This window comes from Pedobacter sp. ok626 (assembly GCF_900100435.1).
Lineage (GTDB): Bacteria > Bacteroidota > Bacteroidia > Sphingobacteriales > Sphingobacteriaceae > Pedobacter.
Map to the genome: position 1 here is coordinate 115,343 of NZ_FNEX01000015.1, position 57,671 is coordinate 173,013.

The 57,671-nt window shown below is 39.3% G+C and carries 48 protein-coding genes and 2 pseudogenes (2 of these 50 running past the window's edge); 31 read left to right on the plus strand and 19 right to left on the minus strand.

The window, feature by feature from the left end; genetic code table 11:
* Positions 1-311, plus strand: partial view of a VOC family protein gene (locus BLS35_RS19820; RefSeq protein WP_090784586.1) — the 3' portion only. Its footprint begins 118 nt before the window's first position; 311 of the gene's 429 nt are visible here — the last part of the coding sequence; the start codon falls outside the window, past its left edge; its stop codon occupies positions 309-311.
* Between the two features lie 61 nt (positions 312-372).
* Here BLS35_RS19820 and BLS35_RS19825 read toward each other — a convergent pair whose 3' ends face one another.
* Positions 373-1,164, minus strand: coding sequence for a response regulator transcription factor (locus BLS35_RS19825; RefSeq protein ID WP_090784587.1), 792 nt, complete (start codon positions 1,162-1,164; stop codon positions 373-375).
* Between the two features lie 186 nt (positions 1,165-1,350).
* Between BLS35_RS19825 and BLS35_RS19830 the strand changes: the two genes are divergently transcribed.
* The gene (locus BLS35_RS19830) at positions 1,351-2,199 is read left to right on the plus strand and encodes a DUF3575 domain-containing protein (protein WP_254778984.1); all 849 of its coding nucleotides are present in this window, start codon (positions 1,351-1,353) and stop codon (positions 2,197-2,199) included.
* A 25-nt stretch (positions 2,200-2,224) separates the two neighbouring features.
* Here BLS35_RS19830 and BLS35_RS19835 read toward each other — a convergent pair whose 3' ends face one another.
* A complete protein-coding gene (locus tag BLS35_RS19835; RefSeq protein WP_254778986.1) occupies positions 2,225-3,220 on the minus strand; it encodes an RpnC/YadD family protein in 996 nt (331 codons plus the stop codon).
* 434 nt (positions 3,221-3,654) lie between these two features.
* Between BLS35_RS19835 and BLS35_RS19840 the strand changes: the two genes are divergently transcribed.
* Entirely contained in the window at positions 3,655-6,063 is a 2,409-nt protein-coding gene (locus BLS35_RS19840; RefSeq protein WP_254778988.1) for an alpha/beta hydrolase family protein, read from the plus strand.
* A 32-nt stretch (positions 6,064-6,095) separates the two neighbouring features.
* A complete protein-coding gene (locus tag BLS35_RS19845) occupies positions 6,096-10,073 on the plus strand; it encodes a Pls/PosA family non-ribosomal peptide synthetase (RefSeq protein ID WP_090784591.1) in 3,978 nt (1,325 codons plus the stop codon).
* A 5-nt stretch (positions 10,074-10,078) separates the two neighbouring features.
* Here BLS35_RS19845 and BLS35_RS19850 read toward each other — a convergent pair whose 3' ends face one another.
* Positions 10,079-11,299, minus strand: coding sequence for an ABC transporter permease (locus BLS35_RS19850; protein WP_090784593.1), 1,221 nt, complete (start codon positions 11,297-11,299; stop codon positions 10,079-10,081).
* A 339-nt stretch (positions 11,300-11,638) separates the two neighbouring features.
* On the opposite strand from BLS35_RS19850, the gene BLS35_RS19855 reads away from it, so the two are divergent.
* From BLS35_RS19855 to BLS35_RS19920, 14 genes are all read left to right on the plus strand, one after another.
* Positions 11,639-12,361 carry a DUF3800 domain-containing protein gene (locus tag BLS35_RS19855; RefSeq protein ID WP_090784595.1) on the plus strand — a complete coding sequence of 241 codons (723 nt, stop codon included), beginning with the start codon at positions 11,639-11,641 and terminating at the stop codon, positions 12,359-12,361.
* Positions 12,362-12,854: 493 nt separating this feature from the next.
* A complete protein-coding gene (gene arr / locus BLS35_RS28405) occupies positions 12,855-13,295 on the plus strand; it encodes an NAD(+)--rifampin ADP-ribosyltransferase (RefSeq protein ID WP_371328256.1) in 441 nt (146 codons plus the stop codon).
* Between the two features lie 67 nt (positions 13,296-13,362).
* Positions 13,363-13,554, plus strand: coding sequence for a prefoldin domain-containing protein (locus BLS35_RS19865; RefSeq protein ID WP_090784600.1), 192 nt, complete (start codon positions 13,363-13,365; stop codon positions 13,552-13,554).
* 122 nt (positions 13,555-13,676) lie between these two features.
* A complete protein-coding gene (locus BLS35_RS19870) occupies positions 13,677-14,903 on the plus strand; it encodes an exo-beta-N-acetylmuramidase NamZ family protein (protein ID WP_090784602.1) in 1,227 nt (408 codons plus the stop codon).
* A 78-nt stretch (positions 14,904-14,981) separates the two neighbouring features.
* A complete protein-coding gene (locus tag BLS35_RS19875; RefSeq protein WP_090784605.1) occupies positions 14,982-15,578 on the plus strand; it encodes an RNA polymerase sigma factor in 597 nt (198 codons plus the stop codon).
* Between the two features lie 91 nt (positions 15,579-15,669).
* Entirely contained in the window at positions 15,670-16,707 is a 1,038-nt protein-coding gene (locus tag BLS35_RS19880) for a FecR family protein (RefSeq protein WP_090784607.1), read from the plus strand.
* Between the two features lie 185 nt (positions 16,708-16,892).
* Positions 16,893-20,399, plus strand: a complete 3,507-nt coding sequence (locus BLS35_RS19885; protein WP_090784609.1) for a TonB-dependent receptor — start codon at positions 16,893-16,895, stop codon at positions 20,397-20,399.
* 10 nt (positions 20,400-20,409) lie between these two features.
* Positions 20,410-22,005 (plus strand): RagB/SusD family nutrient uptake outer membrane protein, encoded by a 1,596-nt coding sequence (locus BLS35_RS19890; protein ID WP_090784611.1) that lies wholly within the window; start codon positions 20,410-20,412, stop codon positions 22,003-22,005.
* Between the two features lie 83 nt (positions 22,006-22,088).
* Positions 22,089-23,222, plus strand: a complete 1,134-nt coding sequence (locus BLS35_RS19895; RefSeq protein WP_090784613.1) for a TlpA disulfide reductase family protein — start codon at positions 22,089-22,091, stop codon at positions 23,220-23,222.
* Positions 23,223-23,545: 323 nt separating this feature from the next.
* Positions 23,546-24,130 carry an RNA polymerase sigma-70 factor gene (locus BLS35_RS19900; RefSeq protein ID WP_090784614.1) on the plus strand — a complete coding sequence of 195 codons (585 nt, stop codon included), beginning with the start codon at positions 23,546-23,548 and terminating at the stop codon, positions 24,128-24,130.
* A gap of 69 nt (positions 24,131-24,199) precedes the next feature.
* Complete coding sequence (locus tag BLS35_RS19905) at positions 24,200-25,333, plus strand: FecR family protein (RefSeq protein WP_165973359.1); 1,134 nt, start codon at positions 24,200-24,202, stop codon at positions 25,331-25,333.
* A gap of 210 nt (positions 25,334-25,543) precedes the next feature.
* Positions 25,544-28,957: a SusC/RagA family TonB-linked outer membrane protein gene (locus BLS35_RS19910; protein ID WP_132226031.1), complete on the plus strand. Its 3,414-nt coding sequence runs from the start codon at positions 25,544-25,546 to the stop codon at positions 28,955-28,957.
* 11 nt (positions 28,958-28,968) lie between these two features.
* Entirely contained in the window at positions 28,969-30,375 is a 1,407-nt protein-coding gene (locus tag BLS35_RS19915) for a RagB/SusD family nutrient uptake outer membrane protein (RefSeq protein ID WP_090784619.1), read from the plus strand.
* 97 nt (positions 30,376-30,472) lie between these two features.
* Positions 30,473-31,609, plus strand: coding sequence for a TlpA disulfide reductase family protein (locus BLS35_RS19920; RefSeq protein WP_165973360.1), 1,137 nt, complete (start codon positions 30,473-30,475; stop codon positions 31,607-31,609).
* A 105-nt stretch (positions 31,610-31,714) separates the two neighbouring features.
* Here the strand turns inward: BLS35_RS19920 and BLS35_RS19925 are convergent, their stop codons facing one another.
* The 8 genes and pseudogenes from BLS35_RS19925 to BLS35_RS19965 all read right to left on the minus strand — a co-directional run bounded on the left by BLS35_RS19925 (position 31,715) and on the right by BLS35_RS19965 (position 37,556).
* Positions 31,715-31,990 carry a tetraspanin family protein gene (locus tag BLS35_RS19925; protein WP_090784623.1) on the minus strand — a complete coding sequence of 92 codons (276 nt, stop codon included), beginning with the start codon at positions 31,988-31,990 and terminating at the stop codon, positions 31,715-31,717.
* A 513-nt stretch (positions 31,991-32,503) separates the two neighbouring features.
* On the minus strand, positions 32,504-33,085 hold the full coding sequence (locus BLS35_RS19930) for a hypothetical protein (RefSeq protein WP_090784625.1): 582 nt from the start codon (positions 33,083-33,085) through the stop codon (positions 32,504-32,506).
* 47 nt (positions 33,086-33,132) lie between these two features.
* A complete protein-coding gene (locus BLS35_RS19935; protein ID WP_090784627.1) occupies positions 33,133-33,591 on the minus strand; it encodes a hypothetical protein in 459 nt (152 codons plus the stop codon).
* A gap of 229 nt (positions 33,592-33,820) precedes the next feature.
* Positions 33,821-33,967: pseudogene (locus BLS35_RS19940) on the minus strand (SDR family oxidoreductase); the annotation flags it as partial.
* A gap of 94 nt (positions 33,968-34,061) precedes the next feature.
* Positions 34,062-34,574, minus strand: a pseudogene (locus BLS35_RS19945) (alanine:cation symporter family protein); the annotation flags it as partial.
* Between the two features lie 115 nt (positions 34,575-34,689).
* On the minus strand, positions 34,690-36,099 hold the full coding sequence (locus BLS35_RS19950) for a glycoside hydrolase family 16 protein (protein ID WP_090784631.1): 1,410 nt from the start codon (positions 36,097-36,099) through the stop codon (positions 34,690-34,692).
* A gap of 206 nt (positions 36,100-36,305) precedes the next feature.
* Complete coding sequence (locus BLS35_RS27905; protein WP_165973361.1) at positions 36,306-36,458, minus strand: hypothetical protein; 153 nt, start codon at positions 36,456-36,458, stop codon at positions 36,306-36,308.
* Positions 36,459-36,797: 339 nt separating this feature from the next.
* Complete coding sequence (locus tag BLS35_RS19965; RefSeq protein WP_165973362.1) at positions 36,798-37,556, minus strand: energy transducer TonB; 759 nt, start codon at positions 37,554-37,556, stop codon at positions 36,798-36,800.
* A gap of 284 nt (positions 37,557-37,840) precedes the next feature.
* On the opposite strand from BLS35_RS19965, the gene BLS35_RS19970 reads away from it, so the two are divergent.
* The 10 genes from BLS35_RS19970 to BLS35_RS20010 all read left to right on the plus strand — a co-directional run bounded on the left by BLS35_RS19970 (position 37,841) and on the right by BLS35_RS20010 (position 46,809).
* Positions 37,841-38,182, plus strand: a complete 342-nt coding sequence (locus BLS35_RS19970) for a hypothetical protein (RefSeq protein WP_090784641.1) — start codon at positions 37,841-37,843, stop codon at positions 38,180-38,182.
* 860 nt (positions 38,183-39,042) lie between these two features.
* On the plus strand, positions 39,043-39,930 hold the full coding sequence (locus BLS35_RS19975; protein ID WP_165973363.1) for a helix-turn-helix domain-containing protein: 888 nt from the start codon (positions 39,043-39,045) through the stop codon (positions 39,928-39,930).
* Positions 39,931-40,060: 130 nt separating this feature from the next.
* On the plus strand, positions 40,061-40,267 hold the full coding sequence (locus BLS35_RS19980; RefSeq protein WP_090784647.1) for a hypothetical protein: 207 nt from the start codon (positions 40,061-40,063) through the stop codon (positions 40,265-40,267).
* Positions 40,268-40,285: 18 nt separating this feature from the next.
* Entirely contained in the window at positions 40,286-41,650 is a 1,365-nt protein-coding gene (locus BLS35_RS19985; protein WP_090784650.1) for a hypothetical protein, read from the plus strand.
* Between the two features lie 35 nt (positions 41,651-41,685).
* Complete coding sequence (locus BLS35_RS19990; protein WP_132226032.1) at positions 41,686-42,087, plus strand: hypothetical protein; 402 nt, start codon at positions 41,686-41,688, stop codon at positions 42,085-42,087.
* A 39-nt stretch (positions 42,088-42,126) separates the two neighbouring features.
* A complete protein-coding gene (locus tag BLS35_RS27910; RefSeq protein ID WP_165973364.1) occupies positions 42,127-42,603 on the plus strand; it encodes a hypothetical protein in 477 nt (158 codons plus the stop codon).
* A gap of 19 nt (positions 42,604-42,622) precedes the next feature.
* Positions 42,623-44,242 (plus strand): SEL1-like repeat protein, encoded by a 1,620-nt coding sequence (locus BLS35_RS19995; protein WP_165973365.1) that lies wholly within the window; start codon positions 42,623-42,625, stop codon positions 44,240-44,242.
* A gap of 11 nt (positions 44,243-44,253) precedes the next feature.
* Complete coding sequence (locus BLS35_RS20000; protein ID WP_090784657.1) at positions 44,254-44,796, plus strand: STM3941 family protein; 543 nt, start codon at positions 44,254-44,256, stop codon at positions 44,794-44,796.
* A gap of 11 nt (positions 44,797-44,807) precedes the next feature.
* A complete protein-coding gene (locus BLS35_RS20005; RefSeq protein ID WP_090784660.1) occupies positions 44,808-45,263 on the plus strand; it encodes a hypothetical protein in 456 nt (151 codons plus the stop codon).
* A 10-nt stretch (positions 45,264-45,273) separates the two neighbouring features.
* Positions 45,274-46,809: an MORN repeat-containing protein gene (locus BLS35_RS20010; RefSeq protein ID WP_132226033.1), complete on the plus strand. Its 1,536-nt coding sequence runs from the start codon at positions 45,274-45,276 to the stop codon at positions 46,807-46,809.
* On the opposite strand, the gene BLS35_RS28410 is transcribed toward BLS35_RS20010, so the two are convergent.
* Positions 46,742-46,966: a Fic/DOC family N-terminal domain-containing protein gene (locus tag BLS35_RS28410; protein WP_207909146.1), complete on the minus strand. Its 225-nt coding sequence runs from the start codon at positions 46,964-46,966 to the stop codon at positions 46,742-46,744. The two genes, BLS35_RS20010 and BLS35_RS28410, sit on opposite strands and share 68 nt — an antisense overlap.
* Before the next feature lie 818 nt (positions 46,967-47,784).
* Complete coding sequence (locus BLS35_RS20020; protein ID WP_090784667.1) at positions 47,785-49,044, minus strand: erythromycin esterase family protein; 1,260 nt, start codon at positions 49,042-49,044, stop codon at positions 47,785-47,787.
* A 969-nt stretch (positions 49,045-50,013) separates the two neighbouring features.
* Between BLS35_RS20020 and BLS35_RS20025 the strand changes: the two genes are divergently transcribed.
* Positions 50,014-52,476, plus strand: coding sequence for a hypothetical protein (locus BLS35_RS20025; RefSeq protein WP_090784671.1), 2,463 nt, complete (start codon positions 50,014-50,016; stop codon positions 52,474-52,476).
* Positions 52,477-52,634: 158 nt separating this feature from the next.
* On the opposite strand, the gene BLS35_RS20030 is transcribed toward BLS35_RS20025, so the two are convergent.
* From BLS35_RS20030 to BLS35_RS20055, 6 genes are all read right to left on the minus strand, one after another.
* On the minus strand, positions 52,635-53,024 hold the full coding sequence (locus BLS35_RS20030) for a hypothetical protein (RefSeq protein ID WP_090784675.1): 390 nt from the start codon (positions 53,022-53,024) through the stop codon (positions 52,635-52,637).
* Positions 53,021-53,551 (minus strand): CHAP domain-containing protein, encoded by a 531-nt coding sequence (locus BLS35_RS20035; RefSeq protein ID WP_132226034.1) that lies wholly within the window; start codon positions 53,549-53,551, stop codon positions 53,021-53,023. Before BLS35_RS20035 ends, BLS35_RS20030 begins: the two co-directional genes overlap by 4 nt.
* Entirely contained in the window at positions 53,470-53,838 is a 369-nt protein-coding gene (locus BLS35_RS20040; RefSeq protein ID WP_090784677.1) for a hypothetical protein, read from the minus strand. The genes BLS35_RS20035 and BLS35_RS20040 overlap by 82 nt, the downstream gene beginning before the upstream one ends.
* Before the next feature lie 60 nt (positions 53,839-53,898).
* Complete coding sequence (locus BLS35_RS20045; protein ID WP_090784679.1) at positions 53,899-54,555, minus strand: DUF6266 family protein; 657 nt, start codon at positions 54,553-54,555, stop codon at positions 53,899-53,901.
* 215 nt (positions 54,556-54,770) lie between these two features.
* Positions 54,771-55,427, minus strand: a complete 657-nt coding sequence (locus BLS35_RS20050) for a hypothetical protein (RefSeq protein ID WP_090784682.1) — start codon at positions 55,425-55,427, stop codon at positions 54,771-54,773.
* Positions 55,424-56,071, minus strand: coding sequence for a DUF6266 family protein (locus tag BLS35_RS20055; RefSeq protein WP_090784685.1), 648 nt, complete (start codon positions 56,069-56,071; stop codon positions 55,424-55,426). Before BLS35_RS20055 ends, BLS35_RS20050 begins: the two co-directional genes overlap by 4 nt.
* 522 nt (positions 56,072-56,593) lie before the next feature.
* On the opposite strand from BLS35_RS20055, the gene BLS35_RS20060 reads away from it, so the two are divergent.
* Both BLS35_RS20060 and BLS35_RS20065 read left to right on the plus strand, forming a co-directional pair.
* Positions 56,594-56,776 carry a hypothetical protein gene (locus tag BLS35_RS20060; protein WP_090784687.1) on the plus strand — a complete coding sequence of 61 codons (183 nt, stop codon included), beginning with the start codon at positions 56,594-56,596 and terminating at the stop codon, positions 56,774-56,776.
* A 75-nt stretch (positions 56,777-56,851) separates the two neighbouring features.
* Positions 56,852-57,671, plus strand: partial view of a helix-turn-helix transcriptional regulator gene (locus BLS35_RS20065; RefSeq protein ID WP_090784689.1) — the 5' portion only. The gene runs 173 nt beyond the window's last position; the window shows 820 of its 993 coding nt (coding positions 1-820); its start codon is at positions 56,852-56,854; its stop codon lies beyond the right edge, outside the window.

Here is a 57,671-nt window from a genome sequence, read left to right on the forward strand (position 1 = left end):
ATGACAAGACACCAGAAAATGAGAAAGACAAGATCTGCCATATTTCCTTAAAGTTTCCTAATGGCACCATCCTGATGGCTACAGATGCGCTAGAATCTAATGGCCATAAATTTACACCTGGAAACAATTTCTATTTATCACTTGGTGCGGAAAACAAAGCCGAAGCAGATCGCCTATTTAAGGAACTATCCGCAGGCGGAACTGTCCAAATGCCTATGGAGGACATGTTTTGGGGAGATTATTTCGGTATGGTTACCGATAAATTTGGCACCCAATGGATGATCAGCTTTAATGCCGGAACGGCACAATAAATCATATAAACAAACATAGTCTATGCTATTATGCAAAACAGCATAGACTATGTCTGCTCTATCAGATCAGCCCACTTTTAATCGCCAAACTTACCAATGCAATAGCGTTAGTCGTATTGGTTTTATCATGCATATGTCGCCGGTGGTTAATAATCGTATGTGCACTAACGCACAATTTATCGGCGATCATCTTACTACTTAAACCTTCCGCCATCCACAACAGCACTTCCTTCTCACGCTTAGAAAACAATTTGTCTTCCTCATTTAAGTAATAGATCTTTTTATAAATAGGCTCATGCTCTCCCACCCCAATACCGTCGATTTTATCAACCGTTTGTACAATTGAATTGTGGTTACCAAAATGATTAATGTTCATGATCATGCCCATACTAAAGAGCGGATTTCTATCATTATCTGACAAAAAACAGTTGCGTTGAAGAAAGTCTTCATAAACACCCTCCCGATTTCTGATCCTTTGCGTATAAGAAAAAACATAATCTACGTGCTCCTCAGGTCTGATTTTCTTTAAAACATCCAATCTATCTGGAAAAATCTCTTTATTAAAAAGATTCAAATGATCAGGATCATAGATCTGCAGCGTATGGTTGATCCCTTCTCTTAAAAAACATTCAGAACTATAGCCAGCAAAATTATCAGACATGTTAATATACGCGCCGGTTCGATAATCCAGTAAATAAATAAAGGGAACATTGTATCTAAAAAAAGTATAAGCAAAACCATTTGCTTTGATGAAATCATCAAATGCTGTAAGACTAAATTGGCTGGACTCATGAACACGCTGCCTTAAGTTCTCCAAATAGCCAAACCACGTTGGCCTACTTTTCGTTTTCATAGCACATTTATTTGAAATGAATGACTAAATCTTAGGGAGATGTATGCTACTATACACTCAGGAAGCAAAAAAGTTTTGTTATAGTAACAGTTCTATTTCGCAAGCCCTACTTCAACGAAAAATGACAACAAATTGCTATATACTAAAAGGTTAAGTAAGCTTAATTTTAGGTAAACATTTCACACCATGAAACTTTCCCTAAACATAAGAACTCCCTGGATTTCAATATCCTGGGGTACACTGCTCCTGATAGCATTATCCGTAACAGGAGCAAGTGCTCAGTCTGAAACAGACAGCACACGTACAGTTGCTGACACTCCTAGAGTAGAGAAAGATCCGAAACCTTACCGAAAAAATCTGTTAAAAATTAACCTCGCCGCATTAACCATGGTAAAAAGCTATAATTTTAGTTACGAGCATTTACTAGGTCGCAAAGTTAGTTTTGTAGCAGGGTACAACAAAATGTCAGAACAGACATTATCGGATCTCCAAATTACAAAAAGAGTATCCGACAAAATATTTGATGACGGTGACAGGATAAAAGAGGACCTGGACAGGATCCGGGTTTCAAATACAGCCTATACAGCTGAATTTCGTTTTTATGGTGGCCAATTCTCCGGAGCCAGAGGTTTTTATCTCGCCTTATATGGCAGGTACGTGAATACTAAGATTAATTACGACTATGAATATGCAACCAGTACCAGAACCTTTAACATTCCTTTAAAATCGAATTTAAAAGGATATGCGGGCGGTATCCTGCTGGGAACCCAGTTCATCATTTCCAGAACCATATCACTCGACATCTACGCTGGGGGCCATTATGGCACCATAAAAGGCGATGCTGATGGACCAATTGACTTAACAGCAATGTCTCAACAGGACAAAAAGAACCTAAAAGACGATCTGGAGAGCACCGCGACTATACGGGATAAAAAATACTTAACTGCAGAAGTCACCAATTCGGGGGTAACCGCAAAAGTAAAAGGTCCGCTAATTGGTATAAGAGGCGGCTTTAGTTTGGGAATTGCATTTTAAGTTATCTTCCAGTCCTAAAAATAGCCTATAGCACCTCAACTTCTTTAACAGAGAGCTTAGTCAGTTTTACAATTTTATCAATAGGAAACCCATCTTTTTTCATTTCAAGAGCGATTTTTAAAGTTGCTCTATGGCTTCCTAATAGTAATCCCTCACTCCGCCCCTCGTTCAAACCTTCGTTTCGTCCCTCTACCCTACCTTTATCCGTTGCTCTATCTAACAATATCTCTCTAACCCCCATAGCTGTTGTTCTTCCGGTTAATTGTTCAACCTCTTTTTCAAATTTAAGCATCATTTCTGGTTTATTAAAATTCACATAATAGGCAAGAAAATCCATAATCTTTATATGCTTTTCTTTACTCACATTTCTTTTAATCAATTCTTTAGTAAGATCAATCTTAATCCGTTTTAAATGATCATCGTCGGCATTTTTATTTTTCAAAGCAAGAAGGGCAACAAGTGCCACTATAGCAAATGGATTGGGATCTGCCCTTAGTTTCTGCTCATTCTGATCCAATAGCTTATAAGTATTAAATTCATAGCTCAGCTTGGTCCCCAAATAATCCTCCTTATAAATCTTAGGATGGTATTTTTTATCACTATCTATTAAAATAGCGAATGCTGTAATAGAGACATTATGTTTGTCCTTTGCCCGATAAAAATATCGAAACATTCTGGTTCTTAAATCTTCGTGACCTCCTTGTCCCTGAATCTCAACATGAACTAAAATAAATTTAGACCCGCCTTCTTTTAAATGAACCTTTACCAGTTTATCTACAAAACGAACTCCTGCAGTATTCCTTTCTGGCGGAAACAGTCTGTTAAATTCTTTATCCAGAAAAACAAACTTTTTGCTCATATCAAACAGCTTATCAGCATCGGGGAAAAAGAATCTTAGGAAATCCCCGAAAACATCCTCCAAAATCCCCTTCCATAATTCATCATCGCGTTTGGCCACCTTTTTTTTACTATACTTCTTTCGTTCAGGTATTACTGCATCATCACTTTCTTTGTCCCCCATATACATCTGATTTAGGCAAACTTCTCTATAACATTTGCTAAAAACAAAATACTTTACAACAAAATATAAACAATAACTAAAATAAAATGCATTTAAAATACAAATAATAAACAATAAGATACAAACTGGCGTTCAGTATTTCTCACCAAATACCTATAACTCAATGGCAAGTATCGGCTTAAAAGCTGTAGCAGCAGGCACAGCCAGTACAAACCCTACTTATAACTTTGATTCGGCCAACACAAGTACCTATGCAAAAGATTTCAATTGGGTCTAAGATATAGCTTCTAAAAGCGCTGATTTGAAAGAACAGTTTTAATTAAAAAAACTCTTTTAGTTTAAATTCGACCGGGTTTGCTTTATGCAGCCCGGTCGTTTTTTTTATACACTAAAGAATCTGTAAGTTTATGCATTGCAAATGCTAAATATCAATTATGAAAAAACTTATACTTCATCTATTTCTACTGACCGCATCAGCTAACCTTTACGCTCAAGATGCTGTCGATTATCAAATGCCACCAAAAGAGATGGCCGACCTACTCCTCGCCAAACCAACACCTGCGGTTAGGATTGATAGTAAAGCAGAGTGGATGCTGTTAAGCGGTCGGAATTCTTATCCATCTGTAGAAGAACTAGCCATGCCCGAATATCGCATTGCCGGCCTCCGTCTCAACCCCAACAATTACTCAGAAAGTAGACAAACCTATATCAACAGCCTTACACTTAAAGACATTAAGACTGATAAAAGTTTCAGCATTATAGGTCTGCCAACTCCCTTGTTTGCCGGAAACATAATCTGGAGCCCGGACGAGAAAAAAATAGCTTTCACCAATACCACACAAAAAGGGGTAGATCTTTACCTCATTGATATTGCGACCAAAAAAGCGACCAAAATCAATAAGCAATTTCTTAATGTGGTACTAGGCACTGGGGTAAGCTGGCTAGATGCAAGCACCTTATTATACAAGGTTGCTGTAAAGCCCGCCAGTGCAGCACCTAAAAAACCTTTAATGCCCAAAGGACCTACAGTACAACAAAACCTAGGCAAAGCCGCCCCAAGTGTTACCTACCAGGATTTAATCAAATCGCCGTACGACGAACAATTGTTTGAGTTTTTTGCGACCGCGCAGTTGGTTAAAAATAAAAATGGCGTAGAAACACCTATCGCTAAACCAGCAATTTATATGAGCGTAAGAAGCTCTCCTGATAAAAATTATTTGCTCATCAGAACGATAAAAAAACCTTTCTCTTACCTCTTTTCTGCAAGTGGCTTCCCCTCTACCCTAAGCATTACAGATTTAACTGGAAAACTGGTTAAAGTGCTTGCCCAACTGCCTTCAGCTGAAGGCCGACCTTCGGGTTACGACAATGTGCAGAACATACCACGAGGGTATGACTGGCGTGATGATGAACCTGCAACAATCACTTGGGCACAGCCTTTAGATAGTGGATTAATCAAAAAACAAGTTGACTTTCATGATGCCGTTTACGCCTTAAGTGCTCCTTTTAGTGGCGAAGCAAAAGAACTTTTCAAAACCCAAATGCGCTATCAGGGAACTGCCTGGGGCGATGCTTCATTGGCACTCGTAAAAGAAGGACTACGAAGCAAGCAAAAACTTAAAGCCAGTCGCTACAATACCACAACCGGTAGCTTAGAGACTTTGTACGAACGCAACGAAACCGATGCTTACAATGATCCCGGAGATCCTGTTACCACTAAAAATAAATACGGCCGACAAGTTATTCAAGTCCTCAATAACGGCACTCAGCTATTGATGAACAACACCGTTGGTTCTTCAGCAAAAGGAGATTTACCCTTTCTTGCAAAGTTTGATCTGGGAACAAAAAAGAATGAAATCATTTGGCGCAGCGCAGAAGGAACTTACGAATATGTAGTTGATGTATTGGATGCCAATAAGCTGGTTTTATTAACCAGAAGAGAATCGCAAAAAGAGGTTCCTAACTATTTCATTAAAAATTTAGTACTCCGCATTGCCGACCGCCAGATCACCAACTTCACCAATCCTTATCCCGGTTTAGATGGTGTGACTAAAGAAAAAATCACCTACAAACGTGCCGATGGCATCGACTTAACTGGCAACTTATATCTCCCTAAAGGGTACGACAAAAACAAAGACGCCCCCCTTCCTGTACTGATCTGGGCTTATCCACGCGAATTCAACTCTGCTGCCGATGCCGCACAAATCAGGGGTTCGAAAGATCGTTTCACCACAATTAGCTGGGCATCTCCTATTTATTGGGTTACCCAAGGCTATGCTGTACTAGACAATGCCGAAATGCCTATCGTATCTGTGGATGGGAAAAAACCAAATGACACTTTTATTGATCAGCTAAAATTAAATGCCGAAGCAGCAATCAATAAACTGGTCGACATGAAGGTTGGCGACAGGAACCGTATGGCTGTTGGTGGCCACAGCTATGGGGCCTTTATGACTGCCAATCTACTTGCGCATACCGACTTGTTTAAAGCAGGTATTGCACGGAGTGGTGCCTACAACAGAACCCTAACTCCTTTTGGTTTCCAAAACGAAGAACGCACCTATTGGGAAGCTCCGCAACTGTATTACGAGATGAGTCCATTTAGCTATGCCAACAAAATCAAAACACCTTTACTATTGATCCATGGTGATTCCGACAACAATCCAGGAACTTTCCCGATCAATAGTGAGCGTTTATTTAACGCCATTAAAGGCTTTGGCGGCACCAGTCGTTTTGTGTTTTTACCATACGAATCACATAGTTATAGCGGTAAAGAAAACTTGCTGCATATGCTCTGGGAAATGAACACCTGGCTCAACACATACGTAAAAAACGCCAGGTAAAATATTACATCTACTTAATACCCCAAATATAAATGAGCTTAAATAGTGTGGTACTGGGCAAGCAGCACCCGGATTTTATCCGAAATGAAACTATAGGCGATATTTTCAGAGCAACCGTCAAAAATTATGGCCCAAAAACGGCCATGATATTTAACCAACAGTCGATGACCTATGCGCAGTTGGATCAGTGGAGCGATGAAATTGCGGCTTATTTACAATCAAAAGGCATAGGCCCGGGGCATTCCGTTGGTCTATGGTGGCCGCGTAGTCTCGAACTACCCGCAGCCATTTTGGGTATTGTAAAATCTGGTGCAGCCTATGTCCCACTGGATAGGGAAATGCCTGCCGATCGCGTCCATGTAGTGATGCAGGAAGTTGGCGCAAATGCTTGTTTCAGTGATGCGCTGGAAGAACTCCATTGCCCGGTATACCAAATCCCGGCATTTCAGGAAAGCGCTACCCACACCCCATTTCCTATCGCGGCATCTCCAGATGACAGGGCTTATGTCTTGTATACTTCTGGTAGTACCGGTAAACCGAAAGGCATTCCCATTAGTCACCGTCAAATTTGTCACCTGATCCGTTCAGAGCAAAGCGTCATCAATATCCTACCCGAGGATAAAGTTTACCAGGGCTTCTCGGTTTCTTTTGACATGTGGTGTGAAGAAACATGGATCAGTTTATACGTTGGGGCAACCTTATGGATTGCCGATGCAACTACAGCCAAATCAATTGATGAGCTAAGCGATATCTTAAGAAACGAACGCATTACCATTTTACACGCAGTACCAAGTCTGCTTGCTGTAATAGATGATGATATACCCACTATCCGCCTGATTAATGCTGGCGGCGAAGCCTGTACCACTCAAGTCTTAAATCGCTGGAGCAAACCCGGATACAACGTCTTTTACAACAGTTACGGTCCTACAGAAACTACGGTAACAGCCACCATGATCGCCTTAAGACCGGGCGACCTGATTACCATTGGTAATCCCCTACCCAATTATAACCTTGCCGTGGTTGATGACCTGTTCAATGTTGTACCTATGGGCACACAAGGACAGCTGATCATTTCTGGCCCCGGAGTATGCAATGGTTATGTAAACAGACCTGACCTTACTGCGGAGAAGTTTTTGGACATCCCAGAAACGCTTCAAGGTATTTTACCCGGCGACAGGATCTATTTGACAGGAGATGCCGTGATTATGCATGAAGATGGCAGTGTCGATTTTAAAGGCCGTTTAGACGACCAGGTAAAACTTAGAGGATACCGCATTGAGCTGGGCGAAATCGAAGTAAAATTAAATGAACTGCCACAAGTATTAGCCGCAGCGGTCGCCTTAAAAAAAGATGCCAATCAACAAGACCAACTTGTCGGTTATGTAACCCTAAAAGCAGGTGCTGATTTCGAAGATCATCGATCAAGAATAGAATTGGCCAAAGCATTACCGCCATATATGGTTCCGCTGGTAATTGTCGTGCTAGACAAAATGCCAAGGCTACCGAGCGGAAAAATCAACCGCAAAGAACTACCTGTTCCACAAGTTTTGTTAGAAATGAAACCGGAAGAGCAAATCCTCATCAACGATGATGATCCACTAAGCACTCGAGTACTCGCAGGCTTAAAATATTTATTCCCCGGCAGAGAGATCAATGTCGATGCCGATTTCTTCATGGATCTTGGTGGACACTCTTTGCTTGCCGCCTCTTTCTCTTCATGGCTCAGAAAAGATGGTGGTGTAAAACAAGCTTCACTAAAAGACATTTACACCCACCGTCCCATCAAAAACCTGATTACAGCATGGGAACTTGCCGAAGAAAAAGCAGAAAAAAACAAAGGTACAGCCAAAGAACCGTTTCATAAAGTATCTTCCCTACGCTACTGGCTTTGTGGCATTGCACAAGGCTTTTCCCTACTGGTTATCTACGGCTTATTTGCAGCACAAATATTTGTACCCTACCTGGGCTATTACTATGAGTTGGCAAAAAGCGAAACCGATAAAGGCGATACCATTTACGCAATTATCACAGCCTTGGTGCTGTTCTGTTTCATTGCACCAACATTCTCCTTGCTAAGCATTGTGAGCAAATGGCTACTACTAGGCCGCACTAAAGAGGGCGACTATCCTTTATGGGGAACTTATTACTTTAGATATTGGCTGGTTAAAACCATTCAATCTTTAGTGCCCTTACAATTTATGAATGGTACCCCACTGTATCCTTTTTACTTACGTTTAATGGGTATGAAAATGATACCAGATGCCCAAATCAGTGCCATCACTGTTGGGATGGAAGATTTAATAGAGGTGGGTAGCGATGTAAGTATCAGCTCCGGCGTAGTATTAAACAATGTCTGGGTAGAAAACGGCTTACTTAAACTCAGAAAGATCAAAATTGAAGACCATGCATATATTGGTAGTGGAGCTGTAATATCAGGCGGTGCAAGCATCCAAGCCTGGGGCGAACTGCAAGACCTAAGCCATTTACAACAAGGCCAGATCATTAAACCCGGAGAAGTATGGAAAGGTAGTCCAGCCGAAAAAATTGACACTAAAACACCTGAAGAACTGCCACAGCCCCTACATGTTTCCAGCTTTACCAGAAAATCATTTGGCTTCCTTTATACCCTACTTCTGGTTATTTTCCCGATTGTAATTCTGGCTCCGCTTATTCCCGTCATCCAAATTATCAACTACATGGATAACCAAAGCCCAGATTATGATTTCAGTTATTTTGTACATATTCCACTGCTCACGATCCTATACATCTGCCTTTACACCATCGAGACGATCGTATTATCGAGATTGCTTCTTTACAATATTAAGCCGGGTAACTACCCAGTATATGGCGGTGTCTATGTACGCAAATGGCTGTCCGATCAATTGATATCCACCTCTCTAATTGTATTGCATCCAATGTTCGCTTCTGTATATGTATCCGCATTTTTCAGAATGCTAGGGGCTAAAATTGGCAAAAATACAGAGATTTCAACAGCGAGTAATGTAAGTCATACCATGCTCGAAATTGGTGACGAATCCTTTATTGCAGATGCGGTAACACTGGGAGAAGAAGACATTCGTGCCCAACGCCTAATTCTCGACAAAACCTATATTGGCAACCGGAGTTTTGTGGGTAACAGTGCATTGATCCCCCAAGGTTATAAGTTAAATGATGATATGTTAATTGGCGTATTGTCTACACCACCTACTGCAGAGCAACTACAAGCAACACCCGCAAAAGACTGGTTTGGATCACCTGCCATTTCCTTACCAAAAAGGCAAAGTAGTGGTGACTATCCGGCATCCTTAACCACCAATCCTTCCCCAGCCAGGCGGACAGCAAGGTTTGTCATTGAAGGCTTACGGATCATCTTACCAGAAACGGTGATCATTTGCTGTAGTATTTTGTTTATTGCCTATTGCCATGACCTGGTGAAAGACCATAACCTTATGGAAATCGTTAGAGAGCTCCCTAAACTGCCATTCTACTACTTATTTTATATGGGCATGCCGGCTATGCTGATTACCCTTGTGTTAAAGTGGACTTCGGTAGGGAAATTTAAAAAGGAACAAAATCCAATGTGGACACATAAGGTATGGCGAAGCGAAGCCAATACCACTACTTACGAAGCACTCGCTGTTCCATTCTTACTGGAATACATGAAAGGCACCCCTTTTCTGCCTATGATGCTACGCCTGTTTGGTGTAAAATTTGGCAAACGCGTGTGGCTAAATACAACCGACATTACAGAACACGATATGGTGAGCATTGGTGATGACACTGCGCTTAACGAAGACTGTGGCCCGCAAACACACTTATTTGAAGACCGTGTAATGAAGGTAGGTGAAGTGAAAATCGGTGCAAGATGTACTATCGGATCCAGATCAATTATCCTGTACGATAGTGAGATTGGTGACGATGTAAAATTAGAACCACTATCATTGGTGATGAAGGGCGAAAAGCTTGCCAGTGACACCGAATGGACTGGCAGTCCGATAAGATTGACTTAATCCTTTTACTTAAACCTGATCGCTTTTAATGGGCTAATCCGGCTAACCAGCATAGATGGCAATATCAATACCATGATACAAATCACAAAAGTGGCCAGGTTTAAGATCAAAACATCAACGAAATGAATTTCTATCGGTACATACGATAAATAATAAGAAGCCTGATCTAGCTTATAAATGTGTGTGTATTGCTGTAAAAAGCCTAAACCCAATCCCAGTATATTGCCCAGCAATAAGCCAAAGCCTACCAGGTAAAGGGCATTGTATAGAAATATCTTCATTACGCTGTAATCCGTCATGCCGAAAGCTTTCAATATGCCGATCATATTGGTTCGCTCCAGGATCATGATCAATAAAGCAGTAATCATATTGATCACCCCTACCACCATCATCAACACCAACAATACCTTTGTATTTACATCCAGTAAGGACAGCCAGGTAAAAATCGCTGGAAAATAATCGGCCACAGACTCTGATTTTAGGTTCAGCTCCATATTCTCGTAAATATGATCCGATACTACTTTCAACTTAGAGAAATCTTTAATTCTGATTTCAAGGCCACCAATCTCGTTAGGCTTCCAGTTGTTTAACCGCCTAATGATATTTAGATCACCAATTACAAAGCCTTTATCAATTTCTTCAACGCCGATATCATAAATACCTACGATTTTAAACGGGCGCTTACGTGGTGGATTCTGTACAAAATACATGATAAAATCGTCGCCGACTTTAAGCCTTAATCTGTTGGCTGTAAATTGGGAGATCATGATTTGCCGTGTAGCCTTAGCACTATCTGCAAAATCAATCACCTCACCACTCACCAGATGCTTGCGGATATAATCCCATCTAAAAGACTTATCTATCCCTTTAAAGTTAATCCCTTCCACCTCATCATTAGCCGAAATAATTGCTGGCTTTGTAGCATAGGGCTGGTAAAATTCTACATCAGGGTTGTTCTTCAGCTGGTCTAGCGTCACTTTTTGAGGTACAAAAGGCAGCAGTTCAAAGGAATTATTCAAGCTATATTTAAAGACTCTTACATCTCCAATATAACCTCTTACCTTCTCCTGTATTTCTGTTTTAAAGCCTTTTATAATGGCAACAGAAAGCATCATTACCGCCAGACTTAGCATTACTCCAGCTATAGCAATACGGACAATCAACTTAGAAAAAGTACGCTCTGATTTTATGGCTATACGCCCTGCTATGAAGTATTCTGTATTCAATCTTTTCAGCTGCTAATGTGGTGTAAAAGTGCATTTTTTTAAATTAAGATTTTAAAAAAAAATCTTAATCAAAAATAAAGGCTCAATTAAAAATACAGATAAACATGTCGAAGAGTTAATATTAAAGAAATTCACAACTCTAATTAACATCAACAATTAGCTTATTTAAACAAATTGATTGACTTAAAGTGTATCTATATAAACATTTGCGTATATTTGTAATAATATTAGAGACAGGAGAAAAAGCTGAGCAACCATTTTTGGCAGGCGTTTTAACTGGATAGTCTCGTAAAAGCCCCTTAATTGGGGCTTTCTTGATTAGTAACTTTCAACTTGATCATGACCAAAATAGAAAACCAGTTAACTAAAAAATATTATTTCATTGATGAAAGTGGCGATCCCCATTTTTACGGAAATCGGAAAAAGTTATTAATAGGTACAGAAGGTTTTCAACCTTATCTAATTATTGGAATGATTGAAACAGACAACCGGAAAGTACTTCGAAATGCTGTTACCGACTTCATGGAAAACATTAAAGCTGACACCATGTACAATTCCATTCCTTCGGTAGCTAATACAAAAGGCTGGTATGTTCATGCACGGGGTGATCATCCAGAAATACGAGCAAAATTCTTTGAATTACTGCGTGATCTAAATGGCTATAAAGCACACATTGTTATCGCTAAAAAAAATCTATCCATTTTTAATCGCAAACACAACAACAATCCGACTGAGTTTTATTTTGATGTATTACATCACTTGTTGAATGGAAAAATCAATAAACCTGATTATCATCATTACTTATACCTTTCCCAACGTGGCAATAATACACTACATCGTTTTGAAGAAGCGGTTACAAGAGCACTTCAGGGAGGAAAATCTAAGTATAATACTTTTCTACCTTGCAAGCTTGAACTTGTACCCAGTAAAGAAATGCCCGAGTTAAGTATAATTGATTATATGATGTGGGCAGTGCAGCGCAAATTATTAAAAGGAGAAAGTCGTTACTTTAATGCCTTGCAGAACAGGTTCGGTGAAATCATTGACCTATATGCAGAATAGTATAAAAGAAAAAAGCTAAAAAATCCTGAAGCCCCCGTGCCAATACTGGCAGCACCCATCAAGGGATGAGATATGCAGACTTAAAACTCCTTAGCCAATACAAAGATAACATAAAATTATGAGAGTTACATATATTTGAGAGTTGGCGATCATGAGTCGACATTATCATAACATACAAAATCATTATAAGATGGAATTTAGCCCAAACAACCATGTTGTTAAATTATGCATCCAAGGTATGGAGATGGAGGAAAAAGGAAGACCTGAAGAAGCAATCAAGTTATTTTTTCAAGCATGGAACGAAGCGACAAACGATTTTGAAAAATTTACTGCTGCTCATTATATAGCGCGACATCAGAATAATGTTGCCGACAAATTAAAGTGGCTTGAAACAGGTTTGCAGTTTGCATTAAAAATTGATGATGATGCGGTTAAAGGCGCCTTCCCTGCGCTATATTCAAACATTGCCCAATGCTATAAAGACTTAGGCGACATAGATAATGCAAAAAAGAATCAGGAATTAGCAAAGACTTTCGAAGATAGGCCATCTGACAAGGGGCCCTTTTACCACGGGACGAAAGCAGCGCTGCAGGTCGGCGATTTGCTAACAGCAGAGAGCAACTCTAACTACAAGGCTGAACTCGTCATGAATCATATTTATTTTACTGCCTTGGCGAACGGAGCGGGACTTGCCGCCGCTTTGGCTAAAGGTGAGGGACCCCAACGTGTTTATATCGTTGAACCTACAGGGAACTTTGAGAATGACCCAAACGTTACTAACAAAAAATTCCCAGGGAATCCTACCCGTTCTTATCGCAGCCAAGAGCCGCTTAAAGTGGTTGGCGAACTAACAGATTGGCTGCGAATAACACCAGAAGAACTCAAAAAATGGCAGGAAAAACTAGCGAATAATAAAGGGGAAATTATTAATTAAAACAAACAAAAGCCTGTCCCAAACAATCTGCCCTTATTTAAGGTTTATAAGTAAAAACAGAACGATAATGGCAAAATCAACTATTGAAAAAAAGATAGACACCAAAGTAAAATCTATCCAAAATCAGATTAAAAAACTGCAAAATGATTTGGTACACTGGCAAAAAGTCGCGAGCGATTATGAAACCAACAGAGACACTATCGAATCAATTTTATCTGTACACAATGCCCCAGATTTAGGCGGGAGTAAAAAGAAGTAAGAGCTATAAAACTGGAAATAGAAACACGACAAAAGGGGTTAAATGCCCCTTTGTTATTAAATAACGGATTAATCATTTTTTATTACCTTTAGTTTTATACACACAATAAAAAAGGTTATTAAATGACACGATCCGTAACACACCTCCTGAATGCAGTCTTGTTCTCTTTTCTGCTTCAAATTTGTAGTCCATTAACTACATTAGCCATCGATCCACCCCATAAAAAGCTACTTACCGGTGCCGAACAAACAGAACTATATGTACCTTATTTAAAAGGCAAACGTGTAGGTATGGTGGTTAACCCAACCTCTATAATCGGCAAGGAAACCACTGTAGACAGCTTGCTGAAACGCGGCGTAAACATTGTTAAGATATTTGGACCAGAACATGGTTTTAGAGGAAATGCCAGTAACGGAACACATGTTGATGATGAAATTGACACTAAAACAGGGATAAAGGCCATTTCATTATATGGAAAACACTCTACCCCTACCAAAGCGGAACTGGCAGATGTGGATGTGATGATATTTGACATACAGGATGTGGGCGTACGTTTTTATACCTATATCAATACTTTACAACACGTAATGGAGGCTTGTGCAGCCAACAAAAAGGAAGTACTGATTTTGGATAGACCAAACCCCAATGGTTTTTACATTGATGGCCCAATACTTGATCCAAAATTTAAATCAGGTATAGGATTAAAACCAATTCCAGCAGTGCACGGACTAACCGTTGGTGAATACGCTCAAATGTTGAATGGCGAAAACTGGTTGGACAATAAGCTGAAATGCAAAATCAAAATCATTAAAGTGGCCAATTACACCCACGACACTCCCTATGAACTACCTGTTAATCCTTCACCAAATTTAAATACACCACAATCTATTTTATTGTATCCAACTACCTGCCTGTTCGAAGGCACCTATTTAAACTATGGCCGAGGTACACAATTTCCCTTCACCATTGTAGGTGCTCCTGCATTAAAAGGTAAATACGAGTTTTCTTTCACTCCAGTAAGTCTTAAAGGGATGTCAGAAAGTCCCTTGTTTATGAACCAGGTTTGTTACGGTTTAGACCTTAGGAATTATGATACCAACAATTTCAGAAAAACAAAGCAGATCAACTTAGGCTGGATAATCGAATTGTATAACGCTTCACCAAACAAAGCAGATTTCTTTAACTCTAGTTTGAGCAAAGAAATGGGGACAATTGAAAGGCTTATTGGTGTTGCTGATTTCAGGAAACAAATTATTGCCGGAAAATCAGAACAAGAAATCAGAGCGAGCTGGGAACCCGGATTAAGTCAATATAAAAAGATGCGCAAAAAGTATTTGTTGTATCCATAAGGTATAGATATTCCTCTAAACGTTATATTTAGAAAGGCATATAGCTGATTTCCTAAACTATAATTTTAACTTAGCATAATGGAAAGTAAAGCTCCCACTGGTGAGGAAATTCTTTTGGCTAAAATAACCAGTGGGGACCATTATGCTTTCAGGAAATTATTTGACCAGTATCATTCTAAAGTTTATAGCTATTCCAATTGGGTGTTGCGATCTGAATCTCTTGCACAGGAAATAGTGCAAGAGGTATTTATAAACATCTGGATCAATAGAGCGAAATTATCACAAATAAACAATTTCGGAGGTTACCTGAGGGTGATTACCAAAAACGTGACCTTAAATGCCTTAAAAAAAATAGCGCTTGATTTCAAATTGAGCAATGCCCATGTTAAGACCTGGACGGAAGTAGATAACGATACCGAAGAGCAGATCCAATTCAAAGAAACCCGTGCCTTGCTTAACGAAGCAATTTTAAAACTTCCCAAACAGCAGCGGCTGATTTATCAAATGTGCCACATTGATGGCATAAAACAGAAAGAGGTAGCCGAAAAACTTAACATTTCGCCTCTTACCGTAAAAGCGCACCTGCGCGATGCGACCAAAACCATCCGTAATTTTATGGGCGACCAGGCCGATCTCTGCGTTTTGTTGTTTATGTTTTTTTATGTGATAAAATAATTTCACATCCACTACTACCTTTTTGATTTAGGATTGTCATTATAATAAATAGGCAAGATAACCCCTTGCTTTTAATCCTAAATTGTACCCGATGAGTAAGGAAAGACTAACGCATTTATTTCAGAAATACGTACACAAAACCTGTACACAGGCGGAATATGCAGAGTTGATGAGCTTAATTAACGACAAAAATAAAGCCATTGAGCTTGATCAGCTGATGAATGAGGAGTGGAAAAACCATCGTAATGGCCCGGAACTGGACAAAAAAAGTGTAGATCAGCTATTTGACAGGATTTTATCTGCCGGAGAATATATCCAGGAAAATAACCAGACCATTAAACTGAACACCAGAAGATCATGGATCATGTGGGCTGCTGCATCATTTTTACTGGGAATTTTTGCTTTTTGGTTTTACAGTTCAAACAGCGACAGCTCCAATAAAGCTAAACAGGCTCAGGCGATAGCAGGCAAAACTAATCCTGTGATAAAGTTGGCTACCATTAATGAACACAAAAAAATAAAACTACCTGATGGCAGCATTGTTATTCTGAATAACGGCAGTAAGCTCGAGTTTCCAAAAAATTTCTCCGGCAACACACGAGAAATAATACTAGAGGGAGAAGGGTATTTTGACATCAAACATAATGCTGAAAAACCTTTCATAGTCCATACGGGAAAAATAAGCACGACTGTTTTGGGAACAGCTTTTAACATTAAGGCATATGACAAAGAGAACAATGTAGTAGTAACTGTAACCAGAGGAAAGGTAATGGTTAAAAATGAGAACAAAACACTTGGAATAATTGTTCCGGATCAGCAGATTGTTTTCAATAAAACAGAGATGAAATCATCCCTTACCCCTGTAGTAGCCAGCAAAATAGTAGAGTGGCAGGAAAAAGACCTCTACTTTGATGATGTAACCATGGATGAAGCGGCAGCGCAATTGGCTAAACGTTTCAATATAAAAATAAAATTTGCCAGCGAGGAAAGCAGAAGCTGTCGTTTTACAGCTACCTTTTTAAAGGGCGAAAGCTTAGAGGAGATTCTAGAAGTCATTACTTCATTTAATCATATAACGTATCAAAAAAAGGCTGGAGAGATCATCATTTCTGGCAACGGATGTAAATAATAATTAATCAATTAATAAACCTAAACCCTTAATTAAAACCATTTATGAAAGAAATTTACCAACTGCGAATTTGATAAAAAAACTCCCTGTCGCTAAACAGGGAGCTGTTGATTGCTTTGCTTTAGCGCTAACTAGAGCAAAATGTTATAAACAATTTTTCGAGGATCATTTAAACATTTAAAATTATGAAATTTTCTGCAGAACCAGCAGAGGGTAGTCAAAGCTATTTGTACTTTTCTACCTCCAGTAAATCACGATATATAATTCGTCAGATTATGCGTTTAAGCCTAATTACAGCTATTATAATTGCTACAACCTTTCAAATCCTGTTTGCTTCAAACATCAAGGCACAGGGGGCGGCTCAGGTTGAAGTAACAATCGAGCTGAAAAATGAGTCAGTTTTATCGGCTATAAAAAAAATCGAAGGACAAACCGATTTCAGGTTTATCTACAGAAACAGCGACATTAAGGATGTAAAGAATTTAAATATACCCTTGGGGACCCGATCGGTTAAAGAAACATTAAACCAGATATTGAGGGCAAATGGTTTAACATTTAGCCAGGTAAACAATAAAATCCTGATTTCCAAAACAGAAACCTATGGTATCCCTACAGAGCAGGCCGATGTGAAAATTACAGGAATTGTACTGGATGATGAGGGACTTCCACTTCCCGGCGTGACCATCATGATTAAAGGAGACCGAAATACGAGCACCGCTACCGATGTAAATGGACATTTTAATATTAACATACCATCAGACGGCAATCAGGTATTGGTATTTAGTTATATAGGATTTAAAACACAGGAAATTGCTGTTGGAACTTCGACCTCAGTCAGGGTGACCATGGTGGCTGCTCCAGGCAGTCTACAGGAAGTAGTGGTGCTGGGTTACTCTGAACAGAAGAAAGCTAACATTACAGGTTCGGTAGCAACAGTGAGCGGAGCGGAATTGAGACAAAGTCCTGCGGCAAATATCAGTAACTCACTTGCTGGCCGTCTACCAGGACTAATTGCTTTCCAGGGATCAGGACAACCAGGAAGAGATGATTCCAGGCTATTAATCCGCGGATTAAGTACATCAGGGAACTCATCTCCACTTATTGTAATAGACGGTATTCCGCAAGAAGCCGTTGACGCCAATGGGAATGGCAAATCTGTTAATGCTAACTTACCGCATATGGATCCCTCAGATATTGAAAGCATTTCAATTTTGAAGGATGCAGGTACAGCTGCGGTATATGGTGCAAGGGCTGCAAATGGGGTCATTCTGATCACGACCAGACGAGGAGATAAAGGAAAACCAAGTCTGAACTATACATTTAACGGTAGCTGGCAGAAACCGACTCAGTTAGCGGATCTTGTGAACAGTTATGAATATGCAACGCTGTTGAATGAGATGTATAAAAATGAGAATAACTTTCTCCCCTCTGCAAACAGGGGCTATACAGATGAGCAACTAGAAGTAATCAGGACAGGCTCCGATCCGGACAGATATGCAAACACCGATTGGTATAGCGCTTTAATGAAACCAAGCAGCTTCCAGCAAAGACAAAATATTTCAGTAAATGGTGGTGGTGAAAAATCTAAATATTTTATTTCCACAGGTTATCTCGACCAAAAAGGACTTTTTGAGTCATCCGGCTACAAACAATATTCTTTGCGTACAAACCTGGATGCTGAGATATCTAAAAACCTGAAGGTAAGCCTGAATTTAAATGGACGAATTGAAAAAACAAAGGATCCGGTTGCGGGTGGTGCGATTGTAAGCCAGTACCGCATGATCTCTCCTCTGATTCCGAGCAGGTTTAGCAATGGCACTTATAATTACGTTTCGATTGTAAGTGGCTTTTCTTCTTTGATTAATGGTAGTCCGTATTTAATCGGACGAGGTGATGCAGGTTATGTAAATACAGATTTAAATGTACTGGAAGGTGTGGGGTCATTAATTTATAATGTTCCTTTTATCAGTGGCTTAACCGCTAAAGGCACGTTTTCTTATAACAAATACCAAACTTATATAAAGAACTTCGCTAAGCCTTATGTCACATCTGTAAGAAATGACAATGGGACGTATACAACCAGAGCTACAGGCAATACAAGGGCTTCATTAACCGAACAATTTATACAGCGGCAAACGGTGCTGGCAGAGGCTTCCCTGAACTATAAAAAAACCTTCGGTAATCATAATATCGATGTACTTGCCCTATACACGCAAACAGAAAACCAGGGAAACAGAATATCAGCATCAAGAGGGAATTTCGCCTCCCCACAGGTTGATCAGCTATTTGCCGGTGACGTCAACAATGATGACAACTACGGTGTTGCATTTAGAAATGCACGCCAGAGTGTAGTTGGTCGCGCAGCCTACAATTATAGTGGCAAGTATCTGTTTGAATTCAGCTTTCGCTACGACGGATCAGATGTATTTCCCAAAGACGACAGATTTGGTTTTTTCCCTGCAGTTTCTGCAGGCTGGGTGCTCTCTGAGGAAGCTTTCTTAAAAGATGTTCCAGTAATCAGTTTCTTAAAGCTAAGGGGCTCATATGGACAACTGGGTAATGACAGGACTGGTCAATTTGATTATCTTAATACCTATACGCTGGGAAGTGGCTTAGATGGTAATTACATTTTTGGGAATGCAGATGTTCAGGCGCTCGTTCCTGGTGTGATTCCAAACGCCTCATTTACCTGGGAAAAAGCCAATATTTCAAATATCGGTTTAGAGGCCCGTTTATTTAAAAATAAATTAGGCATAGAAGCAGATTATTTTTACAAAAGGACAAAAAACATTTTAGGTACAAGATCATTTAGTATACCTGCTACCATCGGTGGAACTTTACCAAGCGAAAACCTGAATATAATTGACAACAGTGGTTTTGAACTGGCAATGGACTACAAGAGTCGTCTTGGCGCAGTAGACTACTTTGTTAAACCAAATGTTACTTTCAACAAGAATAAAGTAGTTTATATGCCTGAAGCTGCCGGGATTCTTCCTTATCAAAGCTTAATTGGCCATCCGTTCTATCTTCCGGCAGGTAATTTAGTTTCACCCGCAGGTTACATCGCAGAAGGACTATATCAATCCAAGGCTGAAATTGCCGCAGGGCCAACACCTTTATACACTACTGTAGCCCCAGGAGATATTAGATATAAAGACGTAAACGGCGACGGTAAAATCACCGCGGCAGATAAAACAATAATTGGTAAAGGAGACTATCCTCAAATCATCTATGGTTTATCTATGGGAGCTAACTATAAAGGATTTGACATCAGTGTGTTGTTCCAGGGTGCAGCCAAAGTAGAAAAATACATGACAGGCTTAGGAGAATGGGCATTTGCAGGAAATGCGGTACCTTCAAAAAAACACCTGGACAGATGGACGCCTGAAAACACAGACGCCTCTTATCCCCGTTTATTCTCAAGCTACAGCAATAATCAGGAAATCTCAAGTTACTGGCTGCGAAACGGGTCGTACCTAAGGTTGAAAAATCTAGAACTGGGCTACAGCATTCCTTCCGCAGCGCTTTCACGCTTAAATATCTCAAGCGCCCGTTTTTTTGTTAGTGGAACAAATCTCTTTACGATCACCAGTTTAAAAGATGTAGATCCTGAGGCATTTGCTTCTTCTTTTGGAGCAGAAAGCTACTTGATCCAGAAAGTGTTCAATCTTGGTTTAACTGTTAAATTTTAATCTATTTAAAATGAAAAGATATTCATTAATCATATTCCTGTTCGCCATTATTTTCGCCTCAGGATGCAAAAAAGACTTTTTAAACAGTCAGCCTCTGGACAGATTCAGTGATGAAGATGTGTATAAAGATTCTACTTTAACCGGCTTATTCCTGAATAACCTTTACACGGGTATTCCGACCGAATTTGCTGGAAGTATGCGAGATGCCTTTAGCGATCAGCTATATTCGAGCGGTAACGTAAGCATTTATCAGAATACTTTTGCTGCTTCAACCGCTCCTTTTGGTATTACAGGAGCCTACAACACGGCGTATATCAACATCAGACGCTGCAATATTCTGATTGCGAATATAGACCGTGTACCAGCAAGTGCAAAATTCAAAAACCGGACAAGAGATGAAGCGAGGTTTTTACGCGCTTTAAACTACTCCTACCTGATCAACTATTTTGGAGCCGTACCTTTGATTACCAAAGCACAGGATCTTGATGAAAATTTAAACGTTCCCCGTAATTCGTATCAAGAAGTCGTAAACTTTATTGTTGCAGAGATGGACGATATCAACAAGGGGCAGTTTCTGGCTTATAAATACACAGGAGCCGACGTCGGCAGAATTACTATTGGTGCCGCTCTTGCGCTAAAGAGCCGCGTATTACTATATGCCGCAGGTTATAACAACAACTGGCAGGCAGCTTACAATGCGGCGAAAGATGTTATTGATATCAGTGCAAAAACCGGTTATGGTTTATATCCAAACTACGAAGCCATGTTTTATGAGGCCAACGATAATAATATGGAAGTGATTTTGGATCACCAGTACAAATCAAATTTCCAGGCTTATCATGTACATCATTATAATTTGCCATGGGGAATTGTTCCTCCAGGGCCAAGTGCATTGAACCAGCCAACTCAAAACATCGTAAATGAGTATGAAATGAATAATGGTAAGATGATTAATGAGTCGGGATCAGGTTATAATCTGAACAAACCTTACGAGAACAGAGATCCAAGATTCTATGCCAGTATACTTTACGACGGATCTACCTGGCTTGGTAAAACGCTGGATTTCATACCAGGATCCAACTATAATCCTTCTTTTGCTCCACTTGCTACTGGTTATGCATTAAAAAAAATGCAGGATCCGACATTCGACCCAATGGTGACTACAAAAAGTTATGGGGGCGGTCAGAATTACATCTTAATCCGCTATGCTGAAATTTTGTTAAATTTCGCTGAAGCAGCTTATAAAATCGGGCTGACTGAGGATGCCAGAATCTACGTTAATAAAGTTCGTAAAAGGCCTAGTGTAAATATGCCTGATATCCTTCCCGGAGAAATTACATTGGAAAAAATCATGCATGAGCGCAACATTGAACTGGCATTTGAAGGGACCCGCTTATGGGACATTCGTCGCTGGAAAATGGGGCCTCAATTACTGGGAACGCCTATTAAAGGGATAACAATTACGCAAAGTGGTACCAATCCGCGCCAGTATACAGAGTCAACAGTACTTCAAAGAACCTTTACTGACAGGCTATACCTTTTCCCTATTTATCAGGCCGAGGTGGAAAAAAACCCTGCATTGCTACCTAATAATCCAGGTTGGTAATATCCCCCAACCTATTGTCTTAAAATCAGAAAACAATATGCAGCATTATCCCTGCATGTTGTTTTCATTTATCATCACACAACATGAAAAACAAAACAGCAATCATCATCCTGGCTGCGGGCCTGGTGCTTAGCCTAGCCCATTCTGTTCAGGCACAAAAAAAGGGATTTACCATCAACGGAACCATTACCGACCTCCCTTCGGGAAAAGTGTATCTGGCCCACGAAAATGAAAAGAAAGAAATCATTACGGATTCGGCTAAAATTGTAAACAATCGCTTTGTATTTAAAGGCGCTACTACATCCCCCGCGTTTTACAGCATTTATATTACGGATAAACAAAGGGGATCAAACTTTGTGGTGGAAAACAAAAACCTGACCTTTACCGCAACTAAGGATTCATTATATAAAGCAAAAGTAACTGGCTCTGAACTTTATGATACTTACATGAGTTTTTACAATGTCGACTGGAAACCAATTACAGCAAAAGCCGGCGACATATACCAACGTTTGAACAAAGCTGAAAAGGAAGGAAAAATGAAAACAGATTCCTCCATAAGGAAAGGTTTCGACGAAGAATTTAAGGCGTTGGGCGTCTTAAATGACACCGTTGTAAATGCCTATGTAAGGAAAAATAGAAACTCTATTGCCTCGGCAATGATAATCCTGGATAGGTATATCAATTATCCTTACTTTGATAACGCAAGAGCATTGATGCCCTTATTGAGTAAAGAGGTACAACAGTCGTCTTTCGGAAAACAGATTTACGCAGCATTGGCGCTTGATGAAAAAACAGCGATAGGTAAAGTTGCACCAGTATTTTCAATGGCAGATACAGCTGGTAAAATGATAAGTCTTGCTGACTTTAAAGGGAAATATGTGCTGATTGATTTCTGGGCAAGCTGGTGTGGTCCATGCCGTAAAGAGAATCCAAATGTGGTAGCCGCTTATAAAAAATATCACGATAAAGGTTTCGAAATACTAGGAGTTTCTCTTGACGGCTCTAAAGCACCATGGTTAAAAGCTATCGCAGCAGATGGGTTAATATGGAACCATGTTTCAGATTTAAAAGGATGGAAAAATAGTGCTGCCGCTATATATGGTGTAAAATCAGTACCTGCAAGTTTTTTAATCGGTCCTGACGGAAAAGTTATTGGTAAGGATTTGAGGGGCGAAGCCCTACAAGCTAAATTAGCAAGCCTATTTGTTGAGAAATAAGCGAGCATTTTTTAAAAAAAATTAGATAAACGGCCCTGCAATACATAATTGCAGGGCCGTTTTGTATGCTCCGCATCAGCGAGAGCATCTATTTCGGTCTTTCTAAGTCATTATTAACGAGACTAATTGCCAAAATCAAGCTATGAAGGTGTTCGTAATAAGCAATTAGATTAGCACGTTCTGCATTCGGTAATACACAGCTTTTGGTATTGAAACTTTGTTGGATCATTATATGAAAACTAATTTCAAAATCAATTTTTTAATTCCAAAATGGCTCTCATATCTTGTTAAGTTTGTATAAATTCGTGTATTATATCTTTGAGATGTTAATCTATACTAAGCGAAGTGATGAAGAATTGATTGTGCTTCTTAGAGAGGGGGATAAAATTGCGTTCAGTACACTTTATAGTCGTTATAAGGGATTGTTATACGTTTATGCTTGTAAAATCATCAAGGATTTTGACCTCGCCGAGGATTTGGTGCAGGAGGTTTTTATTTCCGTTTGGGATAAGCGAGATGCTATTAATTTCAAAACATCGATTTCTTCTTACCTATATGCAGCCGTTCGTTACAGGTTTTTTGATTTGATAGATAAGCAGAAAGTCAAGTCCGACTATGTGCAGTCATTCCAGTTGTTTCTGGATCAGGGAGAGTTTTTAACAGACAACTATATCGCTGAAAAGGAGTTGGCAAAAATCATCGAAAATGAAATTGCCAGACTTCCGATTAAGATGCGTGAAATATTTGAACTCAGCCGGAAATTAAACCTGAAAAACAAGCAAATTGCCGAACATCTTGGAATTTCAGAGAAAACAGTCAAAAATCAGATTAGTCTGGCAATGAAAGTTTTACGCGATAAATTAGGGGTGCTTGGTTTTTTATATTTCTATTATTTCTTCAAATACTAAAATTTATCCGGGACTTTTGTGTCCGTTAACCTACATATAGTTGAATATACCAGCTAAATGCAGCAACTAATGGAACAACTTGACGCTAGAAAACTAATTCAACGATACCTAAACGATGATTTAAGCCATGAGGAGCAGCTTATTGTCGAACAATGGTTTGCTAAAAACTTGGAGGATAGTGGTTATATTCCGGATTATTCACGCATTATTGAGGCTGACAACAGAATTTGGTCAAATCTGAATACGCATATAGAAGATGAAAAAAATAAAAACAAACCTATCAGATTATGGCCTCGAATTATTTCCGCCGCAGTAGTTTTGTTTATACTCTCCTTCATTACATATTTTTTCCTCTACAAGCCAGATCGGACACAGCAGCTGGTAGAGATTAAATCCAATGACATTTTACCAGGAAAAAATAAAGCGATACTTACATTGGCTGACGGTAAGAAGATTTTCTTATCTGATGCAGAGAAAGGTATAGTTGCGCAGCAAGGAGGGGCCGAAATTACCAAGCGTGGACAAGGCGGGCTCTCCTACCATGTTGCAGATAAAAAATCCATTAACCCTTCACTGTATAATACCATGAGTACGCCCCGGGGTGGTACGTATAAGCTGATACTAGAGGATGGAACTCAGGTGGTTTTAAATGCAATGTCTTCTATTACTTACCCAACTAGCTTTGCAGGTACAGAACGTAGAGTCGTCCTACATGGAGAGGCCTACTTCAACGTTACGCACAACACTAAAAAACCATTTAAGGTCGTTTCTAACGGACAAACGGTACAAGTACTGGGTACCCAGTTTAATGTCAGTGCTTATAAGGACGAACCAACAACCGAAACTACCTTGCTAGTCGGAAGTGTAAAGGTTACAAATGATCAGCTGGAGACAGTTTATTTAAAGCCTGGACAACAATCCAGAGGAGCGGAACATTTAACGCTCGCTACAGATGTAGACGTAAATGAGGCCATTGCCTGGAAAGATGGATTTTTCCATTTTAACGATGCTGATGTACCAACTGTAATGCGAGCTTTATCCAGATGGTATGATGTAGATATTGAGTATCAGGGAAATCCGACCAAAAGGCGGTTTACAGGTGATATTCATAGAGATATGACAGTCTCTAAAGCTTTAGAGGTGATTTCCTTATTGAAAATAAGATTTAGAGTGGAAAAGAAGAAAATTATTGTCATCCAATAGCCTATTACAAATCAACTAATTATAACCTAAACCAAAACAATTATGACCAGATTTTTACGACGACAGTGAGCCCAAGGCTAGGGTAACCGTAAAAGCCGCGGAAGTGTTGACGCACCTCCGCGGATAGAATTCGGGCCAACCCATTTTCCTACCAGTGGAAAAGATGATTTGAAGATCAAACTTAGTATTAACCCAAACAATGCAAATGTAATGAATTTTAATTCTACTGCTACTGCTATGCCCGATGGCGCATGGTATTTTCTAAAAAAACTCCTGCTAGTCATGAAGTTGACAATACTTATCTTACTTGTAAGCTTGCTTTCTGTAAGCGCTAAAACTTTCAGTCAGATTAATCTGCGTGAAAAAAATATTCCTTTGGAGCAGATACTAAAGAAGGTTCGCAAACAAACAGGATATACTTTCATATATGAGTCAAATTTATTGAAAAAAGGAAGTCTTGTATCTGTAAATCTTACGGATGTATCACTTGATGAGGCGTTGAAAGCAATTTTTAAAAACCAACCACTCACCTATAAGATGGTGGACAAAAACGTTATTGTCCAGAACAGCGAGTCAACGTTTATAGATAAGGTAACTGACCTGTTTAAATTGCAGATTTCTATAAAAGGGATGGTGACTGGCGAGGGACATCCTTTGGCTGGTGTAACCGTTTCAGTTAAGGGCTCTACGAGATCGACGGTAACCAACCTAAAGGGTGAGTTTACTTTAAATAATCTGAATGAAGATGATGTCCTGATATTTCGTTATATCGGATATATCAACCAGGAATTGCCGTTGAAAGACAGGAAGTCCGCAAATCTTTCCATAGCACTTCAACCAAGTAATACAAAACTTGACGAAATACAAGTTGTAGGTTACGGGCAAGCGACGAGTCAGCGACTAAGTACGGGATCAATAGCGAAAATAAGTGCTGCAGAAATCGAGAAGCAACCCGTTACTAATGTATTGCAAGCGCTATCTGGACAAGTTCCAGGCCTCCTCATAAGCCAATCCAGTGGTTCTCCTGGTTCAGGTGTGGCAGTTCAGATTCGTGCGGCTACCTCGCTACCTGCAGTTGTCAGTGGTGTAGCAACTACCGGTACTTCTCCCCTATATATTATAGATGGTGTACCTTTTCTGTCTGAACCTGTCTATTCAGCTGGAGGCAATACAGTTGGATATCTGAAACCATCATACGGCAACAGTCCTTTGAATGCAATTAATCCAAGTGATATCGAGAACATTGAGATACTTAAAGATGCAGATGCGACTTCTATATATGGTAGCCGTGGTGGAAATGGAGTTGTGTTAATCACTACTAAAAAAGGCAAGCCGGGAAAAACGAAGTTGGATGTTAATCTTAGTAAGGGGATTTCGTCTATCTCAAATTTACACCGGGTTAAAAACATGACGTTGGAACAATATCTTGAAGTTCGTCGTGCAGCCTTCGCCAACTCCGGAGTCGTACCAACTACGACTAATGCCCCCGACCTTACAATTTGGGATACAAATACTTCAACGGATTTTGAGAAAGTATTGATGGGCAAGACTGCGCAAACAACAGATGCTTCGACTTCCTTTTCCGGAGGAAGTACACAAACAAACTTTCTTTTAAGCGGAACTTACCACAAAGAAACGACCGTGATCCCAGGCGATTATAGTTACGATAGAGGCGCTATACACCTCGCTGTTGAGCATAATTCTTTAGACCGAAAATTTACAGCCAAGATTACATCTATGCTTGTGTTGGATAAAAACAACAATGTTTCGCGACTTGGGCAAACAACTGATCTGGCATATATTGCATTTACGCAGGCTCCAAACTTTCCACTGTATGATGAAACTGGGCAAAATCTTTACTGGATTAATCAGTCGGCGCTCTCCTATCAGAACCCTTTGAAATTTTTATATCAGCCTTATGAGGCAAAAAACAACAATTTGATCGGTAGTATCAATCTGAAGTATTCGCCAGTTGAGGGGTTGAATATCAGATTGAATTCTTCCTATAATAAACTGGTAGCGGACGCCAGAAATCTCAATTTGTCAAAAAGTATTAGTCCTTTCACAACCACGTTACCATCGGCAGCTTTTCAACAAAACACCGCAACCACATGGAACGTAGAGCCGATGGCTGATTATACCACAAAAATTGGTCAAGGTACCCTTAATATACTAGGAGGGGCTACCTTTCAGAGCAATCAATACGATCAGCCATTTTATATCATTGGAACTAATTATACTTCTGATGCACTAGTTAATTCCATTTCAAACGCTGGGACGGTACGTACATATAATTTTGACTCTGATTACAAATATCAATCAGTCTTTGGAAGATTAAATTACAATTGGCACAACAAGTACATCGCAAATCTAAATTACCGGTATGACGGTTCTTCTAAATTTGGAAATAATAACCGTTTTGGTAGTTTTGGTTCGGCGGCATTAGCCTGGATTTTTACAGAAGAAAACTGGATCAAGGATAAGATAGCATTCTTGAGTTATGGTAAGCTTCGTTCCAGCTACGGTATTACTGGAAACGATCAGATCCCTAATTACTTGTATCTAGACACTTATAGCACTTCTAATTACACTTACGGAGGTATTTCCGGACTAAATCCTACTAAGCTGGCAAATCCAGACCTGAAATGGGAAGTAAATAAAAAGCTGGAAGTTGCCATGGATTTAGGTTTCTTCAAAGACCGCATATTGGTTACGGGGGCATATTATGTAAACAATACCGACAACCCCCTGGTAAGTAGTCCAGTTACCGGAGTTACCGGGTTTACATCAATGTACGCTAATATGCCAGCAAGAATTCAACAGAAGGGATTGGAATTTACGTTGACTACCCAAAATTTCAAATCAAAAAGTTTTAGCTGGACGACAAACTTTAACATTAGTTTTAACAAAAGCACATTAGTTTCATTTCCAACAATAGCAAATACAGCATATATCAATTATATGGTGGTTGGCAAGGAAATGAGTACAATTTATGCCAGAAAATATACCGGGTTATCTGCTCAAGATGGTTTACCGACATTCCTTGATGCAAACAATAATGGATCTACATCATTAAATGAAAGCGGTTTGGCCGACAATGGCTTAGGTGATTATGTTGCAATTGGCAAAACGAACCCTGATTTTTTTGGAGGAATGAACAACAGTCTAAGCTATAAAGGTTTTCAACTGGATTTTCTTTTTCAGTTTACAGGAAAAAGTACAAAATACAACATCGATTATTATACGGGTATTGCTCCTCCAGGATACAATCCCATTAACATGTCAAGCTACGCATATGAACTCTTTAAAGCTACCGACGGGAAAATAGCCACACGTACAGCTGGGATCAATATCGATGGAACTCCTTATAACAGTTATTATAAATATACGCAATCTGATGCAATGGTCAGTAACGGTGCCTATCTGAGATTGAAAAATGTTGCGCTTTCCTACAATTTTAAGAACGACTGGATTAAAGCCCTGCATTTGGGCTCGGCGCAAGTATTTTTGCAAGGACAGAATCTCCTGACTTTTACAAACTTTAAAGGTTATGATCCGGAGAGCCCAGCGAGTAATATACCACCATTGACAACATTTGTGGCAGGTCTTAAATTCTCATTCTAAATCTAATCAGCATGAAAACTACTAATCTTTTATATCGCATATACTTATCAGTCTTTATCGTTGCGGCTTCCTTTGCAATAAGCGGTTGCAAAAAATTTGTTGATGTTGGCGCTCCAAACAGTCAGCTTGTTTCTGCCACAGTTTATATTAATGACGCCACATTAAAATCGGCGCTTGCAGGACTATTCAGTCAAATGGCCAATGAAACCTCTACGAACTTGCAATTCAATTTATCGTTTGTAACAGGAAATTCAGCAGATGAGATGAAATTCTATATCCCAAACGAAACTTATGATGGTTTCATTACGAATAGCATTTACGACGACAATGCTACTGTTCAAGGGATGTGGAATTCCTCTTACGCACTGATTTATAAAGCAAATTTAATTATAGAAGGTGTTCAGTCAAGTAAAGAAGGTTTGACTGATGCTATGAAAAAAGAGGCAATTGCCGAAGCAAAGTTTGTGAGAGCATATTATTATTTCTATCTCACCAATCTATGGGGAGATGTTCCATTGGCACTCAGCACAAATGCAGTAGTCAACAATACACTATTTCGGAGTCCAAAGGCCGAGGTCTATAAACAAATTATCCAAGATCTTATTGATGCCAGAGATGGATTACAGGCAGATTATAGTTACGGGGCTGGCGAGAGAATAAAGCCTAACAAATATGCCGCTATTGCACTTTTAGCACGAGTTTACCTATATACCGGAGACTATGTAAATGCACAATCTAATGCCTCTACCGTCATCAGTTACACCACTTTGTATAACATCTTGCCTACCGCTTCTTTAACTGGAATATTTGTAAAAAACAATACAGAAGCTATATTTCAACTAAATTCCGCTGCTTTTGTTGGATTTACACAGGAAGGGCAAACTTACGCACAGGGAAGTACACAAGTACCCATGTACCAAATATCTGATTATTTGCTAAATGCTTTCGAAACAGGTGATAAAAGATTCTCGAGTTGGGTGGGAAAATCAACTTATCAGGGTGTCGATTATTATTATCCGTCCAAATACAAGCAAAAAGTACAAAACAGCACCGCATTGGCGGAATATCCTACTTATTTAAGATTAGGCGAGCAATATTTGATACGTGCGGAAGCGAAAGTAATGCAAAATGACCTGGACGGTGCCATATCAGATATTAATGTAATTCGTAATCGTGCAGGTTTACTTGTCACTAGTGCCGTAGCGAAAGCAGATATTATACTTGCTATCGAACGCGAGCGTAGAATAGAATTGTTTGGAGAATGCGGACACCGCTGGAATGATTTAAGGAGAACAGGAAGAGCCGGGACAGTCTTAGGAGCAATAAAACCTTTGTGGAACGAAAATGCTGTACTTTATCCCATCCCAAGGTCTGAACGGCTTAACAACAACAACCTGAGCCAAAATAAGGGATATTAAAAACATCCCCCATTATTTGACACATCTAACACTGTAACAATCATTCAATTAAAATTGAATGATTGTTACAGTTCTTTCTACACTCAATTGTTATCATATGAGAAAAATATCTTTGATGTTCCTGTGCTTTATTTTAATGGGTACATTTAACCTTAAGTCGCAGGAAAAAACTGCTGGCTATACTATCTACGGGGACGTGACAGCTATTCCAGATGCTGAAATGGTTTACCTAACAGCTTCAAACTTATCCGATAGTGCAAAAGTAAAAGATGGTAAGTTTGCTTTTAAAGGATTTATTGGTACCCCGGAGAGAGCCGCTCTTCGTCTGAAGCATCGTGGACAAGGGAGAATTACAACGATCATCCATGAAGACAATTTGAAACTGTTTCTTTCGAACGGCAAAGTTTTTGTAAAGTCTGCAGACAAGTTTAACACATCTACTATCAATGCCGGGAAATTACATGATGAGTATATCACTTATTATGCAGGCTTATTTAAGATCTATAACGCGATGCAGCCTGTAAATACCAGGTATTATGCTTATGCAAGAGAAAATAACACCAAGCTTATGCAGGAAACCAAGGTTAAATTAGATTCGCTTCGTGCAATTGAATTTGCCTACGCAACGGACTTCATCCGAAAAAAGCCAAAATCACCCATAGCGCTTTACGCAGTGCAAGAACTTGCCAAACCTATTGCAAATCCGCCGGATTTCCCATCAGCATTTTTGCTACTCGACACTTCACTCCAACAAACTCCATTAGGAAGATCGCTCCAAAAGATGATTGACGTTAAAAATTCATATGTAAAAGGACATCTCATTCCTGATTTTGCACAACCCGATCTGTCTGGAAAATTAGTGAAAGTCGGTGATTTTCGGGGCAAGTACCTATTCATCGACTTCTGGGCTTCGTGGTGCGGGCCATGTCGACTAGAGAATCCAAATCTAAAGCGGAGTTTCGAAAAATACAAAAATGATGGATTCGTTGTACTAGCTGTATCTATTGACGAATCTAAGGAAAAGTGGATTAACGCAATCAATCAAGATGGGACTGATAACTTTATTCATGTTGGCGATATGAAAGGCAGGGCAAATTCAGCTGCTCAACTTTTAAAAGTTAGCAGTATACCTCAGAATTTTCTAATCGATCCTTCGGGAAAGATTCTTGGCAAGAATCTCCATGGTCTTGACCTTGATAACGCATTGGAAAAAATATTTAATAATTTAAGATAATTCTCGAAAAAGGCCATGATTTACACTGCCCCAAATCGTGTCTAACTTTTTGGGGCAGCGTAAGATTGCAGGGCCGTTTTGTGTGCTCCGCATCAGCGAGAGCATCTATTTCGGTCTTTCTAAGTCATTATTAACGAGACTAATTGCCAAAATCAAGCTATGAAGGTGTTCATAATAGGCAATTAGATTAGCTCGTTCTGCATTCGGTAATATGCGGCTTTTGGTATAGAAACTCTGTTGGATCATTCTCCAGAGATATTCGAGACTATCGTCGAGTGAATAGGTTTCAAAAAAATTCTTTAAGGTAGTTTTTACAAACGTATCAAGCTCAGCTTTTGTTCCTGATGGTCTTTTGTGTAGAAATTGGTCGGGTGCATACATATGCTCATTTTTTTATGGTTCAAAAAATGAGTCTCAGCAGGGATTTAGAGAAAGCTATAGTGGATTGGTTTTATCGCACAATAACGAAAGTGTACTGTAGCAAGCTCTAAATACCGCACTTATGGGCTTACCACAGCCTTGGGAACGGGTTTACATAGAGCCTATAACGCTACAGTGCACTTGCGAAAGTACAACAATATTTGTTATAGGCATTAATCTACTGTCTCTTCCCGTACTTGTGGTAATTTATAAGTGGAGACTCTGAATTAATACCTCATTTAAGAAGTATGATCTGTTATTGTCGTTTCTTTATTTCATTGGCTAAGGGTTTTAGGTCGTTTTAATCAGGTTGTATTTTATCAGGTTATTTAAGCAAACCTCCCGAGAAAATTAACAATAAACCCTACTTAGCTGAAATTTGGTGGAAAACGCAGTAAAATTGCCTTCCGACAAAATAAAATATCGAGGAGCATTAATTCGGATTTTACATCTTTAAACAATGAGGCACCCAACTTATCCCTCGATAATTTTTTCTATCTCTTGAGGATTAATGTCGCCGATCTGATTTCGAATTTTCCATCCCGGCCACCATGATCTCGTTGAAGTCGAAATTGTTGCACCAGGTATTTCATTGGTTAGCTTCGTTAGTTCTAACTCAACCAAACCTTTGTTTTTATTGTATAAAGATTTTGGCATAGCGATAATAATTCCTTCCTTAATCTCTTCCAGACGGGGAAAATTGTACAATTTTACAAATATATCAGGCGGCATATCTTCGTCGCATACTCGATTCCAATCAGGTGCCCATATTTCTGTATGGGAAAAGTCGGGGATCTTATCCCTTGTCTTCACATTGATGTATTTTGTAGTCCACTTGATATTACTTTCCTCGTTCCATTTCATTCTCCCAAAACCAAGCCAACGGTTTTCAAACTCATAACTTTGAAATGAACGGATAAATGCGGGTTCACTAGTTAAATTTATAAGTGCGTCCAACGAAGGCAAAAGGGCTTTCCATTTGTCCCATAAATATAAATTCGCCTCTGTTTTAGTATTAATTACCCAAAGTTTGTATGTTCTATATTTCCACTTCATTTATTGCATTTAAGAGTTATTTACGAATTGTCCGACTTTATGAGCCTCTACAGGTTTCTAAAGAGATCGGCTAATACAACGTCATTTTGAATCAGCCCTATTTTATGTATGTTATCCTTTGTGCCAAAAGTGGTCACCATTACTGTAAAGATAGTCTTTGAATATCCGGTTCTCGTTCTGAATACCTGTTGCTTACTCCTCAGTATTTCGGCATACGGTTTATCAATTATAAATTCAGAATTTGAGAACTTCATTTCACATAGACTTATACAATTGTCTGCCCGATCAATAAGTAAATCAATTTGAGCTCCTGAATCACCTTTTCCAGGAACATATCGCCATATTGAATCTTCCGTGTAAATTCCAGAAATCCCCAGAGCATACTTAATTTGACGAACGTGTTTTAGACAGACACTTTCAAAAGCCATACCACTCCAACTCTTCCATGTTTGTGTAGCAGATAGCTTCAACCAAGTACCCTCACCTGTAGCCCTGCTATTTTCCATATACTTCAGATAAAAACAAGAAAACTCATCAGAGAGTTTATAAATGCTATCTCTTACGCTCTTGTCATAGGGTAAATAAGCAGATATAAATCCAGATTCTTTAAGCTCTTCCAGTAACAGCGATGCTATATAAAAATCTGTAATAATTTAACCCAACATAACCAGCCACAACTAGAAAAACATATTAACTTATGGCTGATTATAAGCAGAACCACACCCAATTATGAAGTTAAAAACCATACATACCACCAGAAACGGAAATTTGCTCTCCCGTGATCCAGGTTGCATCATCGGAAGCCAAAAATACAGCAGCTTTCGCAATATCTTCAGGCTGACCTCTGCGACCAAGCGGTGTGTTGGCAACAAACATTTTTTCATACTCGCTGCCAGGGGTGGCGCCCGCACCTACTTATCTGGTGCTCCTTCGGTGCAACAATCAAAAAAACATAAAGCTGTTGCCTAATAGCGGCTTACCATTCGGAGGTGTTTTCAATTCCCGCATGTTTGGCATCAAACACCGGATCCTTTCCTGCCTTACGTTGCTCCTGATAGTCCTTTAATACTTTCATTGCAGGCTTGCGCAGCAGCAGGATCGCAATAATGTTCAGCCAGGCCATCATACCTACACCAATGTCGCCCAAAGTCCAGGCTGCTTCAGCGGTTTTAATCGAACCATAAAAGGTGGAAAACAACAGTAGAAGACGAAGGATATTCACCGCCCATTTATTCCCTTTTTTATCCAGATAACTTAAATTGGTTTCGGCAATATAATAATAGGCCATGATCGTCGTAAAAGCGAAAAATAACAGCGATACCGCCACGAATCCGGCACCCAGCGACGGGAAATGTGAGCTGATGGCTTGCTGGGTATATTCAGCACCAATTTTCGCGCCCGGCAGATTCTCGACAAGAAATCCCCCTTCCGGATTTAATACATTGTATTTGCCGGTAAACAGGATCATAAATGCAGCTGTACTCGCCGCTAGAAAATAATCGGTTCTTTTTTTATTATTAGATTTGGTTTCAAAACCTTTTTACCTTTCTAGAAACTATTGGTCTCGATAGCCTGCTGTTACAGGGAATCCATGATTGAAGAACTTACTGTATGGACCATCCGGACCTTGGAGCATAGTATTGCAGGCCATACCATAGTAGATCCGGAGTTCCTTCATTATAAGGATTTTCCGCACCTATTTTCACGGCAACGTTTATGATGGGATAAAAAGCCCAATCGGTACCGCCGTCGGCCCTACCAAGCATATTTCTATGCTGCAGGGTCTCTTTGCCATCTACAAAATGCGTAATCCAGTCGGCTTCAATCACGCAGGCATAATCGTGGGGCTTAGCATTCAGGTCTACGTTAAGCTCGAAGCCCGGGACACGGTCCAATTCACTCTTCAATCCATTTACCATATCGCGCTGGTTGGAGCCATGCACACCTATGTGTTGTGCCGAACTTGTAGAGCGGGGCGTGTAGGCTGCCCCGTAAGCTCCATTGAAGCTCTCGAAGAAGTCAATCTCTGGCGGCCATTGGCTAACGCCTGTACTAAGATCGCTTCCTATAGCCCAAAAAGCAGACCATGCTCCACGACGGCTTGGGGTTTGTATTTGAGCTCGATAAACGCCTAGGCGATGCTTCCAGTCTGGAAGGTATGAGGCCTGCAATACAGACGCCTGAAAAGGAAATATTTTACCGCCAAAGGCAACGGGCTCTTCAAACTTTATCGTATGCAACCGAACAAATGGTCTCCCTTCGCCATCTACCTCCCGGGTCTGGGGGTTCACCGCGTCTTCCGGAAATGCTTCAACATTTGTATAAAGGCCAGTCTCACTATTACCGGACTGCGAATAACCATGAGATAGCCGGGAACGCCAGACTGGCTTACCATCAGCGTCATAACCACTATCCGACCATTTAATGGCAGCCATATCCAAGTTCATGGTTGGGGTTACCCCGTCTGCATGCAACACAAGAGGATTACGGTGGAAGGGCATTTTATCCGGAAGCTCATTGACTGCGCCTTCCTGGATCTGGAAAATACAAGCAACAGGGCCGGCGGTGCCTTCGCCGGGAAAAGTTATCTTGAATTGATCACCAGGGGTGTGCCTCGGATTAATAATATCAACCGTAATCCAAAGGTCAGCATTGTCACCAGGACGCCAATATTGATATTTGAAAGGAGTGGATATGTCTCGACTGACATTGAAGCCCTTTGCTCCACCTGTACTCGTATTGACCTGTACATAAGCAGTGCTCATAATCGCACCAGCTAGCGTCAGCCGGACGTGAGCCTTGGTAGCACCGGGAGGGATGCCAATTGGTTCTTCCAACGTGGTGTTTGGATTAAGTTCAACCCCGTTGATTGACAAACGTCGATCCGCTATTACAGGTATATCCTCCAACGGAATCTCTGGATTAGGATTCTCAATATACTTGCTACAACTTACCGTTAAACTGATCACAAACATTGTGATGACCAATCCAATATTACGCATACTTTTTTTCATAGCAATAAATATTACAGTTCTTATAAAATGATTATTCTGTTAATTTTTGTCAATTGGCACTTACCAACTAACCATTGGATTAGCTTTTGCGGCAACATTTCAACTCCAGCCGAAAGCATTCGCCGCACTTCCGGCTTTTTATGGCTAATCTGGGTAAAGATTCAGGTTATCATATCATCCGAACCTCCTTTCCATTGCGTTCAAATTTAACATTGCTGACCAACCGCGAAAGTGATGTTTCTACCTTCAATGCTGATTTTTCCTGTGGCCTGAGCACTCGCTCCGGTAGCCAAAATGAAAAGCTGCATGAATATAACCGGCAAGGAATGCCGTCCCGTTCGGGTAAGATTTTTTCTCATAACAGTTAAAGTTTATATTGGTTTTCCTTAAGACGCAACTTTAACCTAAATGGGTGAATTGAAAGCAATCTTAATATAGAACCAGCGGTTCTATACCTGAGAACTTTCCTCAAGTGATCGGTTATGAAAGTAATATATTCCTTTGCGCCACGATAGAACATCTTGCGGATGGAAGGATCTTCCTTAACGTTTTTCCCACCCAAAGACCACATCAGTCCGGAAACTGCTAGTAATGAAGCTGCAACACCTAGTTTTAAACTTAACCGTCTCCAAGAAAAATACAGGCATTCCAGTTGAAGAGAAAATGTATTCAAAGTCGGTAATGCCTGGTGCTATAGATTAATTGAAATTCTTTTCAAATTTCACCTCATACGTCAACCTTACCCTCTTAGGTTTTCCATCTTTTATGGATGGGTTCCACCTTCTGCTCAACATAAATAACCTTCTCGCTTCATCTTCTAAGCCATAGCCAAGCTTGGTTTCGGGCTTGATATTCGTTAACGAACCATCTTTTTCTACGACAAAGCTCAGTTTGACCTTACCCTGTATTTTCTTTGCTTCAGCTTCCGTAGGATATTTTATATTGTCTGCAATGAACTTATCAAACTTCTCCATACCACCCATATAGGCCGCTACGTACAGTCCTGGTTCTGTAGGCAGATAAATAGTATTATCCTGTGGAATGATTTGTTGTTTGGGGCTAGAATCGTCTATATAGTGGGCACTTTTTTCATAACCCTGAAGACCATTCTTTTCTGGTTGTGGGCTTTTCTTCAACAATTGTAAAGCAATTAATGGACCTCCGTCAGCCAGTAGACCATAATAAGGGCCACTTTTGGTATGAGCATAGTAGGTTAGCTTACTGATATCTTTTGGCGCAATGTTGGATATGTATTTATAAGACTTCAGTTGGCCATCAATATGAAGCATAGGCTTTGTGCCGCTACTTTCCAATTGTAAGAGGTTACCCTTTTGGCTGACAATGGAGTCTATGGCCCTCTGTCGAGTGAAGATCAGAGGTTGACTGGTGTTGTCCTGTGCTTTTATGTGCTGGATCGCGACCAAAGCGAGGCCTAGGATGCTGAGCGTCTTTTTCATGTAATCGATTTGAAGCATAAAGATAACACTTTTTTAAAGTGGTTGCGAGGCCGGAATGCTGCAATACATTTGGCTGTTGATACAAAAATATCCGCAGCCAAATCTGCGTTTTTGTAGTGATTTCTGGCTGTAGATAATTATTCATCAGGAGCAGGTAAAGACATTATTCTTCAACTTTGGCAGCATGATCAGCAATACCTTAAAATAGGGAAATTGTTGGACTAAACTTAAGAGTCACTTCAAATTGACGTATTTTTAAACACTACAATTCAAATTCACAGATTATGAAACAAATCAAATTTAGCACCGTAGGTAAGTTATCGCTAGCCTTAGTTCTTGTTCTTCTTATCTCTTCCTGGATTAAAAAAGAAACTCCACTAAAATCCTCACCCGCCAGGTACGGAATGATGATACCACAGGACAGAGTTCCAGGCGCACAAATTACCGTTCAAATTGATACTGGAAAAGGACTCGAATATGCAAAAGATCGGGAGGGCAATAAGATAAAATACACTACAGAGGTAGAAGCATTAAACTCCATGGCACTCCTTGGATGGGAAATAAAATTTGTGAACAAACGATATGTCAATTCATCTGAAAGCATGTGTTATATTTTGGAAAAATAGATGTGGATAGGCCCTAATTTGATGTGGAAATATAAATGGGAAAGGAGCGAAATTATCGCTCCTTTCCTTTGAAGTGGTCCCGACGATACAGAACTCGAACTTTTTTATAGATGACCTGCGGAATGCCGCTGGTTTAGAAGATGATTTGTTTAATCCACTTCCTTCAGGTTTAACAGGGATTTAGCAGTCAAAATTTTTAAGGCCAGCATGTGGATTTTGCTGGCCTTTTTTTAAATTATAAAAACCTCATGATCGGATACGAACGGTTTCCTTAGAAGTTCAAACTTTTAATTAATGCTCCAATAAACTCTAATAAAAAAGATGTATTAATTACATCTAAAACCTTCTTTTATCATTTCGTCTAATAACCCTCTAATTGATCGCGATTAAATAATGTCATTTATTAGAGCAATCTTTAAACACCTTTTTGGTAATACTCATCATTTAATATCCATTTAGGCTTTGCAAATGCCCCCTCAGTTGCCTGCCTTTGGGTTGCAAAGTAGAACATCATTAATTTATTTCTTCTCTGGTTTGACACTATTTTATTTACTTTAGCAAAAGCAATTTAACCTGTTGGGATCTTACACCAAAATATGTTCGCTTTAAACATCTGTCTTGCGCTCAATTTAATTATCCTATTTATAGCTTTCTTTTTCAGAAAAAACAATACGCTTCCAAACAAGATTTTGGCCCTCATTTTATTGGACACGGCCATTTCATTCCTGGGAAACGCAACTATTGTAGGCGGATATTTTACAAATTTCCCTTATTTGTTTTTTCTGTGCTGGTGTACCTCGTCATTTTTCGGCCCCTTATTTTTTACTTATACCTGTTTATTTACTGGTTCCTGTTTAAATTTGAAACATCCAATCTGGATTAGTGGTTTTTTGGTTTCTGCTTTCGGGCTTTCCTTTCCGGTAACCTATCTGATGCTTCCGGCCTTGGAACGCCCTGGCTTTGTCCAGTCTTTGCTCAGCGAGCCCTTGCCATGGCAGATGACTGTGATTAATATATTTGGAATGTTGACCATCTGGGCTAGTGTGTTCGCATCGGCTGGTAAGATCAGACAATATAGAAAGCGCCTGGTCAGCACGGTATCTAACCTGGAAAAAACGAAGTTAGCTTTTATCACACAGTTTGTCATATTGGGACTTGTGCTGACGCTGGCCACATCAGTTTTATATGTCTTTTTGCCTCAATACTTAGTGGAATACCTATACCTGCCCTGCCTGATTACCTTTATTTATTTCTTCATTCTGTTTTACAGTTTCCGGCATCATGCCATTTTTACAACGGAAACTTATGAGCAGTTCCTGAAAGATACACTGCCGGCCAGTGAGGAAATGGTGAAAGATGAAATAAACGTGACCAGCGTTCACCAGGACGAATTACTATTGTTGGCGCAACGTATTGAAGCGTACCTGACAGAGTCCGGTATTTATACTAATCCTGATCTTACGCTTGGCATTTTGGCAAGAGGCATGCGCATGTCGAGCGACAAGATTTCTGCGGTGATCAACAAGCAGATGAATAAAAACTTCTTTGATCTGATCAATGAAAAGCGGGTGGAGAAAGCCAAAGAACTTTTGGAAGGCAAAATAAATATCCTGACAATTGAGGCCATCGCTTACGAAGCTGGGTTTAACAGCCGGGCATCATTTTATCGGGCTTTTAAAAAATGTACTACGTTTACACCTTCTGAATATTTAAGCAAACCTGCACCTGTGTTTCTTGCTGCAAAGTAGCAGAGACCAGCCAAAATCTGTTTAGTGAGACAAATTTTCGGCAAGATGAGACATACATCTAAACTATTTTGTAAGCCAGTTTTTTAGAATAAGATACTTTTACAATCTAATTTCCTATTCTAATCGAAAGATGAAAAAACTAATTTTAACCATCTCTCTTATCGGGCTTGCCCTTGGTGTTTTCGCGCAATTGGGCATCGATGCCGAAGTCAATCTCGCAAACTACAAGTATGCGGAAAAGGTATTTGATGTTCAGCACAATGCCAGCGATCCTGCCATAAAAACCCGGAATGTTTCTTTTAATGTATCCTGGATATTTGCTAAAAAAGACAATTAAAAAGTAATAAACAACCAGATGAACTTTAAAAATATAACTTATGCTGCGCTTGCGTTTTTGATAGTTGTAGCTGCCTGTAAAAAGAATAAAAATGCTCCGGATGAAAGTAAAAACGGATCATCAGGGCCTTTAATCAATGAATCGACAGGCTGGAAAAAAGTAGGTACCATTCCTTTCATTCATGCCGTGTCGGCTTTTGCGGGCTCTTACGCAATGACACCTTACGATCTGGCAGTGTTAGACAACCAATTGGCCTTGCTTTACAGCGAGGATTATAAAATGACCGGAGTGCAGGGCAACCTGACCTACAAAGTTAAATTTACCCCGGGATCTCCAATTCCCGCAAGTATACCTTTGCAAAGAGGCGGCTGGGCATTCTGTTACAGCTCGAGATTTATTCCGGGAACTTTTACACCGGTATATATGAAAATGGAGGGCAGTTCATATTCGGTGTCTATCTATCGTGATGAAGAAGGTCCTATTGCCGGCAATAACACCGATTATGTAACTCCGGCGATCAGGCCGATCAACTGGTATACCGATGGAGGCCTTTCCATGACAACACCAGGAGGTAATAAACAGGCGTATGTGCTTTCTTATACTTTTCCCAATACAGGCAATTTTACGGTTGCCGAAAATGTATGGCGGCTTGATCCGACTACTTGGAGGGCCTTTGATGCAATGCGTCTTTCGGATGGAAAAGTTAACCAGTTCCTGGTATCTACTGAAGGTTCCAAAGTTTATTTTTCGATGCTGAAAAACAATCCTGACTTTGTATCCAGGACTGGTATGGAGCCGAGCTTTTTTACCCTGGCCAGGCAGGAAATGCCCGGTTTGGATGCAGCGAATCTTACAAGTGCGAATATGATTATTGCCAGCAATGTAGTGAACGATAAATATACAGTACTGATAGGTGAAACCGCATCTGCAGGTTCTTTAGGTTTTAACAAAGTACACTGTTACCAGTGGCAAGCAGGTAGTACACAATTTACCAAACTCTACGGAGACGTTGCTGTTCCCGAAGATATAGGCCGCAATTTCATGAGCAGGGCAACCACAGGTACAAGACCAGTAGAGGGCTCGGGAGCTTCTGTAAAGTTCACACCTGAAAACACTGCCTATATGCTATACAGTTATTCGCCCTCCAACTATGTTCAAAGAGATAAATACACCGCGTTGGCAGTCGTCAGTGCAACTGGCGCAAAAACAGTGGGCAAATATGCAACTGCTGATTATCCGAATGGTCAGTATGAGCAAGTAGACCTTGGGGTTTGCCAATACTATAACGGGGCCTACTATGCCGTTGTCTATCAAAAAAGAGAAGATCTTTTTAGTATCAGCGACTCCAGGTTCCGGATGGAAATTGTAAAGCTCAATCCATAATGCGCCAATTTATTTTACTTAAGCATATCGTTTATATGAAAACCTATATCAAGCTAAACCTTGCCATTTTAATACTCTTTACCTTTTTATCATCCTGTAAAAAGGACAAACAGGATGATCCTACGCAGGTATCGGTGAACAACACCAACTGGCAGGTTACTATGGAAGTAACCGGTATATCATTCACTGATAACATATTTGAATTTGGTGGAGACGGCCGCGTTTTTGCCTGGCACATCGCAGCGGGCCAAACCTATTCAGGTTCCTGGACGCAAGATGGAAAAACCGTAAATTTCATCTTTAAAGAACAAACTGCAGGCGGCGATTACCTCTGGGATAATACGGGTACACTGAGCAGTGATGGCACTACATTTACCGGGACAATGCAAAGACGAGGAGTACAGGGTTCTGGTACATTTACTGCAAAAAAGCTATAACCATAGGAGTTATTTATAAAGCACATAAAAGAAATAAAAATGAAATCAGCAATACTCTGTTTATTATTTGTCTGCTCAATCACCATCGCTAATGCACAGCAGCAAAATTATAAAGACTTGTTAAATAAGTTTTCCCAGCACTCCAAAAATAATTTTCAGGATATTACTGAAATACAAACAGACACCGCTTCGGTCTTCTACCCCTGTAAACTGAAGCCGAATGTAGGCTTTGTAAAAATCGGCAAATACCCAAATGCGGTTACCCTGAACTGGATCATTCCTTTAGCTCAATCCAATGAAGTGCAGGCCGTTGTCATGGATTTCATGAAAAATGCATATTTTGATACTAAATTTCACAAAACTGTAAGCGATGGTACAGAGGCTGAAGGATATATTACCACCAATGTGTATGCCCTGGGCACCGAAAAACCTTTGCTTGTTTTTCAAACCATCTATTATAGAAATGAAGAAGATACGGAAAAAAGTAATTTCACGATTATTATTTACGGAAAATAAAAGCGACATGATAAAACAAATGCTAACACTACTTCTGGCTATTTTCAGCGCATCGCTAATGGCGCAGGACTTAAAAGCGGTATGGAACAAGGATTGTGATTGTTACGGCTATAAAGACAGTAAAGGTAATTTGGTAATCCCCTATAAATATTCCTTTGCACTCGATTTTTCGGAAGGAATGGCGTCAGTTAGAGCAAATGGAAAAAGTGGATTTATTAATAAAGACGATAAAGCCGTAATTCCATTTATGTACGAATGGTCAGAAGCATTTGGCGAAGGCTTGGCGGCGGTTCAACTCAATGGAAAATGGGGATTCATCAATAACAAAGGCAAGCAAATTATTCCGTTTACCTATGATGATGCAAAAGTATTTCATGAAGGTTTGGTTCAGGTGAAGCTTAATAAAAAATGGGGTTTTATTAATAATGTTGGTAAAGTAGTTGTGCAGCCAATTTATGACAGGGTTGATGATTTTAGAGAGGGCATGGCCTCTGTTGCTCCAGTATGGGGTGCAGGATATGGTTACATCAACAAAGAAGGAAAAATGGTAATCCCAGTGCAGTATAAATTTGTTTATTCGTTTTCGGGCGGTGTTGCAATGGTGAGTACCGATAAGGGGCATTATCATATTGATAAAACCGGTAAAGTATTGGATGGTGATGATAAAAAAACAATCCCCAACACTGCTCCAGTGGCGGAAAAAACTCCATCTGCCGAACTGGCTTGTAAAGCAGCATCCGAGAAACTACAATATGCTGGCAGTGTAAGTTTGGCTGTAAATACTTTAAGAAAATTCTACACTCAGGGCAATATACCTGTAGCAGCGTATTACCTGGCAGGCGGATTTGAAAAGGGCTATATCCACGCGCCCAAAAAAGAAATAGATTCAGCAATCTACTATTATCAGAAGGCGGCAGTACAGGGATACCCGCCTGCCATGTACTGTTTGGGAAGACTTTATCAGTATGGCACCGGCAACGATTTCCCAACTCCTGTAGCTCAAAATGAAAATGCGTATTTAATTGATAAAAAAAAGTCCCGTTACTGGTACAATGAAGCTGCGAAAACCGGCAATAAGCAAGCCCTGCTAAGAGTAGAGCTGCTGGATAAAACTACAGCTGCCACCGATCTGGCAGCTGCTTACATGAAAGGCTATGATGCTTTTGAAGCTAAAAATTATCAGGAGGCTTACCACTGGTGGAAAGTATCGGCCTTAGAAGGTAAGGATGCGGATGCCTACTATGGCCTTGCCGTGCTCCACCATTTGGGCAAAGCGCCCGGATCTGATTTGAATACGGCAATGGAATATTACCAAAAAGCCGCCGACATGGGAATGAAAGGAGCCCTGGCAGAAAAGCAGAAAATACTAGATTATTTCGCTGCATTAAATGCGGCCCGCCAGAAAGCTGCCACCTCTACTGCCAGCACCACTACCAAGGGAGAATCCTATGAACAATGGTGGGAAAAAACCTACGGCAAGGGCGGCACACAAAACAGCAGGCCGATGCCCAACAATAACAGGCCTACGGCTACTTTCCGTCCCGGCGCCCAGTCTGAATCGGACAGGCATCAAAACGCCATGGATCAAATTTACCGGGATGCCCAAAAGCAGATGAACCGGAGTTTTAGGAATTACTGATACAGACGGATATGAGCATTACAAATCCGGTTATAATTCCTTTTAGCAAAAGCAAAAATTTTTTATTGTTGATTGGCGCTAATTCATTTGTAGGCATAGGTTGCTGGCTGCTCTTTGCCAATCCAACATTTGAGAACCAATTGTTAGTCAACTCCTGGTTCACAAAAACGATAGGTGCTGCATCGATTGTGTTTTTTGGTTTTGCCTCCTATTTCCTGGTTCGCAATCTTATGGCAAATGGGCCAGGATTGATGATTGATGATAGCGGTATTATAAACTATTCATCTGCATCCGGTATAAAAATTTACTGGAAAGACATACAGGCTATTGAAGTGCTTACTATAAAATCGCAGCCGATCATCCTGTTTAAGGTAAGTAATCCCCAAACTTATATCAACAGGGAAACAAACAGGTTCAAACGAAAAATGATGGCGCTGAATTACAAATGGTACGGGGCTCCTGTAAGTATATCGGCGAACGGATTGCAGATTTCATTCCAGAAACTCCTGCAACTGGTATCTGACCGACTTGAAGTGTATACGAACAACAATTAAAATAGGATACAATGATAGTTCATAACATCAGCAGCAGCAGCAAGGCGGCACTCTATTTCCTATTCTCAGTAGTTCTTACAGGCATTTTTATCAATCAAAAATTTTGGCTGTACAGTAGTGTAAATGCCATGATAATTTCGGGGAGCATTGCCGGTACAAAATGGCTGATACAAATAATTGCAGCACTGGTTTTTTTAAAAGATAAGAAATGGGATTTTATCCACCGCATTGGCTTTGTATGTTTTATGGGTTCGGTGGTTTTGTTTGTGTATTATGTTTTCAATTTTTTGCCTTTTCCGTTTGGCGGATTTTCGCAGTTTGTTTTGGCTATTGCATTGGCAGTTTTAGTCATGATTTTCGGGTATTACCAGGCAGTTAAAAAAACCGGTTTATCAGCAAAATGGTTTTGGGCTTGGATGCTTTGCTTAGCAATAGCTATTTTTTTACAAGTAACGGTTGTATTTTAAAATTAATAAAATGAAAAAAAATCTACTCACAATTTTAATCTTGCTGTTTACTTTTAGGGTGGGTGCCCAATGCATCAATGGCGACTGCAACAACGGAACTGGCACCTACAAAGCCAGCAACTACGTTTACGAAGGACAGTTTAAAAACGGAATGCCCCAAGGCAAAGGACGGCTGGTAAAAGTAACAGGCGATATGTACACGGGGAATTTTGTAAACGGTTTGTACAGTGGCTATGGCACGCTTTTTTATGACAATGGTGATGTTTATAACGGGCAATTTAGGGAAGGAATGTATCATGGCGAGGGTACATTCAAAAAAACCGATGGCACTACGCAATCAGGTATATTTCTCAACAATAGTTTGAATGGAAATATAGAAGCAATGAATTTTTATTCAGCAACGGGCCTTTCCATGAAGTTAGGTCAGTTTGATATGGCCAATAACCGGGTAAACCTATTATATCCCGAAGCTATTCAGGCAACCTTTAATCTAAACACTGGTAACAGAATTATAGATTCGATATACGACAAAAAGAATACTTATAAACCAAGCTTAGGTTTTTTGAACAATAAAAAATACAAGGACTTCCGTTTGTTAAAAAATGGAGACAACTATAGCCTGATAGCTAGTCCGGTAAAGGGAAAAGCGAAAAATAGATCTTATGAAGTATATAAAATAACCCCTGATGAAAAAACGGAGAAGCTGATGAGAATAAATAGTGAATACTTTAGTACCAGCAATTTTATTTTTTCAGCAGACAACAAATTGCTTTTTGAGGGTGGCCATATTTATGCGGCAGATAACAGCAATGGTGTAAGTTGCGAAGAATGGGGAAGTAACTTCGTTTTCTTTAGCGCAAATAACGACACACTATATAGATTGAATCACGATATAATGGTTGATGACAACCTTCATGCATATTCATATTCAAAGCCTATACAGGAAGATAAGGGTATTGAAGTTACAAAATTTGACACAAAAACCGGGAAACTCATTTCCAGGAAAACCTATTTCATTAACCGCCTAAAAGGTATTGACCATGGATATTGTCTTGCGGGTTTTGATGATAAAACCGGTAAGGCATTGGTTTATTTCGATTTTTTTACCGAAAGTTATAGTCCAAAAAACGGTAGTGTTTATAGCCAATTTGACTATGCTTATCGCAAGGCAGCAATTGTGGATATTAATGACCCTGACTATATGCTGCCACTAAAAGACCCGTCCATAACTAAGATGTATTTTGCAAAGCAAAGTGGCGACATGGCTGCCGAGTTACAAGCTGAGCGGATTGAACTTGAAAGAATCAGAAACGAAAGAAATGGTAAAACATCGTTGATTGATAATGAGGAAGAATACTACCAACCTACCAACACCAGAAAGAAAAAAACAACAAGCCTGAACTGGAATGACATAGAAAATATAATTAAATCAAATTCATCTCCAACACAATCCGGGGAATCGGCTTGGGATAAGCTTTTCAGAGAAAGAGAAAAACAATCAAACAAAGATTACAAAAAGAAAAATGACGGGTACAGAGGCTATTAAAGTTCATCTTCAGTCGTAAAATATTCTCTATCGCCGTTGATGCTTTCGCCTCCTGCAACGCTATAGTATTTATCAGCATATAAGGATTTGGTAATCTTTTTACTGTGCCGTTTGCCGCAGCAAGTGCCCGTGATGTTGTTACGCGTTTTTTTAGAATTTATATATCCTCCACGTCCTTAGACGGAGGAAGCAAAAGAAGATCGCTAGGGCTTAGTTCTATCATATGCCATACACGCGTTCATGTTATTGTCCAAAACTGGACATGTGTGCATTAAAGCATAAATATGGACACATCAACTAAACATGTTCATATTTTTATAAATATTGGACATATTATACATATGTGTTCAGTTTTTGATGTGTAAATCACCATACGTCCGTATTTAAAAATACATATATTCAAAACTTTAACTCCAATCCACGTTAAATAAAGAAAGCCTCCAGATTCTCATCTAAAGGCTTTCTCATAAAATCATCCATCCGATATAAAACTTTTCGGATATCCTTCCCATGTTGTTCCCACGGTGGGAAAAATTTTTTGTGGTCCCGACGAGAATCGAACTCATATCTAAAACTAAATAAGAAAGGGCACATGCCTATTACAGCATGCACCCTTAACGCTTTCACGATAAAATTAACAAGAAATAATGTAAGTACCAAATCTGCATACTCCCCCCTTAACTGATGATACGTCCGCAGTAAAATAGACTCTCGACAAAATAAAATATCTTTTAGAGGTGGTCTACGTTAAACATGTTCAAAAAAAACACTTAGTCCATAATACATGAACACCAATCACTAAATTCATAAAATAAAAGGCATAAAAAAACCCCGCAAAGTGTGCTTGAATCAGAGGCATGCGAGGTGTTGGTGATACAAATATACTTAAATTATTATTTGCAATAAGAAAAATAATTTAAGACAAAATAAAATATCGAAAAGGACTAAATATCTACTTACTATTAAATCCAGAAATCATTTCAGATAAAAACTGTTGCTACCAGAGCTTTGCTCTATATGAAGTATAAAATCGAAGTCTAAAAAAGGATTACCTTTTATAAATTGCCTATCTGTAACTCCATACCCAAGCAATCTGTATCTATCTGATTGTAATTGCTTAGTTTTAAATTTAACCGTCTCAAAGAAAAATACAGGCATCCCAGTTAAAGAGAAAATGTATTCAAAGTCGGTAACGCCTGGTGGTATAACCATGTTTTTGTTGGTTACTTTATTTGCCTTTGGATCAAATGCTGTAAAGTATCCTGTAGAGGTGGTCTGGCCTATTACAGCATAGTCTTTTTTTAATTTTTCCTTCAAAAAATACCCCATCGACTTTGAATAAATACTGGGCGTTTTTTGCAGATGTGCATTATGTGCCCAGAGTAAGATCTTTCCCTTATTCATATTACTCAAAACATTCATAGCCATCAACGAATCACGTAATACAGATATTTTGCCCATACTCAGTGAATCAGCTTTAAGGACAAGATTATTTAATTCAAGAAATTGTTTATAGTTCTCAATATATTGAAAAAGCATACTGTTGTTACGAGCATTTACCTGTAGGTCATTAATTACTTCGCGACTTGTGATTTTTAATTCTGAAAATTCTAAAGAGTCAATACTATGTGAATAGATCTGGTCGCTCAATTTCGTAAAAGTTTTGATCAGGCCTTGAATTTCTTCTCCTCGCCTCCCTCCATTCAGCTGGTTTACTTTGTATAAATATTGAAGGCTTGCAAATGGACTTTGAAAATCAAATCCGAAGAATTTAACTTTTGAGATTGCCTTGCGATTATGATCTCTGACGCCTTCTACAAAGAATTCGAATTCAGCGCACTCAAACGTATATTGACGAAAGCTTTTCAATATCTCTCTTAAAACACCTCTACCTTCCAAAACATAATTATTCAAGTTTTCCACTTCAGCGAAGGAGGCCTCTAGTCCGATTAGGTTATATCCGTATTCACGGACCAACATAGTCATAACTGCTTTTTTCGTTCGAAAGAACTCCTGCGTACCGTGAGTCTGTTCACCAACACCCAAAACTTTGAATTTTTTTAGCTTGTCATAAACAGATCGCTTGTATTGATTATTACCCTTGTAGAATTTACCTGTATCAAGTGAGATTGCGGCTTTCTTTATTTCATCCTTGATGGCGAATTTATTTTGTGCAAATGATAGATTGATTATCAAAAAGAGAATGACCACTAAAGACAAGTATAGTTTCTTCATAGATAAAAAGTTACTTTTTATTGTAGATGCAAATACTTAATGGATTCCATAATATAGAACCAGTTACCATTTACGTTCAAAGGGTAATAACAGATTTTGAGTATCCTTACTTTTAACTGTAAACGGATAGTTATAACCTTAACTCCTCAGAACTATAATGCCGAACGTAATAATTCCAACAAACACCATGATCAATCCCCCGACAAACACAGCTGTGTTAATGGGGTGAGGCATATTTATTGTAAATCCTATACCTGCACAGAGCCATCCTCCAACCATTAATCCAATACCAAGTAACTTAAATGTGTTTCTCATAAGCAGCGATCATATCCACAAATCTATCAAAAAAGCATTATTAACGGGAAAGTTCAAATTTTGGATATTGATGTGGTGGCATCGTTGAGGGAGCAATCCAACTTGTATCTTTTATAAGCTAACCAGCTATCCTTGCCTCTTGGGTGTTGTACCTTTTAAACAAATAAGCACAACTGCATACCGACCTCACAACACTAAATAAGAAAGGGCACATGCCTATTACAACATGCACCCTTAACGCTTTCACGATAAAACTAACAAGAAATAATGTAAGTACCAAATCTGCATACTCCCCCCTTAACTGATGATATGTCTTACAACATGAGGTTACACCCAACAGTTATTTAACCAAACCTCCCGAGAAAATTAACAATAAACCTTAATTAGCTGAAATTTAGTGGAAAACGCAGTAAAATGTGGTTATTATTAGTATTATTATCATTTTAAGACCAGTCATCTTCAAATTAATCCCCCCTTTATTTACTCCTTTTTAAGGGCAGACAAATTAATGATCTGGACAAACATTAATTACGACGAACATAAACTTAGCTAAATTCCTACTAGTGAGATACCATCATAATGTTCATAACTTTCTTCCAAACAATTTCTAGACTTTGTGGATTCGTGATTACCTTGTCTCTGAGATTATAAGTTATGACAGAAATAGAACTTGCAACCAGTCTAAAAGCCCTTTACAATGGTGTAACTCTTAACGAAGCCGAAGTTAGATTTAAGATTATTGATGATATTCTTGAAAAATATTTAAAATGGCCCAAGTCCAAAAATTTTGTTGAGGTATTTATTAACGGTAATAGAGCTGATTATGTACTATATGGAAGCAATGACAAACCAGTTCTTGTCGTTGAAAGTAAAAAGAAAGATGTCTATTTTAACTTGCCTAACCAAGTAAACCTAAAAAATACATACCAAAAAATACCCCTGGAAAAATTACTCTCGTCTAGTAGCATCAAAGAAGCAGTTTTTCAAGTTAAAGAATATTGCGAGGATTTAATGTGTAATTATGCTGCCATTTGTAATGGACGCACTTGGATAATCTTTAAAGTAAGCTCAACAAATCAAATACCTTGGAAAAAATTACCTGCCTTTGTGATAAGAGATTTTGATTTTTTTATCAACAACTATACTGAAGCAGTCAATCTCCTTGGATACACAAGTGTGATAAAACAACAATCTTTACAATCAACTATTGGGATCTCAAAAAAAATATATCCTGAAATATTTTTCCCAAAAGAAAATATTACAGCATATGACACTCCTGTGAATAGCAATAAGTATGCGGCATCGTTTTCAGCACTGTCAAGAAGGTATTTAGGAGCAATTCCCGACACTGATGGTGAATTTATGAATCATTGCTACGTTGTAAATAAAGGCCATTATGATAAACTACAAAAAAACATCCAAGGATTCTTACATGATTCTTTGACACCTTATTTTAAAAATCAGGGGGTAAAAGATTTTTCAGACAACAAAACTGGAGGAGCCTTTGGTTCTGAGATCGTCCGAACAATAAAGCAACATAATTTGGATAATGTGATGATCCTTTTTGGGGGAAGAGGCTCTGGCAAATCAACTTTTCTAAAACGGTTTTTATTTCATATTAAACCTCAAGAATTACAATTGTATGCAAACGTTGCTTTGATTGATCTGTTAAACTCATCGCAAACAAGCGAAACTCTTACAAGTGAAATTTGGGATGGTGTTCTCAAGCAAATTGACCGAGATAAGTTATATGAGAGTGACCGATCGACAATATTGAACCTTTTTTCAGTAGAATTTGATATTTATAAGAAGCAAATTTTAGTTGGTCTAGAAGAAAGTGACTCTGATTACCAAAGATTGCTTCGTGACTTTATTATTGAAAAATTGGCCGACAAAAAGACCTTTGCAGAAAAAATTAGCCTTTATTGGAAAAGCAAAAACAAAGGGTTGGTAATCTTTTTAGATAACATGGATCAACTTACTCCAACACTACAGGATGTTTGCTATCTAACAGCAGTTGAAATCGCAAAAAAATTGAGTTGCTTGGTAATAATATCAATGAGGGAGGAAAGATTTTATAATGCAAAGGCTAAGGGGGTACTTGACGCTTATCATACTCCAGGATTCCATTTAAGTGCCCCAGTAATTCCCGAAGTTATTCTTAAGCGAATTGATTATATACTTGAACAATTGACATATACCCCTGATGTTGAGAAGCAATATATGATTGCTACTGATGGAGCCTTAATCACACTGAAAAGCTTTTTTGAGATTTGTATGAATCAAATTAAACAAAAAGATTCACATTTAAGTTACTTCTTGCGTTTTGCAACTCATGGAGACGTACGCCAGGCCCTAGAGTTCTTCAAAGGGTTTATTACCTCTGGATATACAAACATTGATGAAGTCGCAGAAAACACACATTGGGTCTTTCAAGTACATCAGGTGATTAAACCAATGATGATTCCAGATCGCGTATTCTACGATGAAAAACTAAGCCGCATACCAAATATAATGCAACTTAGAACGGATATAAACAGCTCCCATTTTACCGGATTACGTATTTTAAACCTTTTGCACAACAAATCTGGATCAGAAACAACAAGCGGCTTTATAGATGCCAAATATTTTGTTCAAGAATTCGAAGAGCTGTATTATCTCAAAGATGATTGTGAACATCATTTAAATGTATTTTTAAATAAGGGCCTAATAGAATCAAGTAATCGACTAGAAGAGTATTCAGAGAAGATAGATCAGATCAAGATTACGGCTTTCGGGAACTATATTTACGACTACTTAGCCTTCGACTTCGCATACATTGATCTGATCAGTCTAGATTGTGGAATTTTCAAAGAAGACCTGTCCAACTACCTGAGTAAATCAGCTAATGATGAATTAAAACTCAGAAATTCTCAAAAAATTTATGAAAGAATGGAACTTAGAATGGAAAGAACTGAGGTTTTTATTGAATATTTAGTTGAGCAAGAGAATGAAGAACTTTCAAGTCTTGGTGAACTTTCATCTCACATTCGCTTTTCAGATAAAATTAAAGCCTCCTTTCTTCATGACAAGACACGCATATTATCAAGCGCCAAGAGAAATGACAAGTTCTTATAAGACACATAATAAGAAGGGTGAGAAAGCATGTTACTTCCCGATTTTCTTTCATTCTAATTCACTGTAAATACAAGTACAAAGAGCATTAATTAGTATTTTGAGGAAAAAGTAACTATTTTTAAGATATGTTTTGAAGGACGATTGTACACTTTTATATTTCAAAAAAACCTCCTATAAACCCAATAACAGGCGATTACACTTATGCATACCAGACCATAAACCCAGAATTTTAACGGTTTAGTCTTTTTCACAATTGTTTCCTGTTTAGCCTCCTCCTTCTCTTCTGCTTTTAATCTATTACTGTTTGCCATATCGATTTGCTCTCTGATATTTTGAACTTGATAAAACCCGCTATCATTCCAATAAGTAAAAATCTGCGTTTCTTTGTTTGCCGTTTTAAAAAGCAGCTGGCTCGACTCCAACTGCTTTTCCAATGATTGCTTATGATTAGAACTCGTTTTAGTGCTTTTCTGGAATAAGGCACAACCTTCTAAAAGGGCCGATAAATAGAACAAAAGCATAAAAAGCAACAAATATAAAGTTCTCATTTTCGGTCTCCTTTCTTAGTCCAGTTAGCAAAGCGGTGTATGCTTCTCACATGCCTCATCCGGCGACATACCGCATCTCCTTCCCTACTACCATTTACATTAGTATTCCCTTCAATTGAGTAAACCAAATCGTTGTGAACACGTTCAACAATTCCGCAATGCCCCACCCGCTTTAGATGCTCAAAGTATATCCCCAACACCATTCCAGCCACCGGATTCTTGGCAATCCGATCAGTGGGAAAAAGCGAAGGACTCCAGGCCGTGCGCGGTTGCGAATAGCCCGCCTGACCAAAGCACCATGACACAAACGAAGCACACCATGGTACTTTTTTAAGGCCAACATACGCGTTGTACTGGTCCACCCGCGTGCCAGCATTCTCCCCAGCTTCACGAACGCCAATTTCCTTTTTAGCTGTTTCGATGATAATTTTTGCCCCTCCATCAGCTACACGATTGCGGTCAAAACCCCAACTGCTGCCAACAAAAGCAAAGCAAAAGAAGCCCAATAAAATCCTAATTGCTGCCATAATCCTAATTTTTTAAAAGATAAAACCATCTCAGTTAACAAAGGCAGTCCCAGCCTCATCCAAAACCTTTGCAGCAGCCACCAGCTTAAGCCTGTCACCATCAAAAAACAGATCAAGCTCATTAAGATTAGCAACCAGATATTTGGATCAATAAAACCCATCGTAGGGTCCCAACTCATGATCAAGCCCTGCAACAACGGCCAGGTTAATAAGAGTACTCCGAATAATAGATAAGGTGTATAGTTTCTACCAGAAACATCATCCTTTGATATTTTTAAGGTATTCATGATATCTTGTTTTTACGTATGATTAGAAAATAGGGAGGCCGTTTCCGCCCCCCCATTAATTTACATAGCAACGATCTGGATCTTTCCTACATACTGACTGTTGGATACCAGTCCTTTTTTCAGTGTCGAACTGAAGTTGATGTAGCAATGAACATAATCTTCACCAAATTCCAGGGGCAATTGCAATTTAAATACCTCTGCAGAACGTGGTGCAGCATTCATTAGACTAACAAACTGTTTCTTTGCAGGGTTGTACACCAGCAAATTGGCCATATCTGTCGCATCTCTATATTTGAGATTGGTACTACCTACATTTGTCCATTCAAAATCCACTTTCCCTTCCACAGTAGCGGCCAACCTCATAGTAGCAGGCAACTCCAATTTACCGCGAGCAAATTTCACCTTTGTGTAATCCATCTCGATATCTGATCCAACAGTTGTAATGGCTTCTTTTAAATGATAGGCTACGGCCTCATTCATTGGCGAGTTTGAAGCAGATCGGTTACTATAGAATATTTCGATTAAATCACTAAATGAACTTAAAAAACTGATCACCAAAGCAAACCTGGATCGTTGAATGATCTGCGCCGGAGAAGCTGGCTTACCGCTAGCACGTGGTAAAGCCCTGATTACATTTAAATCTCTCCAAAAAGCACCTACAACTGTTCCCGTTTTTTTTCTGAATCCACCAAGGATTCCTTGTTTAATAATTCCCATGTTTTTAAAAATTAAAAGGTTTAAAAATCTGTTATATGTTGTCCGTAATCAGCAGTCCTGCAGTACTGTTATTCCTACGACAACAAGACAAAGAGACACAATCCCCCTAACCTGTGGTAGTCCCACTATGTATGGTACATTTAAGGTAAATTGGCCTAAAAACTGCATTTAATGATGCAACAGGCATCCATTCTTTTATTGTATTTTTATTGATTTTAACTCAAATGGAACTCTTCATCCAAAAATTTCAACATTTTTAGCAGTAATGTTCTTGTAGTTTGGGCTGTAGTTTGCACCACTTGTTTGTAGCGTGTGGTTAGTCCATTTACCGAAATGTATCCCTCTCCAACACCTGGTGTTGTAAAATTTTTAGATAAGGATACAAGCAAATGTGCTACCGGACCGGCATCTAATCCCCCTGCTTTATTTAACAACTTAAATAAGTACGCCAGCACATCTACAGAAAACAGCACCCTAATCCTAGTACCTGGCTCGCAACTATTTTTCCTTGTCCAGCCTTCATTTTGAAGGTTAAAAAAACTGGCATACCGGCTTTCAATATGAACCAATATTTCCTCGAAGCTCTTATCGGCTAACCGATAAAGTTCTGCTGCTATGCTGGGCTGCCTTTTATATTTAAAAAGTATATCTATCAAATGAACACAATCGTATTGCACCTGCTTTAGGTGTCGTTCTAGCAAGCGATTATCGAGGCTCCCGAGCATTTCATCCTGCATAGATTTAAATACCTGCTCCTTTAACAATGGCAGCTCAGCAAGCCAGTAATCAACTCGTTGTTTATCCATATTAAAATAAGCCGGATCAAGTTCTTTCAACACCAGTGTTCTCAGTAAAGTTAATTGTGCGTTCATATCGCCACCACCCTTCCCAGATATTCACTATTGGCTACTTTTTTACCATTCAAGGAGATCAAACTTACATAGACATCAAGGCTTCTACCTATCAATTTAGGATTCAGCTTTAAGCTACATTTCAGATCAGCTCTTCTTACACCACCAATAAAACCATCTACAATTTTAAGTTCACGATTATATACAGTGAGGATCAACAGGTCGTCTAAAGAAGAATCATCATTGTAATTTTGCAGCCAGGTCAGCTCCAGCTCTTCTGTATTGGCAGAAAACTGCACCTCTGCATTAAACAATCCAGGTAGATAGCCCTTGCTGAGCACTACTTTGCTGTAATCTATACTTAAATCAGGATAGACACCCACAATAGCCAATTTGTAATTTATAGAGAAGGCAGCATTGATTTCAGTTTTATCCTTCGCATGATTTTTAAAACCAACAGTTACATATGAATAAAAGGGGACTAACCATTCTTGCATGAATTTAAATTTTTCTCTAGAAGCTATTTGTGCTTGCGTAGCTAGTTTACTATTTTTTGTTAGGTCGGGCAGTACCCGCAGGTAAGGAACGTTTTTCCAGGTTGCTCCAACCAGATTACCCAATTTCCCGTGTATTGGTCCAAATATTCCATTTCTAATTCTTGCCATGATTTCTATTTTTTAAATGTGAATTGATAATTTTTTTCGATTTTTTTTCAGGCCCTTTGCGAGCCGGATAGCACTGCTTAATATGCCTTTACTACTCCTCGTCTGGGGGAGCTCTTTCAATTGGGTTTTTCCGAACAAGGTCCGAACCAGGTCCGAACGAAAGCCGACTTAATAACGACTTTGTAAAGAGCCAGAACACCGCCATCCTATAAGGGTAATACAGACCCGAAAATGATCCTAAAAATTTGCTGAAGGTTTGTGTTTTTGTTTTCATAAACTAAATGTAATGCGAATAAAAATAGTGCTTGTCGCGATATGACGCATTTGTCGCGAAATGACGCATTTGTACGCATTTGTCATAAAATGACGTATCTCTACATATTTTTATCTTCTTAGTAAAAAAATATACATATATTGGGAGCTTAATCAACCTTATCTTTAACCACCTGCCAGTAAGGTTCCATAAAGGCTCCCGCCTTTTTGCTAGCGCCACTTGATCTGTTGCGGTATAACCACCATGATATGGAAAGAATATGCGTTTATCCGAAAGATGTCTGTAAAGCTACTGGACATGGCGAGCGACAAGCTCAACGTCTGTTAAAAAAAATCAGAATTGCGCTCAATAAAGAGAAAGATCAGTTCATTACGAAAAAAGAATTTTGCGACTTCACTGGTATTGACCCGGATCTGATGGATCTGGATTAACATTCATCTCCAATGACGCAGATCACATTTTTTATGGGCTGCGTCAATTAAAAAAAATAAAAAATAACGTCCTCTATGCAATCGCACCTTATACTTAATTTGGTGACTGCCGTTACTGAAAATATCAGCGCAAGTCACTTACCCCATTTTTGTACCTGGCCCATTCAATATGCGCTCCCTCATTTAATTACCGTTCCAGAAGGACAAATCCTGCGGCAGTCGCACAGCCATCACCTGGTACATATCGATCTGTTTGAGTATGTGTTAAACAAGGAAATCACCATCAACTTTGCCCAAACCAACAGGAGTATTTTTATGCTTGCCATGTTTGAGGGGCAGTCCGCGTTGTACGATCAAAATGATAACTTAATTTCTGCAATAAATGACAGCAGCTACCATTTCGGTTTTCATGGCGAAGGAGATTATCGAGCCAAATTAAAGCAAGGTGTCCATAAATTTTTACTTTTAACCTTACGGCCCGAATGGTTTCTACATGAAACTAAAAACTTGCATCAATTTAAAACACTGATTGCCAATTATACAGCTAAAAAGAAATGTGCGTTTGCACTTCCCTACTGTCGGCTTAGCAGAAAGATCAATGAGAACCTGAAGAAAATGCTTTTACTAAAAAAAATAAACGAGGATAGTCTTTATACGACGATAAAGAGCGTTTTAACCGAGCTTATGGATCAATACCACAATATGCTCCTAGAGTGCAATTATACGACCAGAACTTTCCATGAAGCTAAGGCTTTGGCCATCAAAAATTTTATTCAGGATAATTATAAAGACACCATAGTCGATAGCATTCCAAAAATGGCCAGGCACTTCGGCGTGTCTGAAACAATTTTTGAACAATTAGCTAAAGTAGCCTTTGGCAAGTCCTTTCATGCAC

Excerpts from the sequence above, each read along its gene's own strand:
- BLS35_RS27905 (WP_165973361.1), bottom strand. The coding sequence starts at position 36,458 with ATGAGAAAAAATCTTACCCGAACGGGACGGCATTCCTTGCCGGTTATA.
- BLS35_RS19845 (WP_090784591.1), top strand. The coding sequence starts at position 6,096 with ATGAGCTTAAATAGTGTGGTACTGGGCAAGCAGCACCCGGATTTTATC.
- BLS35_RS27910 (WP_165973364.1), top strand. The coding sequence starts at position 42,127 with ATGAAATCAGCAATACTCTGTTTATTATTTGTCTGCTCAATCACCATC.
- BLS35_RS20025 (WP_090784671.1), top strand. The coding sequence starts at position 50,014 with ATGACAGAAATAGAACTTGCAACCAGTCTAAAAGCCCTTTACAATGGT.
- BLS35_RS19950 (WP_090784631.1), bottom strand. The coding sequence starts at position 36,099 with ATGAAAAAAAGTATGCGTAATATTGGATTGGTCATCACAATGTTTGTG.
- BLS35_RS19900 (WP_090784614.1), top strand. The coding sequence starts at position 23,546 with ATGTTAATCTATACTAAGCGAAGTGATGAAGAATTGATTGTGCTTCTT.
- BLS35_RS19855 (WP_090784595.1), top strand. The coding sequence starts at position 11,639 with ATGACCAAAATAGAAAACCAGTTAACTAAAAAATATTATTTCATTGAT.
- BLS35_RS19935 (WP_090784627.1), bottom strand. The coding sequence starts at position 33,591 with ATGGAAAATAGCAGGGCTACAGGTGAGGGTACTTGGTTGAAGCTATCT.
- BLS35_RS20060 (WP_090784687.1), top strand. The coding sequence starts at position 56,594 with ATGGAAAGAATATGCGTTTATCCGAAAGATGTCTGTAAAGCTACTGGA.
- BLS35_RS20040 (WP_090784677.1), bottom strand. The coding sequence starts at position 53,838 with ATGAATACCTTAAAAATATCAAAGGATGATGTTTCTGGTAGAAACTAT.
- BLS35_RS20020 (WP_090784667.1), bottom strand. The coding sequence starts at position 49,044 with ATGAAGAAACTATACTTGTCTTTAGTGGTCATTCTCTTTTTGATAATC.
- BLS35_RS19990 (WP_132226032.1), top strand. The coding sequence starts at position 41,686 with ATGAAAACCTATATCAAGCTAAACCTTGCCATTTTAATACTCTTTACC.
- BLS35_RS19965 (WP_165973362.1), bottom strand. The coding sequence starts at position 37,556 with ATGAAAAAGACGCTCAGCATCCTAGGCCTCGCTTTGGTCGCGATCCAG.
- BLS35_RS19835 (WP_254778986.1), bottom strand. The coding sequence starts at position 3,220 with ATGGGGGACAAAGAAAGTGATGATGCAGTAATACCTGAACGAAAGAAG.
- BLS35_RS19930 (WP_090784625.1), bottom strand. The coding sequence starts at position 33,085 with ATGAAGTGGAAATATAGAACATACAAACTTTGGGTAATTAATACTAAA.
- BLS35_RS19980 (WP_090784647.1), top strand. The coding sequence starts at position 40,061 with ATGAAAAAACTAATTTTAACCATCTCTCTTATCGGGCTTGCCCTTGGT.
- BLS35_RS19870 (WP_090784602.1), top strand. The coding sequence starts at position 13,677 with ATGACACGATCCGTAACACACCTCCTGAATGCAGTCTTGTTCTCTTTT.
- BLS35_RS19910 (WP_132226031.1), top strand. The coding sequence starts at position 25,544 with ATGAATTTTAATTCTACTGCTACTGCTATGCCCGATGGCGCATGGTAT.
- BLS35_RS19875 (WP_090784605.1), top strand. The coding sequence starts at position 14,982 with ATGGAAAGTAAAGCTCCCACTGGTGAGGAAATTCTTTTGGCTAAAATA.
- BLS35_RS20000 (WP_090784657.1), top strand. The coding sequence starts at position 44,254 with ATGAGCATTACAAATCCGGTTATAATTCCTTTTAGCAAAAGCAAAAAT.
- BLS35_RS19880 (WP_090784607.1), top strand. The coding sequence starts at position 15,670 with ATGAGTAAGGAAAGACTAACGCATTTATTTCAGAAATACGTACACAAA.
- BLS35_RS19890 (WP_090784611.1), top strand. The coding sequence starts at position 20,410 with ATGAAAAGATATTCATTAATCATATTCCTGTTCGCCATTATTTTCGCC.
- BLS35_RS20005 (WP_090784660.1), top strand. The coding sequence starts at position 44,808 with ATGATAGTTCATAACATCAGCAGCAGCAGCAAGGCGGCACTCTATTTC.
- BLS35_RS19985 (WP_090784650.1), top strand. The coding sequence starts at position 40,286 with ATGAACTTTAAAAATATAACTTATGCTGCGCTTGCGTTTTTGATAGTT.
- BLS35_RS19865 (WP_090784600.1), top strand. The coding sequence starts at position 13,363 with ATGGCAAAATCAACTATTGAAAAAAAGATAGACACCAAAGTAAAATCT.
- BLS35_RS19885 (WP_090784609.1), top strand. The coding sequence starts at position 16,893 with ATGAAATTTTCTGCAGAACCAGCAGAGGGTAGTCAAAGCTATTTGTAC.
- BLS35_RS19925 (WP_090784623.1), bottom strand. The coding sequence starts at position 31,990 with ATGTATGCACCCGACCAATTTCTACACAAAAGACCATCAGGAACAAAA.
- BLS35_RS20045 (WP_090784679.1), bottom strand. The coding sequence starts at position 54,555 with ATGGGAATTATTAAACAAGGAATCCTTGGTGGATTCAGAAAAAAAACG.
- BLS35_RS19825 (WP_090784587.1), bottom strand. The coding sequence starts at position 1,164 with ATGAAAACGAAAAGTAGGCCAACGTGGTTTGGCTATTTGGAGAACTTA.
- BLS35_RS20055 (WP_090784685.1), bottom strand. The coding sequence starts at position 56,071 with ATGGCAAGAATTAGAAATGGAATATTTGGACCAATACACGGGAAATTG.
- BLS35_RS20010 (WP_132226033.1), top strand. The coding sequence starts at position 45,274 with ATGAAAAAAAATCTACTCACAATTTTAATCTTGCTGTTTACTTTTAGG.
- BLS35_RS19995 (WP_165973365.1), top strand. The coding sequence starts at position 42,623 with ATGCTAACACTACTTCTGGCTATTTTCAGCGCATCGCTAATGGCGCAG.
- BLS35_RS19895 (WP_090784613.1), top strand. The coding sequence starts at position 22,089 with ATGAAAAACAAAACAGCAATCATCATCCTGGCTGCGGGCCTGGTGCTT.
- BLS35_RS19830 (WP_254778984.1), top strand. The coding sequence starts at position 1,351 with ATGAAACTTTCCCTAAACATAAGAACTCCCTGGATTTCAATATCCTGG.
- BLS35_RS19915 (WP_090784619.1), top strand. The coding sequence starts at position 28,969 with ATGAAAACTACTAATCTTTTATATCGCATATACTTATCAGTCTTTATC.
- BLS35_RS20050 (WP_090784682.1), bottom strand. The coding sequence starts at position 55,427 with ATGAACGCACAATTAACTTTACTGAGAACACTGGTGTTGAAAGAACTT.
- BLS35_RS19970 (WP_090784641.1), top strand. The coding sequence starts at position 37,841 with ATGAAACAAATCAAATTTAGCACCGTAGGTAAGTTATCGCTAGCCTTA.
- BLS35_RS19920 (WP_165973360.1), top strand. The coding sequence starts at position 30,473 with ATGAGAAAAATATCTTTGATGTTCCTGTGCTTTATTTTAATGGGTACA.
- BLS35_RS19840 (WP_254778988.1), top strand. The coding sequence starts at position 3,655 with ATGAAAAAACTTATACTTCATCTATTTCTACTGACCGCATCAGCTAAC.
- BLS35_RS20035 (WP_132226034.1), bottom strand. The coding sequence starts at position 53,551 with ATGGCAGCAATTAGGATTTTATTGGGCTTCTTTTGCTTTGCTTTTGTT.
- BLS35_RS19905 (WP_165973359.1), top strand. The coding sequence starts at position 24,200 with ATGGAACAACTTGACGCTAGAAAACTAATTCAACGATACCTAAACGAT.
- BLS35_RS20030 (WP_090784675.1), bottom strand. The coding sequence starts at position 53,024 with ATGAGAACTTTATATTTGTTGCTTTTTATGCTTTTGTTCTATTTATCG.